The sequence below is a fragment of the Nocardia sp. NPDC058705 genome, from assembly GCF_042749305.1.
Classification (GTDB): Bacteria; Actinomycetota; Actinomycetes; order Mycobacteriales; family Mycobacteriaceae; genus Nocardia.
The window spans coordinates 1-57,027 of the sequence record NZ_JBHYRN010000013.1; the positions used below are offsets into that span (position 1 = coordinate 1).

At 67.7% G+C, this 57,027-nt stretch carries 51 protein-coding genes and 5 tRNA genes (1 of these 56 only partly in view); 32 read left to right on the forward strand and 24 right to left on the reverse strand.

Annotation, left to right across the window (positions count from 1 at the left end):
* Positions 1-161 precede the first annotated feature (161 nt).
* Positions 162-587 (reverse strand): cold-shock protein, encoded by a 426-nt coding sequence (locus tag ACFW6D_RS16725; protein WP_266297836.1) that lies wholly within the window; start codon positions 585-587, stop codon positions 162-164.
* A gap of 162 nt (positions 588-749) precedes the next feature.
* On the opposite strand from ACFW6D_RS16725, the gene ACFW6D_RS16730 reads away from it, so the two are divergent.
* Together ACFW6D_RS16730 and ACFW6D_RS16735 are read left to right on the forward strand one after the other, a co-directional pair.
* The gene (locus ACFW6D_RS16730; protein ID WP_379329033.1) at positions 750-986 is read left to right on the forward strand and encodes a hypothetical protein; all 237 of its coding nucleotides are present in this window, start codon (positions 750-752) and stop codon (positions 984-986) included.
* Between the two features lie 374 nt (positions 987-1,360).
* Positions 1,361-1,969 (forward strand): transglycosylase family protein, encoded by a 609-nt coding sequence (locus tag ACFW6D_RS16735; RefSeq protein WP_379329035.1) that lies wholly within the window; start codon positions 1,361-1,363, stop codon positions 1,967-1,969.
* 65 nt (positions 1,970-2,034) lie between these two features.
* On the opposite strand, the gene ACFW6D_RS16740 is transcribed toward ACFW6D_RS16735, so the two are convergent.
* A complete protein-coding gene (locus tag ACFW6D_RS16740) occupies positions 2,035-2,226 on the reverse strand; it encodes a hypothetical protein (protein WP_379233975.1) in 192 nt (63 codons plus the stop codon).
* A 154-nt stretch (positions 2,227-2,380) separates the two neighbouring features.
* Here ACFW6D_RS16740 and ACFW6D_RS16745 point away from each other — a divergent pair, with 154 nt between their 5' ends.
* Positions 2,381-4,672 carry a helicase-associated domain-containing protein gene (locus ACFW6D_RS16745; RefSeq protein ID WP_379329037.1) on the forward strand — a complete coding sequence of 764 codons (2,292 nt, stop codon included), beginning with the start codon at positions 2,381-2,383 and terminating at the stop codon, positions 4,670-4,672.
* Between the two features lie 8 nt (positions 4,673-4,680).
* Here ACFW6D_RS16745 and ACFW6D_RS16750 read toward each other — a convergent pair whose 3' ends face one another.
* A complete protein-coding gene (locus ACFW6D_RS16750; RefSeq protein WP_379329039.1) occupies positions 4,681-5,181 on the reverse strand; it encodes a hypothetical protein in 501 nt (166 codons plus the stop codon).
* A gap of 108 nt (positions 5,182-5,289) precedes the next feature.
* Here ACFW6D_RS16750 and ACFW6D_RS16755 point away from each other — a divergent pair, with 108 nt between their 5' ends.
* On the forward strand, positions 5,290-6,141 hold the full coding sequence (locus ACFW6D_RS16755) for a hypothetical protein (protein ID WP_379329041.1): 852 nt from the start codon (positions 5,290-5,292) through the stop codon (positions 6,139-6,141).
* Positions 6,142-6,171: 30 nt separating this feature from the next.
* Here ACFW6D_RS16755 and ACFW6D_RS16760 read toward each other — a convergent pair whose 3' ends face one another.
* The 3 genes from ACFW6D_RS16760 to ACFW6D_RS16770 form a co-directional block, all read right to left on the reverse strand.
* Positions 6,172-7,563, reverse strand: a complete 1,392-nt coding sequence (locus tag ACFW6D_RS16760) for a M1 family metallopeptidase (protein WP_379329043.1) — start codon at positions 7,561-7,563, stop codon at positions 6,172-6,174.
* A gap of 164 nt (positions 7,564-7,727) precedes the next feature.
* Complete coding sequence (locus ACFW6D_RS16765; protein WP_379329045.1) at positions 7,728-8,348, reverse strand: DUF3239 domain-containing protein; 621 nt, start codon at positions 8,346-8,348, stop codon at positions 7,728-7,730.
* A gap of 144 nt (positions 8,349-8,492) precedes the next feature.
* A complete protein-coding gene (locus ACFW6D_RS16770; RefSeq protein ID WP_379329047.1) occupies positions 8,493-10,160 on the reverse strand; it encodes a DNA repair helicase XPB in 1,668 nt (555 codons plus the stop codon).
* A 527-nt stretch (positions 10,161-10,687) separates the two neighbouring features.
* Here ACFW6D_RS16770 and ACFW6D_RS16775 point away from each other — a divergent pair.
* Both ACFW6D_RS16775 and ACFW6D_RS16780 read left to right on the forward strand, forming a co-directional pair.
* Positions 10,688-11,332 (forward strand): LysE family translocator, encoded by a 645-nt coding sequence (locus tag ACFW6D_RS16775; protein ID WP_379329049.1) that lies wholly within the window; start codon positions 10,688-10,690, stop codon positions 11,330-11,332.
* 275 nt (positions 11,333-11,607) lie between these two features.
* Positions 11,608-12,297 (forward strand): trimeric intracellular cation channel family protein, encoded by a 690-nt coding sequence (locus ACFW6D_RS16780; RefSeq protein WP_379329051.1) that lies wholly within the window; start codon positions 11,608-11,610, stop codon positions 12,295-12,297.
* A 28-nt stretch (positions 12,298-12,325) separates the two neighbouring features.
* Here the strand turns inward: ACFW6D_RS16780 and ACFW6D_RS16785 are convergent, their stop codons facing one another.
* Entirely contained in the window at positions 12,326-13,504 is a 1,179-nt protein-coding gene (locus ACFW6D_RS16785; RefSeq protein ID WP_379329053.1) for a pyridoxal phosphate-dependent aminotransferase, read from the reverse strand.
* A gap of 172 nt (positions 13,505-13,676) precedes the next feature.
* Here ACFW6D_RS16785 and ACFW6D_RS16790 point away from each other — a divergent pair, with 172 nt between their 5' ends.
* Positions 13,677-13,892 (forward strand): hypothetical protein, encoded by a 216-nt coding sequence (locus tag ACFW6D_RS16790; RefSeq protein ID WP_379329055.1) that lies wholly within the window; start codon positions 13,677-13,679, stop codon positions 13,890-13,892.
* A 91-nt stretch (positions 13,893-13,983) separates the two neighbouring features.
* Here ACFW6D_RS16790 and sigJ read toward each other — a convergent pair whose 3' ends face one another.
* A complete protein-coding gene (sigJ, locus tag ACFW6D_RS16795; protein WP_379329057.1) occupies positions 13,984-14,883 on the reverse strand; it encodes an RNA polymerase sigma factor SigJ in 900 nt (299 codons plus the stop codon).
* Between the two features lie 105 nt (positions 14,884-14,988).
* Between sigJ and ACFW6D_RS16800 the strand changes: the two genes are divergently transcribed.
* Both ACFW6D_RS16800 and ACFW6D_RS16805 read left to right on the forward strand, forming a co-directional pair.
* A complete protein-coding gene (locus ACFW6D_RS16800; RefSeq protein WP_379329059.1) occupies positions 14,989-15,558 on the forward strand; it encodes a GNAT family N-acetyltransferase in 570 nt (189 codons plus the stop codon).
* 30 nt (positions 15,559-15,588) lie between these two features.
* Entirely contained in the window at positions 15,589-16,119 is a 531-nt protein-coding gene (locus tag ACFW6D_RS16805) for a class I SAM-dependent methyltransferase (protein WP_379329061.1), read from the forward strand.
* A 305-nt stretch (positions 16,120-16,424) separates the two neighbouring features.
* Here the strand turns inward: ACFW6D_RS16805 and ACFW6D_RS16810 are convergent, their stop codons facing one another.
* Complete coding sequence (locus ACFW6D_RS16810) at positions 16,425-19,508, reverse strand: ATP-dependent RNA helicase (protein ID WP_379329063.1); 3,084 nt, start codon at positions 19,506-19,508, stop codon at positions 16,425-16,427.
* Between the two features lie 160 nt (positions 19,509-19,668).
* Here ACFW6D_RS16810 and ACFW6D_RS16815 point away from each other — a divergent pair, with 160 nt between their 5' ends.
* Positions 19,669-20,283 carry a LysE family translocator gene (locus tag ACFW6D_RS16815; RefSeq protein ID WP_379329064.1) on the forward strand — a complete coding sequence of 205 codons (615 nt, stop codon included), beginning with the start codon at positions 19,669-19,671 and terminating at the stop codon, positions 20,281-20,283.
* Between the two features lie 57 nt (positions 20,284-20,340).
* Here the strand turns inward: ACFW6D_RS16815 and ACFW6D_RS16820 are convergent, their stop codons facing one another.
* A complete protein-coding gene (locus ACFW6D_RS16820) occupies positions 20,341-21,429 on the reverse strand; it encodes a 3-deoxy-7-phosphoheptulonate synthase (RefSeq protein WP_379329066.1) in 1,089 nt (362 codons plus the stop codon).
* Positions 21,430-21,722: 293 nt separating this feature from the next.
* On the opposite strand from ACFW6D_RS16820, the gene ACFW6D_RS16825 reads away from it, so the two are divergent.
* Positions 21,723-22,532, forward strand: coding sequence for an NmrA family NAD(P)-binding protein (locus ACFW6D_RS16825; RefSeq protein WP_379329068.1), 810 nt, complete (start codon positions 21,723-21,725; stop codon positions 22,530-22,532).
* Between the two features lie 234 nt (positions 22,533-22,766).
* Here the strand turns inward: ACFW6D_RS16825 and ACFW6D_RS16830 are convergent, their stop codons facing one another.
* The 3 genes from ACFW6D_RS16830 to ACFW6D_RS16840 form a co-directional block, all read right to left on the reverse strand.
* Entirely contained in the window at positions 22,767-23,237 is a 471-nt protein-coding gene (locus ACFW6D_RS16830) for a carboxymuconolactone decarboxylase family protein (protein ID WP_379329070.1), read from the reverse strand.
* A gap of 77 nt (positions 23,238-23,314) precedes the next feature.
* Positions 23,315-24,178, reverse strand: coding sequence for an oxidoreductase (locus tag ACFW6D_RS16835; RefSeq protein WP_379329072.1), 864 nt, complete (start codon positions 24,176-24,178; stop codon positions 23,315-23,317).
* 36 nt (positions 24,179-24,214) lie between these two features.
* Positions 24,215-28,240: an AMP-binding protein gene (locus tag ACFW6D_RS16840; protein ID WP_379329074.1), complete on the reverse strand. Its 4,026-nt coding sequence runs from the start codon at positions 28,238-28,240 to the stop codon at positions 24,215-24,217.
* A 411-nt stretch (positions 28,241-28,651) separates the two neighbouring features.
* Between ACFW6D_RS16840 and ACFW6D_RS16845 the strand changes: the two genes are divergently transcribed.
* Positions 28,652-30,403, forward strand: coding sequence for a (2,3-dihydroxybenzoyl)adenylate synthase (locus ACFW6D_RS16845; protein WP_379329277.1), 1,752 nt, complete (start codon positions 28,652-28,654; stop codon positions 30,401-30,403).
* Between the two features lie 139 nt (positions 30,404-30,542).
* Here ACFW6D_RS16845 and ACFW6D_RS16850 read toward each other — a convergent pair whose 3' ends face one another.
* Positions 30,543-31,799 carry a salicylate synthase gene (locus ACFW6D_RS16850; protein ID WP_379329279.1) on the reverse strand — a complete coding sequence of 419 codons (1,257 nt, stop codon included), beginning with the start codon at positions 31,797-31,799 and terminating at the stop codon, positions 30,543-30,545.
* A gap of 114 nt (positions 31,800-31,913) precedes the next feature.
* Positions 31,914-32,690: a DUF2127 domain-containing protein gene (locus ACFW6D_RS16855; RefSeq protein WP_379329076.1), complete on the reverse strand. Its 777-nt coding sequence runs from the start codon at positions 32,688-32,690 to the stop codon at positions 31,914-31,916.
* 164 nt (positions 32,691-32,854) lie between these two features.
* Between ACFW6D_RS16855 and ACFW6D_RS16860 the strand changes: the two genes are divergently transcribed.
* The 3 genes from ACFW6D_RS16860 to ACFW6D_RS16870 all read left to right on the forward strand — a co-directional run bounded on the left by ACFW6D_RS16860 (position 32,855) and on the right by ACFW6D_RS16870 (position 37,202).
* Entirely contained in the window at positions 32,855-35,272 is a 2,418-nt protein-coding gene (locus tag ACFW6D_RS16860; protein WP_379329078.1) for a glycerol-3-phosphate 1-O-acyltransferase, read from the forward strand.
* The gene (locus ACFW6D_RS16865) at positions 35,272-36,684 is read left to right on the forward strand and encodes a 1-acylglycerol-3-phosphate O-acyltransferase (protein ID WP_379329080.1); all 1,413 of its coding nucleotides are present in this window, start codon (positions 35,272-35,274) and stop codon (positions 36,682-36,684) included. The genes ACFW6D_RS16860 and ACFW6D_RS16865 overlap by 1 nt, the downstream gene beginning before the upstream one ends.
* 83 nt (positions 36,685-36,767) lie before the next feature.
* Positions 36,768-37,202, forward strand: coding sequence for a DUF6069 family protein (locus tag ACFW6D_RS16870; protein WP_379329082.1), 435 nt, complete (start codon positions 36,768-36,770; stop codon positions 37,200-37,202).
* A 163-nt stretch (positions 37,203-37,365) separates the two neighbouring features.
* Here the strand turns inward: ACFW6D_RS16870 and ACFW6D_RS16875 are convergent, their stop codons facing one another.
* Together ACFW6D_RS16875 and ACFW6D_RS16880 are read right to left on the reverse strand one after the other, a co-directional pair.
* Positions 37,366-38,082 carry a polyprenol monophosphomannose synthase gene (locus tag ACFW6D_RS16875; protein WP_379329084.1) on the reverse strand — a complete coding sequence of 239 codons (717 nt, stop codon included), beginning with the start codon at positions 38,080-38,082 and terminating at the stop codon, positions 37,366-37,368.
* A 123-nt stretch (positions 38,083-38,205) separates the two neighbouring features.
* A complete protein-coding gene (locus ACFW6D_RS16880) occupies positions 38,206-38,889 on the reverse strand; it encodes a GAP family protein (protein ID WP_379329086.1) in 684 nt (227 codons plus the stop codon).
* 213 nt (positions 38,890-39,102) lie between these two features.
* Here ACFW6D_RS16880 and ACFW6D_RS16885 point away from each other — a divergent pair, with 213 nt between their 5' ends.
* The 7 genes from ACFW6D_RS16885 (at position 39,103) to ACFW6D_RS16915 (ending at position 44,502) form a co-directional block, all read left to right on the forward strand.
* Entirely contained in the window at positions 39,103-39,420 is a 318-nt protein-coding gene (locus tag ACFW6D_RS16885; protein WP_379329088.1) for a hypothetical protein, read from the forward strand.
* Complete coding sequence (locus ACFW6D_RS16890) at positions 39,420-40,703, forward strand: hypothetical protein (protein ID WP_379329090.1); 1,284 nt, start codon at positions 39,420-39,422, stop codon at positions 40,701-40,703. Before ACFW6D_RS16885 ends, ACFW6D_RS16890 begins: the two co-directional genes overlap by 1 nt.
* Positions 40,704-40,712: 9 nt before the next feature.
* Positions 40,713-41,738, forward strand: a complete 1,026-nt coding sequence (locus ACFW6D_RS16895; protein ID WP_379329092.1) for a hypothetical protein — start codon at positions 40,713-40,715, stop codon at positions 41,736-41,738.
* Between the two features lie 25 nt (positions 41,739-41,763).
* Positions 41,764-42,930, forward strand: coding sequence for a sensor histidine kinase (locus tag ACFW6D_RS16900; RefSeq protein ID WP_379329094.1), 1,167 nt, complete (start codon positions 41,764-41,766; stop codon positions 42,928-42,930).
* Complete coding sequence (locus ACFW6D_RS16905) at positions 42,927-43,592, forward strand: response regulator (protein WP_379329096.1); 666 nt, start codon at positions 42,927-42,929, stop codon at positions 43,590-43,592. Before ACFW6D_RS16900 ends, ACFW6D_RS16905 begins: the two co-directional genes overlap by 4 nt.
* Positions 43,593-43,669: 77 nt before the next feature.
* The gene (locus tag ACFW6D_RS16910; RefSeq protein ID WP_379329098.1) at positions 43,670-44,107 is read left to right on the forward strand and encodes a DUF3995 domain-containing protein; all 438 of its coding nucleotides are present in this window, start codon (positions 43,670-43,672) and stop codon (positions 44,105-44,107) included.
* The gene (locus ACFW6D_RS16915; protein ID WP_379329100.1) at positions 44,104-44,502 is read left to right on the forward strand and encodes a DUF6463 family protein; all 399 of its coding nucleotides are present in this window, start codon (positions 44,104-44,106) and stop codon (positions 44,500-44,502) included. The genes ACFW6D_RS16910 and ACFW6D_RS16915 overlap by 4 nt, the downstream gene beginning before the upstream one ends.
* A gap of 141 nt (positions 44,503-44,643) precedes the next feature.
* Here the strand turns inward: ACFW6D_RS16915 and ACFW6D_RS16920 are convergent.
* Both ACFW6D_RS16920 and ACFW6D_RS16925 read right to left on the reverse strand, forming a co-directional pair.
* A tRNA-Asp gene (locus ACFW6D_RS16920) sits at positions 44,644-44,717 on the reverse strand.
* A gap of 73 nt (positions 44,718-44,790) precedes the next feature.
* On the reverse strand, positions 44,791-45,414 hold the full coding sequence (locus ACFW6D_RS16925; protein ID WP_379329102.1) for a TetR/AcrR family transcriptional regulator: 624 nt from the start codon (positions 45,412-45,414) through the stop codon (positions 44,791-44,793).
* Between the two features lie 132 nt (positions 45,415-45,546).
* On the opposite strand from ACFW6D_RS16925, the gene ACFW6D_RS16930 reads away from it, so the two are divergent.
* From ACFW6D_RS16930 to ACFW6D_RS16950, 5 genes are read left to right on the forward strand one after another with little or no spacing between them, the layout of a single operon-like run.
* Positions 45,547-46,947, forward strand: coding sequence for an MFS transporter (locus ACFW6D_RS16930; RefSeq protein ID WP_379329104.1), 1,401 nt, complete (start codon positions 45,547-45,549; stop codon positions 46,945-46,947).
* 56 nt (positions 46,948-47,003) lie between these two features.
* Positions 47,004-47,825: an SDR family oxidoreductase gene (locus ACFW6D_RS16935; protein ID WP_379329106.1), complete on the forward strand. Its 822-nt coding sequence runs from the start codon at positions 47,004-47,006 to the stop codon at positions 47,823-47,825.
* A gap of 15 nt (positions 47,826-47,840) precedes the next feature.
* A complete protein-coding gene (locus ACFW6D_RS16940; RefSeq protein ID WP_379329108.1) occupies positions 47,841-49,061 on the forward strand; it encodes an acyl-CoA dehydrogenase family protein in 1,221 nt (406 codons plus the stop codon).
* A gap of 5 nt (positions 49,062-49,066) precedes the next feature.
* Positions 49,067-50,050: an NADPH:quinone oxidoreductase family protein gene (locus ACFW6D_RS16945; protein WP_379329110.1), complete on the forward strand. Its 984-nt coding sequence runs from the start codon at positions 49,067-49,069 to the stop codon at positions 50,048-50,050.
* A 20-nt stretch (positions 50,051-50,070) separates the two neighbouring features.
* Positions 50,071-50,736 (forward strand): TetR/AcrR family transcriptional regulator, encoded by a 666-nt coding sequence (locus tag ACFW6D_RS16950; RefSeq protein ID WP_379329112.1) that lies wholly within the window; start codon positions 50,071-50,073, stop codon positions 50,734-50,736.
* A gap of 48 nt (positions 50,737-50,784) precedes the next feature.
* On the opposite strand, the gene ACFW6D_RS16955 is transcribed toward ACFW6D_RS16950, so the two are convergent.
* The 4 genes from ACFW6D_RS16955 to ACFW6D_RS16970 form a co-directional block, all read right to left on the reverse strand.
* Positions 50,785-50,858 (reverse strand) — tRNA-Phe (locus ACFW6D_RS16955).
* A 31-nt stretch (positions 50,859-50,889) separates the two neighbouring features.
* A tRNA-Asp gene (locus ACFW6D_RS16960) sits at positions 50,890-50,963 on the reverse strand.
* A 32-nt stretch (positions 50,964-50,995) separates the two neighbouring features.
* A tRNA-Glu gene (locus ACFW6D_RS16965) sits at positions 50,996-51,068 on the reverse strand.
* Between the two features lie 91 nt (positions 51,069-51,159).
* A complete protein-coding gene (locus ACFW6D_RS16970) occupies positions 51,160-51,831 on the reverse strand; it encodes a TetR family transcriptional regulator (protein WP_379329114.1) in 672 nt (223 codons plus the stop codon).
* A gap of 727 nt (positions 51,832-52,558) precedes the next feature.
* Here ACFW6D_RS16970 and ACFW6D_RS16975 point away from each other — a divergent pair.
* The 3 genes from ACFW6D_RS16975 to ACFW6D_RS16985 all read left to right on the forward strand — a co-directional run bounded on the left by ACFW6D_RS16975 (position 52,559) and on the right by ACFW6D_RS16985 (position 54,502).
* Positions 52,559-52,634, forward strand: a tRNA-Lys gene (locus tag ACFW6D_RS16975).
* A gap of 89 nt (positions 52,635-52,723) precedes the next feature.
* Positions 52,724-53,314, forward strand: a complete 591-nt coding sequence (locus ACFW6D_RS16980; protein ID WP_379329116.1) for a DUF937 domain-containing protein — start codon at positions 52,724-52,726, stop codon at positions 53,312-53,314.
* Positions 53,315-53,545: 231 nt separating this feature from the next.
* Positions 53,546-54,502, forward strand: coding sequence for an acyl-ACP desaturase (locus ACFW6D_RS16985; RefSeq protein WP_379329118.1), 957 nt, complete (start codon positions 53,546-53,548; stop codon positions 54,500-54,502).
* A gap of 74 nt (positions 54,503-54,576) precedes the next feature.
* Here the strand turns inward: ACFW6D_RS16985 and ACFW6D_RS16990 are convergent, their stop codons facing one another.
* Positions 54,577-55,161: a hypothetical protein gene (locus ACFW6D_RS16990; RefSeq protein ID WP_379329120.1), complete on the reverse strand. Its 585-nt coding sequence runs from the start codon at positions 55,159-55,161 to the stop codon at positions 54,577-54,579.
* Between the two features lie 238 nt (positions 55,162-55,399).
* Here ACFW6D_RS16990 and dusB point away from each other — a divergent pair, with 238 nt between their 5' ends.
* Together dusB and ACFW6D_RS17000 are read left to right on the forward strand one after the other, a co-directional pair.
* Positions 55,400-56,521: a tRNA dihydrouridine synthase DusB gene (gene dusB, locus ACFW6D_RS16995; RefSeq protein WP_379329281.1), complete on the forward strand. Its 1,122-nt coding sequence runs from the start codon at positions 55,400-55,402 to the stop codon at positions 56,519-56,521.
* A gap of 265 nt (positions 56,522-56,786) precedes the next feature.
* Positions 56,787-57,027: the start of an LCP family protein gene (locus ACFW6D_RS17000; RefSeq protein ID WP_379329122.1), read on the forward strand. 1,865 nt of this gene lie beyond the right edge of the window; 241 of the gene's 2,106 nt are visible here — the first part of the coding sequence; its start codon is at positions 56,787-56,789; the stop codon falls past the right edge of the window.

Below are 57,027 nucleotides of genomic sequence, written 5' to 3' on the forward strand. Positions count from 1 at the left end.
GCCTCCAGCAACGGCGGCTAACTCGCGGCCCCCAGGGGCCGCGCTCGAGCGCGCCAGCGCTCCAATAAACACAGCCCCCAACCACCCTGGACTACTCAAACCCCGAAGCTCTGCCACACAACCCGCCCCAGGACCACCCAAACCCCGGCAATCCCGAAACCTCAGTGATCGAGCTCGCGAGCAACGGCCCTGACAACCTCGGAAATACGCTGAGACATCTTGCGATCCGGATACTTCCCCCGACGCAGATCCGGCTGCACCGTCGACTCCAGCAGCGTGATCATGTCCTCGACCAAGCCGTGCAGCTCATCGGGCGTCTTGCGAGGCCCGGCGTCCTTGCGCTCGGGCGCCCGCCCACGGTCGCGATCGCGCACCACGGTCGGCGGCGCTTCCAGGACCGTCACGCTGAGCGCCTGCGGCCCACGACGACCGGCCGCCATGCCGAACTCGACACGTTGGCCCGGCTTGAGCCCCTCGACGCCGTCGGGCAGCGCGGACGAGCGCACATAGACGTCCTCGCCCTCGTCTTGAGACAGGAAGCCGAAGCCCTTCTCGACGTCGTACCACTTCACCCGGCCGGTCGGCACTGCGCTCACCCGTTCATCATTCGGCACCCGAGCCCTTGTGGCCCGGGTTACACAATCTTGCTTGTCGCGAAAAGAACGCGCCCCCCAACAAGGCGGGACGCGATGTGGTGCGAGTCTACCCCGGTGGCTATACCGCGAGCACATCAGTTTTACGGTTCCCCTGTGACGAACTCTCCCGAGCCGACCCCGACCGGTCCGCGACGCTCCGGCGATCGCCTGCTGCACGTGGCCCTTGTCCTGTTCGGGATCGGGATACTGGGGGTGATCGGGATCTTCGTGACGCCGATCGTGTCCGACAGTGAGCCGGGGCTGCTGTTGTACGGGCTGGCGATGCTCGCGCCGGTCGGTTTCCTGCTCGCGCTGTTTTTCGCGCTGTGGTCGGGCCGACGCGCACGTTGATGCGTCAACCGATTACCCCCGGAAACATCATCCAGCTAAACATGTGATCCTGGTCACATAACGGCGCGGTCACGAAGTGTGCGCACAGGGGTCGGACACATTCGCCACGGCAACTACCTGCGCGGACGCGTCAGGGATCACCCTGAGATGACCCCGAGACCCATCAGGACCCGCCGGTTACCAAATAGTGACATTCGCCGCTGACCGTCGTACCGTTTCTCTCAGCCGGGGCAAGCCCCCGGAACCACCGGCCCGCCGCGCCGAACCTCACCCCGCGGGTACCGGACCCCGATTGGAAACACGGGGTGAGGGCGGACCGGGAGACCTCTCAGTCCGGACCAGATGCAGGTGCGAACGAGAGGAAGAAACCCGATATGAGTGGACGCCACCGCAAGCCGACTTCCACCGGGCGCACTGCTGCCAAGGTCGCCGTCACCGGCGCGATCTTCGGCACCGCAGCCGCAGCCCTCGCAGGAAACGCCAGCGCGGCCCCTGACTCCGACTGGGATCGCCTCGCACAGTGTGAAGCCGGCGGCAACTGGGGCATCAACACCGGCAACGGTTACCAGGGTGGGCTGCAGTTCTCGCCCTCCACCTGGGCCGCACACGGCGGTGGCGAGTACGCCGCCTCCGCAAACAACGCCACCCGCGAACAGCAGATCGTGGTCGCCGAAAAGGTTCTCGCCTCCCAGGGTTGGGGTGCTTGGCCCTCGTGCTCGTCCAAGTTGGGACTGAGCAGCGGACCCACCGATCGCGTCGCCCCCTCGACCCCGAGCTGGGTCCCCGAGGTCACCGTGCCGCAGGTGCAGGATCCGAGCGCCGAAGTGTTCTCGGCCGTCGACCGCGCACTCGCCGTCGTGCAGCAGCAGGGCGTCGCCGTGCCGCAGCAGGCTCTCGATTTCGTCAACTCCGCCAAGGGTTCCCAGCTTGACCCGGCTGTGGTCAACTTCTACCAGGCGAACAAGGGCCTCCTGCCCTCCTGATCGTCCACATACACAACAAGAGCCCGCATCCTCGAGGATGCGGGCTCTTGTTTTTCTCGTCCGAATTACACCCGGTTGATGGTGGTCTGGGGGTGCACGTACGGCAGCGTTGCGGCCGGGACGGGAAACTCGGTGTCCTCACCGAAAGGCGAGAGATTACCGGCGCGGGTCGACGACAGTTCGGTCACGGCGTGCTCGCCTTCGGCCACCTCGGGCCAGCCGTTGTCGACGTAGGGTTTCTTCGATTTGTTCACCACCGGCTCATTCTGGCATACCCAACCCGGTGCCCATCGGCGGCTGGCGCCGCAGTTCTCGGCCCGGAGGCCTCGATCTTCCCTCCCTCCGGGTACTCCTTCGTCGCACCCTCCGCTCAGTCCAGATCAAGGCGGCCGAGAACTGTAGGCTCGATCGGTGATCGCGACAGACTCTCTCGCCGATTGGCTCGGTGCGCGCACCGATGCCCAGCTGGTGAAATTGCTGCAGTTGCGGCCCGACCTGGCGGTGCCGCTGCCCGCGTCGATGTCGGTGCTCGCGGTGCGCGCCCAGCAGCGCGCCTCGGTGTTGCGTGCCGCCGACGATCTGGACACCCTCGAATTCGCGATCATCGAGGCGCTCACGGCCAATGAGGACGCCCGCACGATCGGCGCCGAGCTCACCCCGTTGACCCGCACCACCCTGCACGCGCAGCTCAAGGATCGCGTCACCAAGACCGCGTTCACCGCCGCGCTGACCCGCCTGCTCGACCGCGCGCTGGTCTGGCAGGTCGGCGACTCCCTCGAACTCACACCCACTGCCGCGGAAGCCCTTCCCTGGCCGCTGGGCGCCACGACAGCGCTCCCGGACGCGCTCACCGAGCCCGAGGTCGCGGCCGCGCTGGCCACGGCGAGCCCGCCCGAACGCGCGCTGCTGGACAAACTCGCCACCACCGGCCCCCGAGGTCGCACCAGGGACGCCGCGCCCGGCACCGACCCCGAGCGCCCGGTGCCGCGCCTGCTGGCCGCCCGGCTGCTGCACTGGATCGACGACGAGACGGTGGAATTGCCCGTCACCGTCGGCCAGATCCTGCGCGGCGAACCCGTCACCGACCCGCACGCCCTCGCCCCGCCCAAGCCCGCACTCGCGAAGAACGCCGCCACCGAGGTGAACGCGGTCGGCGCGGGTGAAGTCGGCGAGCTGCTGCGCGATGCGGGCGATCTGATCGACGCACTCGGCACGCTGCCCGCCCCCGCTCTGCGCGCAGGCGGCCTCGGCGTGCGCGAGCTGCGCAGACTGGCCAAGCAGACCGGTATCGACGAGCAGCGCACCGGCCTGCTGCTCGAATTGCTGGCCGCGGCGAAACTCGTCGAAAAGGGTCTGCCGGAGCCGACTCCCGATCTCGACTCCACCGACGACTTCTGGGCACCGACCCCCGCCGCCGACGCCTGGCTCGACGCCCCGCCCGCCACCCGCTGGGTCACCCTGGCCCAGGCGTGGCTCGAGCTGGATCGGATGCCGTGGATGATCGGTCTGCGCGACGCCGCCGACAAGCCGATCGCGGCCCTGTCGGCGGAGCTGCGTGTGCCGCACGCCGTGCGTGATCGCGCGTCGATTTTGGGCCTGCTCGCCGAGTATCCGACGGGCACCGCACTGACTCCCGGCGACATCGGCAAACTTATGGCATGGCGAATGCCGCGCCGCCGCAGACACTTTCGCCTCGAAGCCGTCACCGCCACGCTCGCCGAGGCAGCGGTCGTCGGCCTGCTCGGTCGCGGCGCCCTCGACTCCGCCGCCAGGGCCCTGTTGCACGGATCCGTCGCCGACGCCGAATCGGAAATGGCTGCGGCACTGCCGAAGCCGGTCGACCACGTCCTCGTCCAAGCCGACCTGACCGTGATCGCCCCCGGTCCACTCGTCCCCGAACTGCGCAGCAAGATCGCCCTGGTCGCGAATGTCGAATCAGCGGGCGCCGCAACGGTTTACCGGGTCAGCGACGCCACGGTCCGCCGCGCCCTCGACGCGGGCCTCACCGCCGCCGAACTCCACGCCCTGTTCGCCACCCACTCGCGCACCCCCGTGCCGCAGTCGCTGACCTACCTCATCGACGACGTCGCCCGCCGCCACGGCCAGCTCCGCGTCGGCATGGCCCAGTCCTTCCTCCGCAGCGACGACCCCGCCCTGCTGGCACAGGTCCTGGCGGCCCCCGTCGCCGAGACCCTGGCCCTGCGCGCCATCGCCCCCACCGTGGCGATCGCCCTCGCCCCCCTGGCCGAAATGCTCGACCAACTCCGCAAAGCAGGCTTCGCCCCCGCGGGCGAGGATTCCGGCGGCACCATCGTCGACCTGCGTCCGCGCGGCGCGCGCATCTCGGTCCGCCCGCTGGCCCGCAGGCCCTACCGCCCCACTCCCCCGAACGACGACCAGCTCTCCCAACTGGTCACCGAACTCCGCGCAGGCGAACGAGCCGCAGGCGCCCGCACCGGCCAGTCCGTGCGCACCGACGGCTCCCGTACGGGCACCGCGGCCACCCTCGCCCTACTCCAGTTGGCAGCCAGGGTCGGCCGCCCGGTGAACATCGGCTACGTGGACGCCCAGGGCGTCGCCACCCAGCGAGTAGTGGAACCGCTGCGGGTCGGCAACGGCCAGCTGGACGCCGTAGACCCGGTCTCCGGCGCCACCCGCCACTTCACCCTGCACCGGATCGCGTCGGTGGCCCTGCTCGATTAGGGCCTCGATCAGGGCTTTGCCATGCAGAAGGTCGTCTTGGGGTCGGGGACGGTGCGGAACTGGGTCGCGTCCGCTCCGCACAGCAGCTCGTCGGTCTCGCCGTCGATCCGTTTGACCACTTTGAACGACGCTTCCGGCGCGGTACACGCGACAGCCTTGGCCGGTCGCTTGCCCGCGTCCGCGTAGCAGTTGCCCTCGGCGAAGTTGGGCGCCAGGCACAGGGCGTTCTTCGCGTCTGCGACGGTGCCGTTGAACACGGCGTTGTCCGCCGCGCAGTCCGCTCCCAGCTTCACGATGCGGTAGTTGGACGTCGCCGCGGAGCAGTCGCCCACCGTCGCCTTCATCGCGTCGGCGGCGTTGTCGCTGACCTCCACGCACGACCCCGCCGCGACCGCGTCGGCCGATGTCGCATCCGCCGACGAGCACGAAACCACCGCGCCGACCAGCGCCATCGCGGCCACCGGGCCGAGCACGATCCGCGCCAGCAGTCGCTTCTCTGGGAAAATCACTGAAAACCTCACTCACCGAACGGTTCAGGCGAACACAACCGCCGGTGACGATACCCAAGTGTCCCGCGACCGCGCTCGGGCGTCGAGCAACCTGTCTACCATCACAAGATGACCCTCGACGACGTCGCAGGCGAGCTGTACACCCTCGACCCCGGCGACTTCGTGTCCACCCGCGCCGAGCGCGCCGCCCAGGCCCGCGCCGACGGCGATCGCGATCTGGCCAAGGCCATCACGGCCCTGCGCAAACCCACGGTCGCGGCCTGGACGGTCAACCTCCTGTCCCGCCACGCACCGCAGGAGATCGCCGCACTCCTCGAACTCGGTGACGCTCTCCGTTCGGCGCAGCGTCAGCTCTCCGGTGACAAGTTGCGCGCCCTCGGTGCCCAGCGTCAACAGGTGGTGAATGCGATGACCAAACGGGCCGCGGAGCTGGCCGCCGAGCACGATCGGCCCACGAACGAGCAGGTGCGGCGCGAGGTGGGCCAGACTCTCACCGCGGCGCTGGCCGATCCCGATGTGGCCGACCTGGTACGTGCGGGAGTGCTGCCGACCACCGTCACCTACGACGGGTTCGGCCCGGCGGGTCTCGTCGCCATCACCGGGGGCAAGGCCACGCCGCCGAAGACGAAACCCCGCAAGACCACGTCGGAGAAGGACACCGAGGCCCAACGTGAAGCCGCGGCCCGGCAGGAACTCGAGGACGCGGAATCCGGACTAGCGGCGGCACGTGCCGATCGCGATGAATCCGAAGCCGCTGCCGCACAAGCCAAGTCAGAGCTCGACGCGATCGAATCCAGAATCGCCGAGTTGCGTGAGGAACTCGAACACGCGGAGCACCAACGCCACTTCGCGCATACCGCCGAACATCGTGCCCGCAGCGAATACTCCGCAGCGCGAAGCCAATTCGACCGGATGCAACGCTGGGTGGAGCGAGCGCGCGGCCGTCTCGACGAAGACTGATCGATGGCTCGTTCCCCGCCCGCTCCGAGTTTATCGCCTCAACGTGCCGGGATACAGGAACGCATCACGCGGAGGCCTTGTCCCATCGAGCCATTCGGCCAGAAATTCACCCAGCGGCATCGAGGTTCGACTCTGCAGGAACGCCCGGAACTCCGGCATCGAGGCGTGACCGTCGCGGTGGGCGTTCACGAAATCTCGTATCGCAGAGAAGAACACGTCCTCACCGATCAACTTGCGCAGTGCGTGCAGGAACAGTGGGCCGCGGTAGTAGACAGAGGTGAACTCGTCGCCGACACCGGGAGCGGCCAGCGCGATCCGCCAGAACTTCGGCTCCCAAAGGTATTTCGCGATCGTTTCGCGGTATTCGGTGTCCACATCGGCCTGGTCGATGCGCTCCGGCCAGAGGTAGTCGGCGGTGTAGCTGGCGAAGCATTCGTTGAGGCAGATGTCGGACCATTGACGCACCGACATGGTGTCGCCCCACCACTGGTGGGCCAGTTCGTGGACCACGGTGTTCAGGTCGGCCCATGGCGCGTAGATCGGCCGGGTCTGGGTTTCCAGTGAGAACGGCAGCTTCGTGTCCACGTAGATGCCGCCGGCTACATCGAAGGGGTATGGGCCATAGAGGTTTTCGAGGAAGTCGAGGATCTCGGGCAGGCGTTGCTCGTCTGCGCGATTGTCCTCGGATTCCGGGGCGAACGCGCTCAGCACCGACGTGCCGTTCGCGCGGCGCTGTTCGAGGAAGGTGAAGTGGTCCACCGCGACTGTGGTCAGGTAGCCGATCGTGGGCTGGCGGGTTTCCCAGGTGGTGTGCAGGCGCCCGTCGCGCACCACGTGTTCGGTGCGATCGCCGGTCGACATGACTTCCCAGTCGGCGGGCACGTTCGCGTGCAGCGTGAAAGTTGCCTTGTCCAAAGGGGTGTCGTTGAGGGGGTACCAGGTGCTGGCGCTGTGTGGCTCGCCGACGGCGAACGCGCCACCGCTCGGTGCGTGGGTCCAGCCTTCGCCCTCGGTGTCGGGGGCGGTGCCCGCGTAGTCGACGATGATCCGCATCGGCAGGCCGGGAGGTAGGGGCAGCAGTGGGGTGATCACCAGTTCGTGCGCGTCATCGCGTGCGAACCCGGCGGGCTGACCGTTGACGGTCACCATCAGCACCTCGGGCCCGCTGTAGTCGAGGTTGAACTGTGCCAGCGGCTGGGTCACGCGCCCGTCGATGCGGGCCGTGCCACGCAGGTGGTGCTCCACCGGTTCGTAGTCGATCGACACGTCGTAGTGGGTGACGTCGTAGCCACCGTTCCCGTCGAGCGGATAGTACGGATCACCCAGCCCCGGCGCCCCGATCAGCGTCGAATCCGCCGCTACCGGACGGACTCCCAGCGCCAACAGCGCCACCACCACACCCAGGCCGGCCGACCATCGCATGTCCAAGACACCTTTCGTCGACCGGATCGTACGAATCCGACCATAGTCGCAGGCGCGCACCGCGGACCGCGAATGGCCCGGCGTAACAAGGCCGGTCGGAGCGAAGGTGCAGGGACACGGATCGGGCGCAGACGTGGCAGCGCCTATCGAGAGGAAAGCGCAGGTCAGCCCAGGTCGGAGGGCAGGTGCTGCGGGTCGAGGAGCAGGCGCTTGGTCGCCGTGCGTTTCACCCGGGAAGCCAGCGCCAGGTTCTCCGTGAGCAGCCGCCATTCGACCTCGGTGATGGCATCGCAGGCGCGCGCGATCACCGCGTCGTCGCGGGTACCCCAGGCGATCGGCATGGCGGTGACCAACTGCCAGCGCTCGCCGACCTGCCGGGGCGCACGATCGGTGCGCACCGCGATGGCGGGCACCCGCTCGCCCAGCTGCGGTGCGTGCCCCGGCAGCTTGCGGACCTTGCGGGTGATCAACGCCCAGCTACGAACCGGCGCACCGGGTTCGGCGATATCGACCAGGGCGAGCAGCACGATCCCGCCCGGCTCGGCAGCGCTGACGACGGCGGGGACGAGCACACCGTCGTGGTAGAGCTTTTCGATGCTGGAGCGGTGCGGCGTCCACAGCGCTACCCACAGCGCGATGGCCGCGACCAGCACGCACACCACCGCGAGCAGAAACCCCCAGGCCTGCCCGCTCCACACCAGCGCCGCCGTGGCCGCGACGGCGAGACCGGCGACCAACAGGGCGACCAGTCGCAACCGACGCAACCCGGTGAACGTCTCGTTCACCGCGTGAGCGTGTTCTCGGTCGACCACGAATTCGAAGCGGCGCACGCCTTCCTTCCTAGCACAAGTTGCGGAGGAATTGCCTCCACTTATCTGCCGAGGGTTCGCACACCCGCACGCTACCCCCCTTTGACCTGGCGAACAGTCCTACACGCCGTCCCCGATGGGCGGTCCGAGCAGGTCGTCGGCATCGACGATGCGGTAGGCATACCCCTGTTCGGCGAGAAAACGCTGCCGGTGCGCGGCGTATTCGGCGTCGAGGGTGTCGCGCGCGACCACCGAATAGAAATGCGCCTGTCCCCCATCCTGTTTCGGCCGCAGCAGGCGACCGAGGCGCTGGGCCTCTTCCTGCCGGGAGCCGAAGGTGCCCGAAACCTGCACTGCCACAGACGCTTCCGGGAGGTCGATGGAGAAGTTGGCGACCTTGCTCACCACCAGCACCGGGATCTCACCGGAGCGGAACGCGTCGAACAGTGCCTCGCGTTCCTTGTTCTTGGTGGCGCCGGTGATGACGGGGGCGTTCAGGTCGACGCCGAGTTCGTCGAGTTGGTCGAGGTAGGCGCCGATGACCAGCGTCGGCGCGCCCTTGTGCCGAGCCAGGATGGACTCGACCACCGGGATCTTGGTGCGCGCGGTGGAGCACAGCTTGTAGCGCTCCTCCGGCTCGGCGACGGCGTAGGCCATCCGCTCGGCGTCGGTGAGCGTCACCCGCACCTCGACACAGTCGGCGGGGGCGATCCAGCCCTGCGCCTCGATGTCCTTCCACGGCGCGTCATAGCGCTTCGGGCCGATCAGCGAGAAGACGTCGCCCTCACGGCCGTCCTCGCGCACCAGCGTGGCGGTGAGACCGAGCCTGCGGCGCGACTGCAGATCGGCGGTCATCCGGAAGACCGGTGCGGGCAGCAGGTGCACCTCGTCGTAGATCACCAGTCCCCAGTCGCGACTGTCGAACAGTTCGAGATGCTTGTACTCGCCCTTCGATTTGCGCGTGATGACCTGATAGGTGGCGATGGTGACCGGGCGGATCTCCTTGCGCTCACCGGAGTATTCGCCGATCTCCTCCTCGGTGAGGGTGGTGCGCGCCAGCAGTTCGCGCCGCCACTGCCTGCCCGCCACGGTATTGGTGACCAGGATCAACGTGGTGGCCTTCGCCTTGGCCATCGCGGCCGCGCCGACCATCGTCTTGCCCGCGCCACACGGCAGCACGACCACGCCCGAACCGCCCGCCCAGAACGAATCGGCGGCCATCTCCTGGTAGTCGCGCAGGTGCCATTTGCCCTCGGTGTAATCGAGGCCGATGTCGTGCGCCTCGCCGTCGACATAACCGGCCAGATCCTCGGCGGGCCAGCCGATCTTCAACAGCATCTGCTTGATGTGACCGCGCTCGGACGGGTGCACGATCACGGTGTCGTCGTCGACGCGGGCGCCCAGCATCGGCGCGATCTTCTTGTGCCGCAACACTTCCTCTAGCACCGCGCGATCCAGACTCACCAGGCTCAGGCCGTGCGCGGGATGCTTGACCAGCTGCAACCGGCCGTAGCGGCCCATGGTGTCGACGATGTCGACCAGCAACGGCTGCGGCACGGCGTAGCGGGAGAAGTTCACCAGTGCGTCGACGACCTGCTCGGCATCGTGGCCTGCCGCGCGGGCGTTCCACAGCGCGAGCGGGGTGATCCGGTAGGTGTGGATGTGCTCTGGTGCGCGCTCCAACTCCGCGAACGGCGCGATGGCCTGTCGCGCGTTGCCTGCCAGCTCGTGATCGACTTCGAGCAGCAGAGTCTTGTCGCTTTGCACGATCAGGGGACCGTCGGTCACACGTTGCTCCTGTGTTTATCGGCGGCTGGCGCCGCGGGGTTTTCGGCCTCGTAACCCCGAATCCGAGGGGCGATACTGCGGCTTCGCCGTTACGTCTCGCCCCTCGGATTCGGGGCGGCCGAAAACGTGGTGGGCGAGTTGGGAGTCCGTAGGTGGGCTCGTTGGGGGCGGCGTTTCACTCGTGAGGGTGGTTCTGGGTTGTCGGTGACCGGCAGAGCGGGGGGCGTGACCTCGGGTCTCTGGGTGAGGAAGCGAGGCTTTGTCGATTGTACGGATCAGGTGTGACACGACCTGGGGGAAGAAGTCTCCGAGCTCGGTCGTTGTGCGGGAAACTGTGCGATCGGTGCTCGGGAGAGTGCGTCGCCTGCGTTGCGGTCGCCGGGTCGCCAGGATCCACCGGGCCGACAGTCCAGGGGGCGACGCCGGATCCGATCGACGTCCGACGGCGTCGCGCGATGGCAGCGGTGGGTCCAGCAGGTGCTGACTGGACCGCGACAAGACCTCCCTGACCGGGGCAAACTCGATGCATGCTTCAGACGACGGCGGTTCTCGGGGTTGCGGCGGCGGCGCTCGGCATGGTGCTCACGCCGGGGCCGAACATGATGTATCTGGTCTCGCGCACCGTCGCGCAGGGGCGGCGGGCGGGGCTGATCTCGCTGATGGGGGTCGCGGCCGGGTTCGGGGTGTATCTGCTGGCGGCCGCGGTGGGGATCACAGCGGTGTTCGCTGTTGTTCCCGGTTTGTTTCTGGCGGTGAAGCTGGCGGGGGCGGCGTATCTGCTGTGGCTGGCCTGGCAGGCGATCCGGCCGGGTGGGGTTTCGGTGTTCGCGCCCGCCGAGCTGCCACACGACCCCGCGCGCAGGCTGTTCACGATGGGATTCGCCACCAACCTGCTCAATCCGAAAATCGCGATCATGTACATGGCGCTGATCCCCCAGTTCGTCGACCCCGAGCGCGCTGCGCTGTGGTTGCAGAGCCTGTCGCTGGGCGCCATCCAGATCACGATCGCCCTCACGGTCAACGCCATGATCGTCCTCGGCGCGGCAGGTCTGGCGGGGTTCCTCACCGCCCGCCCACTCTGGCTGCGCACCCAGCGCTACGTCATGGGCACCGCCCTCGGCACCATTGCTGTCCTCCTCGCCACCGATCGAGCCAGGCCCACTCCGGCTTGAGCGCTCGGCGGCATCGCCATCGTGTCGGCACCGATCCAGCCCGGCCCACCCCAGCCTGAGCGGTCGGCGCAATCACCGTCATGACGGCCGCTGACGAGCCCGGCCTGAGCGCTCGGTCACGGCCGCGTTGCTCGTCGATGCGACCTCGCCAGGATCTCCGAGTGCGCTTCGCACGTCACTCCTGTCACACCCTCCACCCCACGCGGTCGCGTGGTTTGCTTCGCCGCCCTCACCCGGGCACGCTGCTGGGAACGTCGGGGTCTGGAGGAGAAGCCGTGAGTGTCGAAGTGCTGGTGGCTGCGGTCGTGGCGGCGCCATCGGTGACCGAGTTGGACTCGGCCGTCAACGCGGTGCATCGGGGCGGTGAGCTGCTGGGCGTGATCTCGTTCGCGGCGTCGGGGGCGCTGGTGGCGGTGCGCAAGCGGCTGGATCTGTTCGGGATGGTGGTGCTCGCGTGCGCGACCGCGCTGGGCGGGGGCATCGTGCGCGATCTGCTGATCGGGCGCACTCCGCCTGCCGCGTTCACGAACCTGACGTATCTGTCCGCGTCGATGGTGACCGCGCTGGTGCTGTACTTCATCACGCCTTCGCGGCGGCTCACCAAGGGAGCGCTCGAAATCGCCGATGCGATCGGGCTCGGGCTGTTCTGTGTGACCGGGACTGTGATCGCGGATTCGGCGGGGCTCGGTGCACCCACCGCCGCCCTGCTCGGCATGACGACCGCCATCGGGGGCGGGGTGATTCGGGATGTGCTCAGCGGTGAGGTGCCCAGCGTTTTGCGCCCGGACCAGGATCTTTATGCGATTCCGGCGCTGTTCGGGGCGGCTGCTACCGCCGCATTGCTGTCGTTCGACCTCTACGAAGCGTGGACCGGGCTGCTTGCTGCGGCTGGTGCAGTCGGTTTCCGGCTGCTGGCGCGGCACTATCAGTGGCATGCGCCGTTGGCCCGGCATGCGCGTGACTGACGCTTGTCGGCGACTCAGGTGAATCGGGTCAGGGTGCGGTGACGCCGGCTCGGAGTCTGCGGACACCCTCGTCGATCGTCTCGTCGCGTTTGCTGAAGGTGAAGCGCACCAGGTGTTTCCAGTCGTCGGGGTGGTCGGCGAAGACGCTGACCGGTACTGCGGCGACACCGAGTCGCGCGGGGAGTTCGCGGCAAAATGCCAGGCCGTCCTCGGCGCCGAGGGGTCGGATATCGGCGCAGACGAAGTAGCCGCCGTCGCTGGCTGAAACCTTGAAACCGGTGTCGCGCAGTGCGTCCGATAGGCGAATCCTCTTGTCCGCCAGCTCGTCACGTTGCGCGTGCACCCAGTCGAGTTCTTCATTGATCGCGTACGCGACAGCGGGCTGGAACGGGCCGCCGCCGACGAAGGTGAGGAACTGCTTGGCCGTGAGCACGCCGTTGAGCAGTGGCGCAGGCGCGCAGGCCCAACCGATCTTCCAGCCGGTGACATTGAAAGTCTTTGCCGCACTGGACACCACGATGGTTCGCTCACGCATTCCCGGCAACGTGGAGATGCTGATGTGCTCGGCGCCGTCGTAGACCAGGTGCTCGTAGACCTCGTCGGTCAACACCAACAGATCGTGTTCGATGGCCAGCTCCGCGATGGCGGTGAGGTCGGCGCGGTCGAGTACGGCCCCGGTGGGGTTGTGTGGCGAATTGACCATCAGCATACGGGTTTTCGGGGTGATGGCGGCGCGGAGACTGTCCAGGTCGAGCACGAATCGGTCGCCGTCGGGTACCAGGCGAGCCGTTCGCCGCTGCGCACCGGCGAGCGCGATCGCGGCGGCATAGGAGTCGTAGTACGGCTCGATCAGCACCACTTCCTGACCAGCTTCCACCAGCCCGAGCACGGCGGCGCTGATCGCTTCGGTCGCGCCGACGGTCACCAGGATTTCGGTGGCCGGGTCATAGTCGGTGCCGTAGCGGCGAGCGCGGTCGTCGGCGATCGCCTGGCGCAGCACCGGCATGCCGCGGCCGGGCGGGTACTGGTTGAGGCCGTCGGCGATGGCCGCGCGTGCGACCTCGAGCATGCCGGCGGGCCCGTCGGAATCGGGAAAACCCTGCCCCAGATTCACCGCGTCGTGGCGCACGGCCAGCTCGGTCATCTCGGCGAAGATGGTCGATCCGAACGGGCGCAGGCGGGCGACAGTGGGCGGCACAGGCGGCATCCTCGCAGCGTATCCCACCCTTCCGCTGCGTTGCCGAACGATAGCGAACACGCATGTTTCACAAACGTTTTCCCATGTTGACCTGCGCTATTGTGCGTTTCCCCAACCTCAGCTAGCCTCGCGGTGTTCTACCTCACACCACGACGAAGTGGTATATCGAAAGGGGCGCTCCATGGCCTCACCTCTGCTCGACTTCATCCTGCAACCGGCTGCGTCGGAGGTAGCCGGTTCGGCCCTGCGATTCATCCAGGAACAGTTGTTCGCCAGCCCGATCGTCGATCTGTTCACCGGTTCGGCAACGCCGGACAACAACATGGGTTCCTCGACCGGCGATCACAATCTCGGATCGTCGACCGGCGACCACAACTGGGGTTCCACCTACCCATAAACCGGTGCGGTGCGGTTCGCATCGATACGCCGATCAGTCTCGTGCTGTGAAGCAAACCGCTGATCTCGCAGCCCTTTTCGGTGCTGCGAGATCAGCGGAGGCGCGCGCCTGACAATTTCGCGACATTGGCGAAATCGTAAGTCGCCCAGATTTTTCCATCTCGCACCGAGAAGGCGAGCACGCGCAACGGTCGCCCGAACGGCGAGTTCGGATCGGTGAACACCAACCCCGACTGCCCGTTGACCGTGGCGGCACCGATATCCAGCCCCGATCCTTCCTGGTACTTTGCCCACAGGCCGAGCGCCAGCCGAGCGACCTTCTCCTGTCCAGCAACAATATTCAGCGCGGTCTTGGTGGTGCCGCCCGCATCGGCCGTGAACGTCGTGTCCGGATGCAGCGTCGCGGCCACCGCGGCGACATCGCCGGTGGCCAGCGCCGCGAGAAACCGTTGCACCGCCTGATCGTGCACATCGTCGGCGACCGGTTCCGGCGCTCGCGCGGCCGCCCGACGTGCCCGCACCGCCAATTGCCTTGCGGCATCGACGGAAACACCGAGGATCTCCGCGATCTCGGCGAACGGCACGTCCAGCCCCTCGTGCAGCACCAGCGCCACCCGCTGCTGTGGCGTCAACGCGTCGAGCACCACCATCGCCGCCATCCGGCTGTCCTGATCGCGGACCACCACATCCAGGGGATCAGGTGTGCGCGAGGATGCCGCCGTCGAGACGATCGGCTCCGGAAGCCACTGCCCCACATAGGTTTCCCGGCGCACTGCGACACTTCGCAAGTGGTCGAGGCAGATTCGGCTGACCACGGTGGTCAGCCAGGCGCGCAGATCGTCGATCTCGGACTGGTGCACCCCCGCCATCCGCAGCCAGCTCTCCTGCACCGCGTCCTCGGCGTCGCTGACGCTTCCGGTGAGCCGGTAGGCGACCGAAAGCAGGTGTGTTCGATGCGATTCGAACAAGTCGGCGAGAAACGGGGAGACCATCGAGCCAGATCCTACGGAGTGCCCCACCGGGCTCCGCCGCACGGGTCGGGCGCAACGCCGTGAAAATGCGGCGAGGAATTCGGCGCCGGCTGTCACGATGAGCGGATGTACGAGCACACGCTCACCGACGGCACGGTCTGGCTCACCCGCCCGACCGGGGCCGATATGGACCGGATCATCGAGTGCGTTCAGGACCCCGACGTGCAGCGCTGGACCACGATCCCCGTCCCCTATCACCGGTCCGATGCCGAGGAATTCCTCGACCGTGTGGTCGCGCCCGGCTGGGCGGACAACACCCCGGTCTGGGCGATCCGCACCGCCGAGAACGGTCAGGTCGAGGGGATGGTCGGCCTGCACGCACGCGGGCCGGGCGCCTGCGAGATCGGATTCTGGCTCGCGCCCGCCCAGCGCGGCCGCGGTCTGATGTCGCGTGCGATCGGCCTGGTCTGCGACTTCGGATTCGACCCCGAGGGTCTCGCGCTGGATCGGATCATGTGGCGGGCGATCGTCGGCAATTTCCCTTCGGCTGCTGCCGTGCGCCGCAACGGCTTTCACTATGAGGGCGTGGCGCGCTCGGGTGGGGTCCAGCGCGGAACCCGCGTCGACGAATGGGTCGCGGCCCGGCTGCCGACCGACCCCGTCGGAGTTGTCGACGGGTGGCCGGGACTGGCGTAATCGTGCACCGATCGATGTCACCATCGATCCATGAGTGGGCCTGACGCGCGGTTCGACTGGTTCGCCGACACCATGGGGGTGCGGGCGGGAGAGCGCGTGCTCGAACTGGGGCCCGGTTCCGGCGCCTCGCTACAGCGCATCGCGGCCAGGCTCGGCGATGGGCGGATAGTCGGGGTCGACCGTTCGGCCACCGCGATCGCGCGGGCAGGTCTGCGCTGCGCCACCGAGATTGCCGACGGCCGGGTTCGCCTGGTCGAGGGCGAAATCGGCAATACCGAGGCCGCCCGGTTGCTTGACGAACTCGACTCTGGCACACGCTTCGACCTGATCTTCGCCGTCAACGTCAACCTGTTCTGGACCGGGCCCGCGACCGCCGCCTGGTCCACAGTGCGCGAATGCCTCGCCCCCACCGGCCGCTTCTGGCTCTGCTACGGCTACGGCACCCCCGGCCCGATGCCACCCACCGACAAACTCACCGAACGCTTCGCCGCCGCGGGCTTCCGCTGCACTGTCACCACCGCGAACAACCTCCTCGCCGCCCGAGCGACACCGATCCGCTGAGCGCGAGGAATACGCCGGTGCGGGTTTGGCGGTCGTCGCCGCGGAGTCGGGTGATGCCGACCGAGATCGTCAGGCGTCCTTCTCGGGCGATGCCTTACTGGTGATCATCCGCCCAGCGTTGACAGCGGCTAATGCCGACGATCGGCGGCTCGGCGGACGGTATCGCGATGGGGTCACCCGGCCAGGCATGTTCGGGGTAGCGGCCGACAGCCAGGATCGGCGGCCGCCGACTCGGCGGGCGGTGCCTCGATGGGCGGGGATCGTGGTGGGGTCCCGGCCAGACATGTTCGGGTGACGGAGGACAGTCAGGGTCGGCGGTCGGCGGCTCGGCGGACGGTGCCTCGGTGGGCGGGGATGGTGGTGGGGTCTTCGGGCCAGGCGTGTTTGGGGTAGCGGCCGCGTAGGTCGGCGCGGACCTGGGGCCAGCCGTTTTGCCAGAAGGAGGCCAGATCGGCGGTGACGGCGACGGGGCGTTGGGCCGGGGAGAGCAGGTGGAGCAGGATCGTGGCGCGTCCGTCGGCGAGGGTGGGCGGGAGGGTCCAGCCGAAGATCTCCTGGACTTTGACCGCGAGGACCGGTTGGTCGGCGGAGTAGTCGAGGCGGACGCGGCTGCCGGAGGGGACCTCGAGGCGTTCGGGGGCCAGTTCGTCGAGGCGGGCGGCGGCGGGCCATGGGAGGAGACGGCGAAGGGCGGTGCCCGCGTCGATGCGGGCGAGGTCGGAACGTCTTCGGGCCGTGGACAATTCGGGGCCGAGCCAGGAGTCGAGGTCGGCGAGGAGGGCGTCGTCGACGGCGGGCCATGGGGCGCCGAGCGTGCGGTGCAGGAAATCGAGGCGTTGACGCAGGTTGCGGGCATCATCGTGCCACCTCAACAGGCTCAGCCCTTCCACCTGAAGTCCTTGCCGCACAGCCTGTTCCACCAACCGCGCATCCGGCTGACGTATCGGCTTCTCCGACAGGACGATCGCGCCCAGCCGTTCCACCCGCCGAGCCACCACATCACCGCCGTCCCACCGCACCTCGTCGGCCACCACCACCAAACCCGGCGCGGCCTCCCGCGCGAGTTCTTCATCCGCGATGGCCGCCAGCCTGATTCGCCCCTCGGCCCGCCCGGGATCCCGATCAGCCACCGCCACCGCAAGCCACTCCGCCGCGGCCAATCCCGAACCCGGCGGCAGCGTCACCGCGGTGCCGCCGGCCATCAGATAGGTAGATGACCCGCTCGCCCGCCGACGTGCCAACCGCTCCGGCTGCGCCAGTGCGATCAACAGTGCGGCGACATCCGTTCCGAACCGGGCCTCGTCACCGCCGGTGACACGCTCCCGTCCGCCACGGGAACCCGCCACCGAGCCGCCGCCGACCCCAGTCCGTTCCCGCGAATCGGGCCGACCGATACCTGACCGTCTCTCCACACCACCGACATCTGGCCGGTCGGAACGCTCCGCACCTGACGAAACATCCGCCCGCGCACCACCGGCCCCTGGCCGGCCCCCACCTGGTGAAACATCCGCCCCAGCATCGCTGACAGATCGTTGGTCACGACCCGACGAAACATCCGCTCGCGCACCGCCAGCACCTGGTCGGTCCCCACCTGACGAGGCATCCTTCCGCGCCCCGCTGACATGTGGCTGATCACGGCTGTCGACTGCGGTGGTGCTCGTGACGAGGCGCGTCAGGCGTTGGACTTCGCGGGTCCAGCGGGGTGGGCGTTCGGTGCGGAGGGTGCGTAAGGCTGCCGTCGCGTCGACGGTGTTGGCGAGGGAGTCATCGTCCATCAGGACCACCATTTCGGCGGCGGCTTTCGCGCCGACTCGGGCGGTGCCGTCGAGGAGGGCGCGGGCGAGGCGGGGGTGCAGGCCGAGGGCTGCCATGTCCTTGCCGCGCGGGGTGATGCGGTCGGCGTCGTCCAGCGCACCGAGGGCGCGCAGGACGGTCCGGGCCGCGGTGAGGCCGCCTTGCGGTGGGGCGTCCCACCAGGCGAGGGCGGTGCCGTCGGGGGTGCCCCAGCAGGCCAATTCCAGTGCGAGGCGGGTGAGTTCGGCGGTGCGGATCTCGGGTTCCGGGTAGGCGGGCAGGGTTTGGTGTTCGTATTCGGGCCAGCAGCGCCAGGTGTGGCCGGGGGCTTCGCGGCCCGCGCGACCCGCGCGTTGTTCGGCGACAGCGGCCGAAACACGCACTGTCGCAAGGCCGGACAGGCCACGGCGGTGGTCGACGCGGGAGACCCGGGACAGCCCGGAGTCGACGACCGCGCGAACACCGGGGACGGTGAGGCTGGATTCGGCTACGGCAGTGGACAATACGACCCGTCGCCGCGCCCCTTCTCGCAGCGCGAGATCCTGGGCCGCACTCGCGAGCCGCCCATGCAGGGGCACCACGTCGACGCCGTCGAGATCGCGCAACAGCCCTGCGGTGCGGTTGATCTCGCCGACACCGGGCAGGAAAACGAGCACATCACCGTCGATGGCGGCCAGCGCCGTGCGGGTGGCGCGCGCGACCTGCGCTTCGATCCGCTCACGAGGAAGTCCGGGAACATAGTCGACCTGAACCGGATAGGTCCGCCCGCGAACCTCCAGAACAGGAGCCCGAGAACCGTCGACCGCGGGCGAGCCGGGAGCCCTCGCGACCGGCACCGAATCAACGACAGACCCCGAGCTCACAACCACCTCCGGCGCCGAATACACGTCGGCCTCCACTGCGGGGCCCGGAATCCCCACTCCCGAACCCGCGCCCGGATCAGCACCCAGGCCAGAACCCGCGCCCGACCGTGCCCGCGATGCGGAATCAATATCTGACCCCACAGCACCGCCCGAAATCCCCGCGCCAGCGGCCGACCCTACGTGCGATGCCGACCTCGCGTCCCCATGCATCCCCGAACCGAGCAGTTGTGCCAGCCGATCCGCCGCCACCGTTGCCGAGGTGGCCAGTATTCGCAGGTCAGGCCGCAATCCTGAGCGTGCGTCGAGCAACAAAGCCAGCAGCAGGTCCGCATCGAGATGCCGCTCGTGACATTCGTCGAGCACCACCGTCCCCACCCCGGCCAACTCCGGATCGCTCTGTAACCGCCGCACCAACAACCCCGAGGTCACCACCTCGATCCGCGTCCGCGCCCCCACCTTCCGATCCCCCCGCACCGAGTACCCCACGGTCTCCCCCACCCGCTCCCCGAGCAACGCCGCCATCCGCGCCGCCGCCGCCCGCGCCGCCAACCGCCGAGGCTCGGCCACCACGATCCGCCCCGACGATCCGGCGGCCAGAGCCAACGGAACCAACGTCGTTTTGCCTGTTCCAGGCGGCGCGACAAGCACAGCGACACCGTGCTCGGCCAAGGTGCCGACGATCTCGTCCAGCGCGGGCCGCACCGGCAGGTCGGGCAGATCAGGCAGCTTCATCCCCACCAGTCTCCCCGACAGACCCCGTCGACCCCGCACTGGACAGTTGATCACCATGCTGTGGTGGCGTTCCGAGCGCCGAAATACTTACCTGAGAGCATGGTGATCACCCGTCCAGAAAGGTGCGCGGGGGACGCGAGGGGCGGTTACCCTGCGGGAGATGAGCATCGAGTTCGCGTTGACCACGCTTGTCATCGTCGCCACTCCGGGGACCGGGGTTCTGTTCACGTTGGCGGCTGGGCTTTCTCGGGGGACGAGGGCGAGTGTGATCGCCGCGTTCGGGTGCACGTTGGGGATCGTTCCGCACATGGTCGCGGCGATCACCGGGCTGGCCGCATTGTTGAACACCAGTGCGGTCGCGTTCCAGACAGTGAAGTATCTCGGCGTCGCGTATCTGCTCTATATGGCGTGGAATACGTTGCGGGACAAAGGCGCACTCGCGATTCCGGAGGAAGGCTCGGCGCAACCGTCGGCGCGGCAGGTGATCACCTCGGCGGTGCTGCTGAATATCTTGAACCCGAAGCTGACGATCTTCTTTTTCGCGTTCCTGCCCCAGTTCGTCCCGACCGGAGCGCCGAATGCGCTGGGCCGCATGCTCGAACTCAGTGGGTTGTTCATGCTGGCGACGTTCGTGGTGTTCGCCGGTTATGGGGCGGTCGCCGCCGCGATACGCACCTATGTGCTGTCACGCCCGATGGTGGTTCGGTGGATGCGGCGGGTGTTCGGTGTTTCGTTCGTCGCCCTCGCGGGACGCCTCGCGGTGCAGAACCAGTAAAGCCCCCGGACAGCAGTGCGGGCCCCGGAATCCGAGGCCCGCAGGTGCAGTCGACAACTATCCGCGACGTGTCGCCACGGCGTCGGCCAGGCGGTCGAGCTGGGTGGCGGTGGTGTTCCAGTCGATGCACGCGTCGGTGATGGACTGGCCGTAGGTGAGCTCGTCGGACTTGCCGAGAGTCAGGTCCTGGCGGCCTGCGACGAGGAAGGACTCCAGCATCACGCCGACCACGCCCTGCTCGCCCGCGGCGATGCGGTCGGCGATGTCGGTGACCACGTCGACCTGCTTGTTGTGGTCCTTGTTGCTGTTGCCGTGGCTGGCGTCGACGACCAGGCGCTGGGCCAGCGACGACTTCTCCAGGCGCAGCTTGGCCTCGGCGCAGGAGGCGGCGTCGAAGTTGGTGCCGTTGCTGCCGCCGCGCAGGATGACGTGGCAGTCGGGGTTGCCCGAGGTGCGGATCAGCGCGGAGCGGCCGTCGAGGTCGGTGCCGGGGAAGACATGGCTGGCGGCGGCGGCGCGCACACCGTCGACCGCGACCTGCACGTCACCGTCGGTACCGTTCTTGATGCCGACCGGCATCGACAGCGCACTCGAGAGCTGGCGGTGCACCTGGCTGGCGGCGGTGCGGGCGCCGATCGCGCCGTAGGAGACCAGGTCGGCGATGTACTGCGGGGTGATCGGGTCGAGGAATTCACACGCGACGGGCAGGCCGAGGGCGGTGATGTCGACGAGCACCTTGCGGCCGATGCCGAGGCCGGTGTTCACGTCGAACGAGCCGTCCAGGTGGGGATCGTTGATCAGACCCTTCCAGCCAAGGGTGGTGCGCGGCTTCTCGAAGTACACGCGCATCACGATGTGCAGCCGGTCGCTCAGCTCGGCGGCCTTCTCGGCCAGCTTGCGGGCGTATTCCAGCGCGGCGGCGGGGTCGTGCACCGAACACGGACCGACGATCACCATGAGGCGGTCGTCGTCGCCGTTGAGCACGTCGACGGTGGCCTTACGGCCCGAACGCACGGTGTCGGCGAGCTCGTCGGTGATCTGGTGGACCAGGCGGACCTCGGCGGGCGAGCGCAGAGGGCTCACGCTGAGGGTGCGCTGGTCGTCGAGGTCAGAATGCCGCGAGTCGACATCGGCTGCGGTGGTCATGAGATGTGGGTCCTTTGCGTTAGAAGGCCGACCCACGGAATTTCGCTACCGTCGAGCCGGGCGTTATCCGGCTCGAGGTGGGGGAAGTCAGCGCGCAGGGTCGCAGACCGGCCCACCCAGGGCCGGATAGCTAAACCAGAAATATGCGCGCTGCATGCCGTGGACTGTACCACCGGTAAAACGTCGCAGGGGCGGCCATGGTTGCCCGGAGTGCGGACCGTCACATCACCACCGGCCTTGACCTCAACCTTGCTCGAGCTCCTAGCGTCGCGGTCGAGGAAAGGAAATCGACTGTGACAACACTGGTTACGGGCGCGACCGGCAATACCGGCCGCCAGGTAGTACGCGAACTCGTCAGCCGCGGCGAGAAGGTCAGGGCGGTGACTCGCGATGCCGATTCGGCCCGCGCGCTCCTCGGCTCCGAGGTGGAACTGTTCACCGGCACGCACAACATTCCGTCGACGCTCGACGATGCCTGGCACGGCGTCGACCGACTGCACGTAACGGTGACCAACGGGCTCGCCGAGGTCGGTGCTGAACTGATCGGCAAGGCGGTCGACGCGGGCGTGCGGCGGATCACCGTCGTGTGGGGTGGCGGGGTCGGGCCGGTCGAAACGGCCATCGCCGATTCGGGGGTGGAGTGGACGCGGCTCGAACCGCAGGAGTTCATGGCGAACACGCTGACCTGGATCGATCCGATCCGGACCCAGGGCGTCGTGCGTGAGCCGTACGCGCATCCGAGCGCGTTGGTGCACGAGGCCGATATCGGGGCGGTCGCCGCCGTCGCCCTGCTGGAAGACGGGCATTCGGGTCGTGCGTACAACCTCACCGGGCCACAGGCGCTCACCCCGCAGGAACGGTTGGCGATCCTGTCGGACGCCGCCGGTCGCGAGATCGCCTTCGCCACGATCACCCACGCACAGGCGGTCGAACGACTCGTGGCGACGGGCGTATCCCAGGCCGACGCGGACTACGTCATCGGCTGGTACGCCGAGTCGAGCCCCGAGTCCTACACGGTCGACCCGACGATCGAACAGATACTCGGCCGCCCCGCACGCACCTTCGAGCAGTGGGCAGCCGAGCACGCGCACCGGTTCCGCTGAGCTCGCACCCGACCCCGTCGGGCTGCGATCGAGCCGGTCTCCAGCCGCCAACCTCACAGGGGGTGACGGGCTGCGATCGAGCCGGTATCAGGCGGCCCACCGTCGCGCAGCGGGCCGCCAGCACCGTTCACCTCGCAGTCTCGACGCTGGTCAATTGATCACAGGCAACCATGGCGGCATCGCCCGAGAAGGAAAAACCACCAAAGCCTGGTGATCAACCGTCCAGTGGCCGTCTCAGCCCCACTGGCCGGGGACGTAGTCGCCTGCGGGGGTGTGGGCGATCGCGTTGAGGCGGTTCCAGGCGTTGATCAGGGCGATGGCGGCGATCAGGGCGGCGATCTGGTCGTCGTCGTAGTGCTTGCGGACCTGGTCGAAGGTGTCGTCGCTGACGTGGCCGCCGTCGGCGGTGCGGGTCGCCTCCTCGGTGAGCGCGAGGGCGGCCCGTTCCGCTTCGGTGAAGACGTTGGTCTCGCGCCAGGCGGCGACCAGGTTGATCCGCACCGAGGTTTCGCCCGCGTGCGCGGCGTCCTTGGTGTGCATGTCGACGCAGTAGCTGCAGCCGTTGATCTGCGAGGCCCGGATCTTCACCAGTTCGTAGGTGGACTTGGGCAGCGGCGAATCGTCGATCACCTTGCCCGCCATGACCATTCGCTTGCTGAAGCTCGTGGTGACGGCGTTGCCGTAGAGGTTGAAGCGCGCTTCCATGATGACTCCTTCGTCGTGGGTTCTACCGAGATGACGAAGTAGCCGTCCGCAGTGTGACGTCGGGTGACGCCGATCACTCAGATGAGTCCGCAGAGCTTCTCGGAGAGCTCCCACAATTCGGCCGCGACCTCGCGATCTCTGGCCGTCGGCGCGCTTCCGGCGAGGCCGGGGTTGCCGCGCAGGCCGAGGAAGCCGTCGGGGCCGTAGAACGCGCCGGGCACCACGTCGGCGGTGGCGGCGAATAGCGTGGGCAGCGCGCCCTGGGCGGCGTTCTGGGCGAATGCGCGGTTGCCCAGCCACATGATCGCGTCCTGGACGGACTCGGTGTGCGACATGAGTTCGGTCGCGGCGTAACCGGGATGCGCGGCCACCGAGATCACCGCCGAACCCTCACCGGCCAGTCGGCGCTGGAGTTCGTAGGCGAACATCAGGTTGGCCAGTTTGGACTGGCCGTAGGCGAGCCAGCGGTCGTAGCCGCGCTGCTCCCAGTTGGGGTCGGCCAGATTGATCTTGCCGATGCGGTGCGCGACGCTCGACACCGTCACCACACGATCGGTGACACGGTCGAGCAGCAGGTTGGTGAGCGCGAAGTGGCCGAGATGGTTTGTGCCGAACTGCATTTCGAAGCCGTCGGCGGTGCGGCGCAGCGGCAGCGCCATCACGCCCGCGTTGTTGATCAGCACGTCGACGCGCTCGATCTCATCGGTGAAGGAGCGCACCGAATTCAGGTTCGCCAGATCGAGTTGCCGAACCTCGGTCCGACCGGGCATTCCCGCCGCTACCCGCTCGGCCTTGGCGGTATCTCGACAAGCCAGGATCACCCGCGCACCCGCCTCGGACAGCGCCCGCGCGGTCGCGGCGCCGAGACCACTGTTGGCGCCGGTGACGATGATGGTGCGGCCGGTCTGGTCGGGCAGGTCTGCGGTACTCCACTTGCTCACTGGCAAAAGTCTAGCGACGCAGGGGGAATGCGCGAATCAGGACTGCGCGAGGACCTCCTCGTCGGTCATCGCGGCGACTTCGAGATACATGGTGGCGACGAGTTCCAACCTGCCCACCTCGCCGGAGTCCGCTTCCCGCTTCGACATTCGGGCTGCGAGGCCTTCGACGGTGCGGGCGGTGAACAGGTCGGCGACGACGGTGTCGGGCGCGTCGAGCCACTCGCGGATGCGGGCGACGGCGGTGGTGGCGAGCACCGAATCGCCACCGAGAGCGAAGAAGTCGTCGGTGACACCGATCCGCTCGGCTTCCAGCACCTCGGCGACGACCGCGGCGAGCGCGCGTTCGAGATCCGTGCGCGGCTCGACGAATTCTGCTGCGCTCTCGTCCTTTTCGAGCACCACGCGGATTGCCTTGCGGTCCGGCTTGGCATTCGGGGTGAGTGGGAGTTCGGGCAGCAGTTCCAGGCGCGTCGGCACCATGTACGACGGGACCAGCTCGGCGGTCGCGGCGAGGACGGCGTCGACGTGCAGGGTGACGCCGGGGGTCGGCACGACCAGGGCGACCAGCTTGGGCGCGGCCTTGCCGACCACCGCGGCCACCGCGTGCCGGACGCCGGGGATCGCGCGCAGAGCACTTTCCACCTCGCCGAGTTCGACCCGGTAACCCCGGATCTTGACCTGGTGGTCGGCGCGGCCGAGGAACTCCAGGCCGCCGTCAGGCAGGTAGCGGGCCAGGTCACCGGTGCGGTACCAGCGCAGACCCTCGTGGGTGACGAAACGGTCCCGCGTGCGTTCCGGGTCGCCGCGGTAGCCGGCGGCCACACCGTCCCCACCGATCCACAGCTCACCGCTGACCCAGTCGGGGCAGTCGTTGCCCGCCGGGCCGACGACGCGGCACTGCACATTGCGCAGGGGGGTGCCGTAGGGGACGGCGGTCCATTCGGCGGGGACCTGGGCGTTCACGACCTCGCAGATGGTGGAGTGGATGGCGGTTTCGGTGGCGCCGCCGAGTCCGGCGAAACGGCTGTTCGGGGCGACTGCGGCCAGGCGCGTGGGCAGGGCGGTGTCGACCCAGTCGCCGCCGAGGATCACCGCACGCAGGGACTCGAGGGGCATGGCCGCGTGTTGCGGCTGCTGCGTGGCGAGCGACGCCGGACGGGGGTCGCTCGAAGCGGATTGCGGCTGCTGCGTGGCAAGCGACCCCGGGCGGAAGTCGCTCGACGCGGCCGCGTGCTGCGGTGAGTGGGGGGCGTCCGGGGTTGCGGTGAGCAGCATGTCCAGCAGGCTCGGGACGCAGTTGACCAGCGAAACCTGGTGGCGGCGAATCAGTTCCACCCAGACGGCGGGGTCGGTGCGCTGGGTGTCGTCGACGGTGACCACGGCGCCGCCTGCGGCGAGGAGGCCGAAGATGTCGTAGACGGAGAGGTCGAATTCGAGGGCCGAGAGGGCAAGTGCCCGGTCGGTGGGGCCGAGGTCGAAGCGTTCGTTGAGGTCGTCGATGGTGTTCATGGCGGCGCGGTGCGGCACCTCGACGCCCTTGGGCTTGCCGGTGGAGCCGGAGGTGAACAGCACGTAGGCGATGTTCTCCGGATCGCCGAAGACGGGGCGCGCCAACGGTTGCGCGTGCGTACGAGCTTGCGCAAGGTCGACCACCCTGGCATCGGCGATCTGCGCGCCGCCGACAGTGAGCACGGCGACCGCGTCTGCGGTACCGAGGATTTCGGCGCGGCGGGCGGCGGGCTGATCGAACCCGATCGGCACGTACACCGCACCAGCGGCGAGCACGCCGAGCACCGCGACGATCTGGTCGGGGCCCTTCGGGAGCTGCACGGCAACCGAATCACCCGGTGTCACACCGGCTTCCCGCAACGCACCGGCCACAGCCAACGCATCTGCGGCAAGCTCGCCGTAGGTCAGCTGACCCGCGGGCTCCCAAAGCACTGCGGGCGCAGACGGATTCGTCGCCGCGTTCGCGAAGAACCCGGTGTGCAGCAGACCTCCGCCGACCGGCCCCGCGGTGGCGTTCACGCGCGCCCGAGTCGCGGCTTGCTCCACCGGAATTCGCACCCCGGCCTCGGCCTGCCACCCCGCCTCACCGGCGACGGTACGAGCGTGAACATCGATATCCTCCGGAGCCTCGCCGACTGCTGCGCCGGCGGATATTGCAGCCGATCCGGTGACCGTGGTGTCGGTGTGGGTTGGCCCGCCCAGGCGTTCGATGGCTTCGAGGTAGCGGGTGAACATGGCGTCGACCATGCCTGCGGGGAAGGCGGATTCGCGGATGTCCCAGTTCAGCAGGAGGCCGCCGCGGACCTCGGTGATCTGGGCGTCGAGGAGGACCTGGGGGCCCTGGGAGATGATCCAGACGGGCTCACCGAAGGTGTCGGTGACGATGTCGGGGAAGAGTTCGCCGAGGTTGAGGGCGCTGGTGTAGACGATGGGGGCCAGCACCGGTTCGCCGCGGTGGCGGCCCAGGTCTCGCAGGACTTCCAGGCCGGAGTAGGCGGAGTGGGCGCCTGCTTCGTGGAGGCGGTGCTGGAGGGCGCGGGCGCGGTCGGCGACGGTGGCGGGCTCGGTGACGTCGACTTCGAGCAGGACCGAGGAGGTGAAGTCGCCGACGACGCCGTCGACCTGCGGGTGCACCGGTTCACGGTGGAACAGCGGCAGATTCAGCAAGAAGCGACGCTGGGCCGACCAGCCGCCGATCGTCTCGGCGAACACCGAGGCCAGTGCCATCGCCGGGGTGATGCCGCGCGCGTGGGCGGCATCGAACACCTGGGCCTTGGCTTGTGGGGAAAGCCAGTGGTGCAAGCGGACGGTACGGGTGGGATCCGAGATGTGCTGGGCCTGAGGAAGTTCCGGCGCACCGGGCATATCCGCCAGCCGCTCCTGCCACCAGGCTCGGTCGCGCGCGCGTTCGTCGGCAATGGAGCCCACGGTTTGCTGACGAACGGCAGCCTGATCCATCGGGCGGCCCGCCCCGTCGCGCAGGTGGGGCGGAGCGCTGCTCAACTGGCGATCCACCCCGTCACCCGACGGAGCGGCGGCACTGTCGAGCTGGCGGCCTTCCTCGTCCCCCGACAGATGAGCCGCAACGTCGTCCAGCTGGCGGCCCGCCGCACCACCCGGCAGATGAGCCGCCGCATTGTCCAACTGGCGGCCCGTCGCGCTGTCGGACAGGTACTGGCGGAAGGTGTAGTCCTGGGGTGGGAGTTGTTCGCCGTGGTAGAGGCGGGCCAGGTCGGTGATGAGGATGCGGTAGCTCATCGCGTCGGCGGCGAGCATGTCGACGTCGAGGTGCAGGCGGGTGCGGCCGTTGGGGAGGCGGGTGAGGGCGATATCGATCACCTGGCCGTCTTCGACCGCCATGCGCTGGTGGGTGCGGGCGTTGCGCGATTCCTCGAGGCGCTGCTCGGCTTCCTCGGCGGAAGCTTCGCGCAGGTCGGTGACGCCGAAGACCGCGCGGCCGGGGCGGTCGAGGGTCTGCTGGGTGCCGTCGGGCAGGAAGCGGGTGCGCAGCATGGGATGGCGCGACAGCAGTTGTTCGACGGCCCGCTCGAGCCGCTCGGGATACACATCGGAACCGTCGAATTCGACATACAGGTGCGCCGCGACCCCACCGAGCTCCTGCGCGTCGGACCGCCCGATCCAGTACGCGTGCTGCATGGGCGCGAGCGCGAAGGGAGTGCCGTCGTCGGGGACGATCGCGGATTCGATGGCGGCAGAAACTAACTCGACGGCATCTTTCGCTGCCGCTAGATCCTCGGCGTCGGCTGCATCCCGCGTCTCGGCGAGTGCTGCCAGGTCCTCAGGGTCGGCGCCGTTGAGGAGGGCGTGCCAGGCGTCGACGGTGGGGTGGGCGGCGAGGAGGGCGAAGTTCACGGGGATGCCGCGTTTGCGCCAGGCGCCTGCGAGCTTCATGGTGCGGATGGAGTCGAGGCCGAGTTGGATCAGGTCGTCGGCGTCGGCGACGGCTTCGGGGGTGATGTCGAGGTGGCGGGCGATCGCGGCGCGGATCTCGGCGCGGTCGATCCCGGGGCCGCCTGCGGGTACTGTCTCCATCTGCCGATCACTCCTTGCTCGCCGCCCATCGCCGGACGGAGTCGGTACTGCTCAGCGGCAGCCTACTCGATGAGATAGGGTTGCCTAACCTCTAACGGTCACTCTTGGCGTGGATCACACCCGGGCCGCCTCGCTCAGCGCGTGCACCGCCGGCAGGCGAGAATCGTGACCGAGAAGCACCCGAACGCCCCGACCACAGCACACGCGGCGCGGGCCCACCGCACTACAGACGCGGCACGCGCCGCCGAACAACAGCACACGCGGCGCGGGCCGACCGAACACCGACAAGGCATCAGCTGCCGACCAACTGCACACGCGGCCTAGCCGCCAACAACAGCACGCGGCCCCCGCCGCCGAACAACAGCACACGCGGCCTAGCCGCCGAGATTCAGTGAGGCAGTCGTGACGTCGATGTCGACAACAGACCACCGCGAGGGCTACGTCCCGTTCCCGGACGACGCCGCACAGGAGTATCGCTCGGCCGGTTATTGGACCGGGCGCACGCTCGGCGATCTGTTGCGCGACACCGCGCGCACCCAGCCGGAGCGACCGGCCGTGCTCAGCGAGACCGTGCAGACCTACGCCGAACTCGACGCCGCTGCCGATCGGATGGCGCACGGTCTGCTCGCACTCGGCATCAATCCCGGCGACCGGGTGATCGTGCAGTTGCCGAACATTCCCGAGTTCGCGACGGTGCTGTTCGGTGTGCTGCGCGCGGGCATCATCCCCGTCCTCACCCTGCCCGCGCACCGCCGCGCCGAGATCGAGCACCTGGCCGCACTGTCCGACGCGGTCGCCTACCTCATCCCCGACCGCCTCGGTGACTTCGACTACCGAGAACTCGCGGCAGTGGTGCGGCAGGCGGTGCCGAACCTGCGCCACGTGCTGGTGGCAGGCGATCCGGGCACGGCGCCACCGAACCTGCACCACGTGCCGGTAGTCGACGAACCGGGCACGGAAGTGCAGCAGGCTGCGCCGCACCTGCACCGCGTGGCAGCGGCGGGCGCAGTCTCCGCAGCGCCTGCGACCCTGACCGTCGACGGCGACCCGTCACACTTCCTCGCTCTCGATTCGATTGCGCGCGACGGTGATTCGCTGCCCACGATCGACCCCGCCGACATCGCCGTCATGCTCGTCTCCGGCGGCACCACCGGCCTACCGAAGCTGATCGCCCGCACCCACGACGACTACGTCTACAACGCCACCGCCAGCGCGCAGGTCTGCGAGCTCACCGCGGACGACGTCTACCTCACGACTCTGCCTGCGGCACACAACTTTCCGCTGGCCTGCCCCGGCATTCTCGGCACGGTCGCGACCGGCGGCGCTATCGCGTTCACCCTCGACCCGAGCCCGGAGGCGGCGTTCGCCGCGATCGAGAAGCACCGGGTGACCGTCACCGGCGTCGTTCCGCCGCTGGCCCAATTGTGGAGTGCGGCAGTGGATTGGGAGGATGCCGATCTGGGTTCGCTGCGCCTGTTGCAGGTGGGTGGGGCGCGGCTGGCCGAGGTGAACGCCCGCGACGTGGAGCCCGCGCTGAGCTGCACCTTGCAGCAGGTGTTCGGAATGGCGGAGGGGCTGCTCAACTACACGCGACTCGACGACGACAAAGAACTCGTCTGCACCACCCAGGGCCGACCGCTCTCCCCCGCCGACGAACTGCGCATCGTCGACGCCGACGGCAACGACGTCGCCCAGGGCGAGGAAGGCGAACTGCTCACCCGCGGCCCCTACACGCTGCGCGGGTATTACCGTGCGCCAGAACACAATGCGCGCGCCTTCACCCCCGACGGCTTCTATCGCAGCGGCGACCTCGTCCGCCAACTGCCCAGCGGTCACCTGATCGTGAGCGGCCGGATCAAGGACGTGATCAACCGCGGCGGCGAGAACATCTCCTGCGACGAACTCGAGGAGCACCTGCTCGCCTACCCCACGGTCCGCCATGCCGCGGCGGTCGGCATCCCCGATGCCTCGCTGGGCGAAAAAGCCTGTGTCGTCCTGGTTGTCACCGGCGAGCTACCGACCCTCGGTGAGATCAAAACCTTCCTCACCGAACGCGGCCTGGCCACCTACAAGCTCCCCGACCTTGTCCGACAGGCAGATTCACTACCGATCACCGCCGTCGGCAAGATCGACAAGAAAGCCTTGCGCGCCCTACACGGCTGAGTAACAACTGATTTCGCACGAACATGGGTAACTCACCGAGTACGGGCCAACTGGTCCCGCCCCAAAAAGCATGCCGCGTCGCCACCTCTCCCCGCACCTGAGCCTGGCTCGAGTACCCGGAGAGGCGGAACAGCACAGCTCAAGCCTTGACGACGTAAGGCGCTACGCTGCCGAGCTTTTCGCAGGTCTCCTCGAACTCACGCTCGGGCCGTGACTGCCCCACGATCCCCGCACCCGCACGCAACCACGCACCCTCACCGGTCTGATAGACAGCCCGCAGCACCAGCGTCGCCTCCAAAGCACCGGTCGGCGAAACACACACCACCGCACCGGAATACAGACCACGCGGATCGTGATCGTTGCGGAACACCGAGTCGACCCCGGCCTGCTTGGGAATGCCGGAGGCGGTCACCGACGGGAACAGCACCTCGAGCGCGTCCCAGGCGGTGCGGTCGGCGGCCAGGGTGCCGCGCACGGTGGAGGCCAGGTGCTGCACGCTGCCGCGCTCGCGCACCGCCATGAAATCGGATACGGCGGAGGTGCCGGGCACGGCCACCGCCGCGATCTCGGCGAACGAGGTCTGCACCGAAATCGCGTGTTCCACGATCTCTTTCGGGTCTGCCAGGAGCTCGGCGCGGGCGGCGTCGTCGGCCTCGGTGCCGAGCCCGAAGGCGCGCGTACCCGCAAGCGGTTCGGTGGTGACGATGCGGTCGTCGTCGACCGAGGCCACCAGCTCCGGGCTGAACCCGGCCGCTTCGAGCCCACCGAGGCGCAGCAGAAACGAGCGGGCAGGCGTGTTGTTGGCCCGGCCGAGGCGGTAGGTCGCGGGCACGTCCACCGCGAACGGCAGCTCGACCTTGCGCGACAGAATCACCTTTTGATAGTCGCCCGCCTGAATTTCGGCGACAGCGGAGGCGACCCGCTGCTCGTAACCGGTCGGGTCGGGCCGCACGTCGACCGCCGTCGCGACCGGCAGCTCGACACCCTGCGAACCGGCGATCAGGTCGTGAATGTCACACGCCTCGTTCGGGGTGGCGCCGCTGATCCGGACGCCGGTGTCGTCGATGCGCACCTCGACCCGCGGAATCATCAGGTGCGCCAGCGAGTCGAGCGGGTTGAGATAGTGGGTCGCCGACAGCGAGTAGGCACAGAATTCGAAGCCGATCCAGCCGTAGGCATTGCGGCCATCGAGCGGCAGGCTCGCCAGCGCGGTGTCGATGGCGGTGGCGGGACTCCCGGTCCACGCGCGCGCGGTGGTCTCGCATGCCCAGACGGTGCGCAGCTCACCGGCGTCGAGTTCCACGCTGCCGAGCGGATCGGCGGCGAACACCCACGCATCGGGCTGCTCGTACATCACGTACTCACCGAACCGATCGGAAGCGGCCAGACGGGACATCGCTGCCGCCGGATCAGTCACATACTCGACCCGTACGGGCTGTTCCGTCGACGACAACGATCCTCCAAGATAAAGCGAACCTAATGCTCGGTTAGGTTAGCATTACCTGCGCGTTTAGCCAGATCGGTGCGGGGTATTCTTCGCCACTGCCGCGCGCTCCACACTGAGCAGACTCGCCTCGCTGTGCTCGCGGTGATACGCCGCCCACCCGCCGCGCACCCCGAAAAGCCGCTTGCGCCACACCAGCCAGACCACCGCCGCGAGATTGACCGACAGCGCCACCACCTTGAACACCGTCACCCGCTCGATCAGCTCGTAGATCTCGAGCGGCAGGAACACGCTCGTCGCGATCACCGACAGATACTCACCCCACCGCTTCGACAGCCACAGCCCCACCGCCTCGACGAAGTGCAGTGCCGAGTACCAGAACAGGAAGATCGCGATGAGCAGCAGCGTCGTGCCCGACAGCGCGAACAGCTCGTCGGCCCAGTGCACGAGGTGTGAGTTGTCGAGATTCCAGCCGATCTGGTCGGCGAACGGTTTCAGCAGGGGAACATCGCGGCCGAAGCTCTCGCGCAGGCTCTGCCTGTCGGACCGGAAACGCAGCACCAGCAGGCCGCCTGCGAGCATCAGGACACCGTGGAAGCCGCGGTCGATCGCGAGCAGTTTCAGAATCCATCGGTCGCGCAGCAACTGTCCACGCGGTACCTCCGGCGCCTCGTCGGCGGGGCCAGAACCCACCGGGTCACCTGGTACGAACGTCCCACACCGCAGGCACCGCCACGCCGTCCCGGCCACCGTTTTCACATGCAGCCGGTCGCGCAGATCCGGCTCGTCGGGCGCGTAGGTGTAGTGCCCGTGCCAGCTACAGGTGCGCAGAGCCCAGTCCATCCGGCGAGCATAATCGGCACCGACGCGAAGCGGCCCTCAGTCTTTTGCGCATGGCCGGAGCGAAGGCGGAGGTACGCGTAAGCCGGTGCCGCTCGCGCCCCCGGGCAACGCGCGGTATCGGAGAGTTCGATGCGCCGAACCCGTTCTGCGGCTTCAATGGAGGAATGATCGACAAAGGTGGGCGGCGCGGCCCGCAGGCAGACTCGGTGGTCGCCCTGGTCGACGCGGCCTCCGCCGTGGAACGCGAAGTGATCGGCGACTGGATCGCCAGGGGTGGTCTCGGCGACGAGATCGACTCGACGGCCCCGGTGACCCAACTCGACCTCGACGCGAAAGCCATCACCAAACGCCTGGTGAACCGGCACGACGACCCACTGGTGGTGCCGGTCCGAGTGCTGTGGCTGCCGCCCGAACGCGACGGTGTACGCCGGGTGACCTTCGCCGACCTCGCGATGGGCACCAATCCACGCAAACCCAACCGGCTCGTCCAGCGCAGGCTGCTGCGCACCGACCCCGACCGGCACCGTGTTCTCGTCGGCACCCCCGCCCGGCTCAGCGCGCTGCGCACGAACAATGCCGAGGCGGCGGCGCTGATGCGGGCGGGCTCGGCCGACCCGTTCGCGCGTGCGGTGGTGCGTGCCGCGGTGGTGGCGCTCGAACGCGCCGAACGCACCGTGATCGGCGACCGCTACAAGGTGCCGCAACTGGTGGCCGAGGAGATCCTCGACTCCCCCGAATTCCAGCGCAAACTCGACTACATCGCTGACGAGATCGGCTCCGAGCCCGACCAGGTGTATCGCAACGCCGAGAAGGCGCTGCGTGAGCTGGTCGCCGCGCAGAGCCGACTGGTCTCGGACCTTTTCACCCAGGCGATGCGACCGGTGCACGCCTCGACCTGGAAGGTCGACACCGACCTGCGCGGCCTCGACGCGCTGCGCACCCTCAATCGCAAGCACCCGCTGGTGTTCCTGCCCTCGCACCGCTCCTACGTGGACGCGTTCGTGCTCGGTGACGTGCTGGCGCGCAACGACTTTCCGCCCAACCACGTGATCGGCGGCGCGAACCTCAACTTCTGGCCGATGGGCCCGATCGCGCGACGCACCGGCACGGTCTTCATCCGGCGCAGCTTCGGCGACGACGAGGTGTACAAGGCGGTCGTCGAGGAGTACTTCGCCTACCTGCTGGCCAAGCGCTTCAATATGGAGTGGTACTTCGAGGGCGGCCGCACCAGAACCGGCAAGCTGCGCCCACCGCGCTACGGTCTACTGAATTACCTTGCCGCCGCGGTCCGTTCGCGTCGGGTCGACGATGTGATGCTGGTGCCGGTCTCGATCACCTATGAGCGACTCAACGAGCTGGGGGCGATCGCGAGCGAGCAATCCGGTGGCAAGAAAAAGGCGGAGGGCCTTGGCTGGCTCGCCAGATATGTTCGCAGCCAGCAGCATTCGGCCGGACGCGTGTATGTGCGCTTCGGCGAGGCTATTTCGGCGCGCGAGCGGCTGGGCGTGCACGGCGACCCGCTCGATCCGCGGCCGGTGACCATTCCGCTGCGTGACACCGAGACCGGCTCCGCCAGCGTGCCCGACGAGAAAGCCGTAGCCGATGCCGAGCACAAAGCGGTGCAGCGCTTGGCTTTCGACGTCGCGGTCGGTATCAATGCCGTCACCCCGATCACCGTCAACGCGCTGGTCACCCTGGCCCTGCTCGGTGTGCACGAACGCGCTCTCACCCTGGGTCAGGTGCGCACCGTGCTCGACCCGGTGCTCGGCTACATCGCCCAGCGTGAGCTCCCCGCCGGTGAACTCTCCAAGCTGCGTGACGAACAGGGCCTGCGGGTGGTGCTCGAACAGCTCGCGCTGGCGGGGGTCGTCACCGTGTATCGCGGTGGGCTGGAACCGGTGTACGCCATCGAGCCCGGCGCGCACCTGGAGGCGGCGTTCTACCGCAACAGCGCGGTGCACTGGTTCGTCAACCGCGCCATCCTCGAACTGGCCGCGCTCACCGCGGTGGAACAGCCCGGCGACGACCCACTGCGTTCGGCCTGGAAGGCAGCGTTCGCGCTGCGCGATCTGCTCAAGTTCGAGTTCTTCTTCCCGGAACGGCAGGAGTTCGCCGCGCAGATCATCGAGGAGGTGCGCATCATCGTGCCCGAGTGGGACGAGCACACCCCCGACGACCGGCTCGATCGCCAATTCCTCGGCGCGGTCACCGAATCCGGGTTCGTGATGGCGCATCGCGTGCTTCGCTCGTTCTTCGACGCGCAGTTGGTGGTGGCCGAGCGCCTCGTCGCCCGGCCCACCGACGCCACGATCGACCGCAAGGAATTCATCGACGAGTGCGTGGCGGTGGGCAAGCAGATGCTGTTGCAGCAGCGGCTGCGCAGCTCCGAATCCGTGTCCTCGGAACTGTTCACCAGCGCATGGAAACTCGCTGACAATCACGGTCTCATCGCCCCGGCCGCCGAGGGTGAGGACGCCGAGTTGGTCCGCAAGCGTCAGGAATTCGCCGATGAGCTGCGCGACCTCAGCGATCGTATCGGGCGGGCGGCCTCGCTCGATCCGTCGAACAGGAACTCGATCTGATGAGCACAGTCACCGAAGCGGTGGCCGCGATCCGGTCCGGCCCGCAGGGTCCACAGGTCGTCGCCGTGTTCGATTTCGGGGGGACGGTCGTAGACGGGTTGCCGCGACGTGGGCTGGTACGCAAGGCATTCCGTCGCGACGACGACCGGACGGCGACCCTGGTCGGTGGTATCCAACGCGGCGGCAGCGACGGCGACTACGGGCGCTTCCTCCAGGAGGTCGAGCGGACCTGGGCGGGCACACCGGAGACCGAACTGGAGAAGCTGGGACGCAAGGCTTTCAGCAAGGAAATCTACGGACGCCTGTTCCCCGAGGCCTGGCAGCTCATCCGCACACACCAATTGGCCGGTCACACAGTGGTATTGGTCAGCGAGCTCACACGATTCCAGGTCGAACCCGTTGCCGAGCGGTTCGGCATAGAGCACGTGCGGACCACACGGCTCGCCGTGCAGGACGGGGAACTCACGGGCCATACCGACGGCGCACCACTGTGGCGCGCCGGGAAGTCCGCGGCGGTCACCGAGTTCGCGGCCGGGCGTGACATCGGCTACGTCTACGCCGACAGCGTCACCGACCTGACACTGTTGGCACTGGCCGAGCGGCCGACCGTGATCGACCCCGATCCCGCCCTGGCCGAGATCGCCGCCGAGAACGGCTGGCCCGCACTGACTTTCCGCCTCCGCCAAGCCCCACGCCTGGCCGACTACCTGCGCACCATCGCCGGATTCGCCGGACTCGTCGGCGGTGCGCTCGTCGGGATCGCACGCAAGTCCTACACGCGCAAGCGCCAGTCGATGGCCGACGCGCTCATGCACGACGCCACCACCGCCACCCTGCGCGCCATCGACGTGCAGCTACGTGTGGTCGGCATCGAAAACGCCAGGGCGCCGAGGCCCGCGGTGTTCCTGTTCAATCATCAGAGCCAGTTCGACGTGATCATCGTGCCCAAGGTCCTCGACGGCGCGGTGACCGGGATCGGCAAGAAGGAACTCGCCAATCACCCCCTGTTCGGGCCGTTGATGCGGTTCGTCGGCGTCACCTTCATCGACCGCACCAATACCGAGGCCGCCAAAGCCGCGCTGGCCCCGGTCATTTCGACCCTGCGCGACGGGTTGTCCATCGCGGTCGCCCCCGAGGGCACCCGTTCGTTCACCCCAGGGGTCGGGCCGTTCAAGAAGGGCGCCTTCCACATCGCCATCCAGGCGGGCGTGCCGGTGATCCCGGTGGTGCTGCGCAATGCGGGCGAAATCGCTTGGCGGGATTCACCTATCGCTCGCTCGGGCATCGTCGACGTGGCGGTATTGGAGCCGATCGACGTGTCCGACTGGGACCCGGCCGGCATGGACGACGAGGTCGAAGGCGTGCGGCGGCTGTTCGAGACCACCCTGCTGAACTGGCCGACCGAACCCTGAGAATATTCCTCGAGCTCAGGGCTTGACCTAAACAATTGTTCAGGTTTCATGATTGTTCTCATCACCGAATGAGGGAGAACATCATGACCACCACCACCGCCCCCACCACCTACACCGTCCCCGCACTGAACCGGCCCGTCGCCGTACTGGGTGCCGCTGTCGTCGCCGTCGTCGTGAACCTGATCATCTGGGCCATCGGCGCCGCCGCGGGTGGTTCGTTCGAGGTCACCATGGAGGGCAAGACCGAGTCCGTCGCACCCGGCGGCGTGATCCTGATGTCGACCGTGCCCGTACTGATCGGCCTCACGGTCGCGGTGCTGGTGTCCTACCTGTGGACCGGAGTACTGCGCACCGCCGCCGTGGTCGGCTCGGTGCTGGCGCTCGGGACCATCGTGATGACCGTCGACGCCGACTTCGACACCGCCTCCACCATCGCCCTGTCACTGATGCACGTGGCGCTGGTTCCGGTGTTGGTCATCGCCTTGGAAGGCGTTCGACGCCACCTCGCCGAACAGTAACCAAATGCGAACTGGCCCAGCCTCGACCTCGAGGCTGGGCCACAGGTTTCGCAAGCACATGGGTAACTCACCGGGTACCGGCTAACTCACCCACGCACCGAGTCTGGCCGCCGACGCAACTCGACCGGCGCCTAAGTCCGGCCTGAATACGCGGAGAGGCGGATCAGTGGCGGCCGAACAGCAGCTTCCACGGCATCATCGCCGACTCGAGCTGGATCTTCAGGCTCATCTTCGACGCGCCGATGGTGCGCTCCTCGAAACGGATCGGCACCTCCGCGATCGTGTGACCCTTCTTGATCGCGCGGTAGTTCATCTCGACCTGGAACGAGTAACCGTTGCTGCGGATCGACGCCACGTCGATATCGCGCAGGGTGCCGGCCTTCCACGCCTTGAAACCCGCGGTCGCGTCCTTCACACCGAGGCGCAGGATCAGGTTCACGTAGAAGTTCGCCCACGCCGACAGCGCCTTGCGGTACCACTTCCACTCCGCGGCGACCTCGCCACCGGGAACGTAGCGCGAGCCGAGCACGACGCCGACCTCCGGGGACGCCAGCTTCTCCAGCATCGACGGGATGACCTCGGCCGGATGCGACAGGTCGGCGTCCATCTGGATCACCACATCGGCGCCCTCGTCGAGCGCGGCGGTGATGCCCGCGATGTAGGCGCGGCCGAGGCCGTCCTTCTCCGTGCGGTGCAGCACGCTCACGACATTCGGCAGCTCAGCGGCCAGTTTGTCGGCGACGTCACCCGTGCCGTCGGGTGAATTATCATCTACGACCAACACGTGCAGATCGGACACCGGCAGAGCCGTCAGCCGCTCCACCGCCACCGGCAGATTTTCCCGCTCGTTGTAGGTCGGCACAACAACGGTAACCCTCAAGGGTCGCCCTCCCTGCTCACCTGGATAGCCCCGCGGCCCACACTCGGGCACGGGGCATGTCATCGATTCGTTATGACGGTACTCGATGGTCCTGACACATTCCTGAGTGGCCGGGCCGGTCAGTCACCAGAGACGGCCCGCGTGGACCAGCGCATCGACGACCAGTCCGATACCGAACACGACGAAAAGCACCCGGATCGCCGGCGGCCCGTAGCGGGTGATGCCCCGCACGAGCAGGCGATAGACCCGCCGCGCGCGCGGTGTCCGCCGCATCGCCAAAGCCAGCACGACCAGCGGCAGCACCAGCGCGATCGCGCAGTAGCCCGCCACGATCAGCGGCCACGTCACCGGCAGCGGGCGCTGCGCCGCCAGCATGGCCAGCGCCGCGAGGTACGGCACCGAGGTGGGCACCTTCGCCAGGCCGAGAGTGAATCCGATCACGCCCATCAGCCAGGGACGTTTGCGCACCGGCTCGATCCAGCGGCCACCGGTGGAGGCGGTGGTGTCGACTGGAAGGGCGGCGACCGCGATCAGCACGAGGCCGATCAGCAGTTCGCCCCAGTAGCGCAGGGTCGGCGTGAGTTCGAAGTCGAGGAGCCGGACCAGGAAGTCGATGCCGAGCACGGTGCACACACCGAACGCCACGGACACCGCGAAAACACCGCCGAGGAAGCTGAGCACCCCGGTCATCGGCGAGCGTCGGGTCAGCCTGGCATCGGCGACCACGGCCGTGGTGATCGCCACCAGCAGCACGTCGAGCGCGTCGAGCAGGGCGAAACCGAGCAGAGCCAGCAGCAGGACAGACATGACGCGGCTGACACTACTCGCCGGTCATCTTTCGGTCGCCGACCCGACAGTCCCACCAGCATCATCCGCGCTTGACGGCGAAAGTCCTTGACCTGCGCAGTCTCGAGATCGATCCGTCCATCTGGACTGGACTCCCCCGCAAACGGCGCGCGGTGGTTACGCTTTTCAACACCGGCCGGGGCCGGAATCCGCGATCGTGAAGGGGCAGACATCGTGGCAGAAATGTCATTCGACCCGTCAGCGCTCGACGCTTATCAGCGTGCGGCAGCTCGGGTTTCCGAACTTCTTGGCACAGCGGCCAACGACACGACGACCGCGGCCGGGGTCGACCTGTCCGGACTCGGCGTGCTCGGGCGTGAATTCGCCGCCGCCTGGACACAGGCCGCGGGCGACCACGCCTCGACACTGAGTACGGCGGGCAACCTGGTCACCGCCTATCAGGACATCCTGAATCGCTTCGGCGCCAGCGTGACCGGGATCGACACCGGCCTGGCGAGCGACCTGCGTGCGACCGAGAGTGAGGTGGCGTGATGCGTGCCAAATCGCTGGTCACCGACACCACGGTGAGCACGATCACGCCCGCCGAGGCCGAGGCGAAGATCGCGCCGGTGATCGCGCTGCTAGAGGTGCCGCTGCTCGAATTGCGTAAGTCGCTGGGCAGTAATACTTCTCCCGACCCCGACGCATCGGTGGTGGCCGCGCTGACATCGGCCTCCGCCGCGACCACGGCAACGGAGGATCCGCATCGGCTCGGGCTGCACGCGCTCGAGTCGACCGAGACCGCCGCACCCGCCACACCGGCGCTGCGCCAGACCGCGACCGAGGTCTCGGCCGCGGCTGATCGCGGCACCCGATTGAGTTCGCTGCTCGGACAGGCACATTCGACACAGGCGACGGCAGCGGCCAAGGTCGATGCGATCATCGCGGACTTCCGGGCCAAGGCGAAGAAGGCCGCGCCCGCGGTGAACGAGAACAACCTGGACGCGATCGTCGCGCTCGCCGAAGAGGCCATTTCGGAAGCGGTCGGGGTGGTGGGTAATGCCAGCACCGAGATGGATGAGTACACGCGAAATACCAGGGGTCTCACCAGCGATCTCGGTGGGACCAACGGGGTGACCGTGCCCACCGGGGCTACAGAGGTGGCGCCTGGGGTTTATGTGCTCGGTACCGGCGGGTCCGATACGTCCTCGTGGAGTGACAAATCCTCGTGGGATGACGAGGACGTCGATCCGGCGACGGCGGCGCAGATCGCGTTGCAGGAGGCCCTGATCGACGGTGGGGTGTCGTTGGGGACTGCGGCGATCGATGCCGGTGTCACCTTCGGTACGCATCTGATCGACAAGATCGCCGAAGTCGCGATGCACGGGATCGACAAGGGTTCGGAGTTGGCGACCACCGGGATCGACACGCTCGCCGCCAATGCCACCGGTACCGAGGGCGGTACGTCCACCGCACCGGCGGGGACCGCGCCCACCGCGCCGTCGACCAATGGCGGTGGGACCGGCACGAACACGTTGTTCGGCGGACTGGGTGGCGGCACGAGCCCCGGTGGCGGTACGAACAACGGTGGTGGCAACGACAGCGGCGCCTCCGCGAAGCCGGAGGCACCCGCCCCGGCCGCACCGCTCCAGTCGAACCAGGCGCCGAAAACCGAACAGCCCCAACAGGCTCCGAGCACACCCGCGCCCGCCCAGCAGCCGATGCAGGGCGGGGTGGTGCCGCCCGGCGCCCGTCCGCAGCAGGAGCAGGAGACCGAAAAACCCTCTGCCGCACCTAAACACGGCCAACCGGGAGTCGTCCCGGCGCCGGCCTAGGACACCCCCATGGATAACCCGTTCGGTGCCTACTTCACGTCGCCGGACGCCACACCGCCCGGCCGCCGTCGCCCGCAGGGTAAACGGCGGCGCAGGCGGCGGCGCGAGGCCGAGCCGCAGACGATCGGCACCAACCCCGAGACCTGGCCACCACCGGACCCGGAACCCTTCGACAACAACCCGTTTCAGCCCCCGGCCATCGAACCGGTGTATCGCAATCCCGCCGACGACGACGGGTTCACCGGCGACTGGAACGACTGGAACGACAGCGACGCACCGGTCGAGCCACGGCGCGGCGACGATGTCGACTGGAACGACTGGGCCACCACCACTGCGACCGAACAGAGCGGAGACCACGTCGAGATGCCGGTGTTGCCGCGCCTCAAGGACTTCGGTGGCGGCGGCCAGATCGCGCGGCGACCACGCAAGAACTACAACGACGAACGCTACGACGAGAGCGGCAGCCGGTCGAAGGCCGCGGCCGCGATCAAGGGCGTGGTCGGTGCGCTCGCCTTCGTCGTCATCCTCGGCCTTGCCGCCACGATCTTCCTCGGCCCCACCGACAAACCGACCACCACCACCCAGGCCGCTGTATCCGGCACGCGCGCAACGACTTCCACCGTCGTTCCCCCGCTCCCGGCGCACGCGCTGTCCGGCTGCGAATCCTTCCGCACTCCGTCGATCACCATCAGCGCCGAACGCGGCGACACCGCCAGCCCCGAGGGCGCCATCCTCGGCTTCGAGTACAGCTATTACGTCGACCGCGACGCCGCCAAGGCCCGCTCCTTCGTCACCGACAATGCCCACGTTGGCGACGCGTCCGCACTCGCCGCGGGCATCGGTTCACTGCCCCTCGACGTCAAGTACTGCGTCCACATCACCAAAGCCGACGCCGCCGATCCCACCCTCTGGAACGTCACCATCCACCAGAAATGGCCCGGCGACGCCACCACCGAGAAGATCAACCAGGTCATGCGCACCACCGAGGTGGCCCCCGGCCGCCACCGCATCACCAGCATCGACCACCGGCTCTGAGGGCCCGCCCGCGTAGATTGAGCTCGTGTCGATCCAGATGGACGGTCCTCGGCTGTTCGGGCACGGCGCGCAACTGGCGTTGGCCGTGGTCATGGCGGCGGTGTTGCTGCCCGCGAGCCTGCAATCGGTGCGGGTGAGCGACGTCTCGGCCCCGTGGGTGTTCGTGTTGACCGTCGCGGTGCTCGCACTGCACGTCTGTGTGGCGACGGCGCGGCGGTGGGCGATTCCGTCGTTCGCGATCGGCACGGTCGGGTGTGCGGTGCTGCTCGTGGCGCCCGATATCGACGGTGTCACCGACTTCTCGGAGACGAGCCGCTACAGCCCGGTCCTGTTACCGAGCGTTCTGTGCTTTTTCGCCCTGTTGTACGCGGTGAGTGCGCACACGACGTCCCCGTGGCCCACCGCCGCGCTCGGGGTGGGTCTGGTGGGCAGCCTGCTGACCTTGGTCCGGCTGTGGGAGTTCACCGCGGCGCCTATCGAGGCGTGGGCGTGGTGGTTGTTGTTGTCCACCACTGCTATCGGCGGGACCATCGCCGCATGGGCACTGGGTCGTTATCGCGCGACCCGTGCCGCCTGGACATCGCAACTCGCCGAACGAGCCGCAGCCGACGAACGGCGCCGGATCGCGCGTGAGATGCACGATGTGGTCGCGCATTCCTTGGCGGTGATGGTGAGTCACGCCGAGGCCGGTCGGCTCGTGGTGCCCAACTCGCCCGAACGCGCTGCCGAAATCCTGACCACCATCGCTGATTCCGGGCGCGAGGCGCTCACCGAGATGCGCGGGCTGCTCGGCGTGCTCCGCGACGAGTCGGCCTCGACCGAGCCGCAACCCGGACTCGATGATCTGCCCGCGCTCGTCGAGCGGGTGCGGGCGTCGGGGGTCGACATCGAATTGTCGACCGACGAGCAGCTGCGCACGACCCCCGCCGTCGGCCTCACGATCTACCGTGTCGTTCAGGAGGCACTCACCAATGTGGCCCGCCACGCCGGTCACCGCCCGCGAGCCCGGGTCAGCGTGACCGCGGTCGGCGCCGGAATCGTGGTGCGGGTGACCAACACCGGTTCCTCGACGGAGGCGACCGGAATCGGAAAGGGACTGGTGGGCATGCGCGAACGAGTCGACGCCGTCGGTGGCACGCTGTCCGCCGGGCCGACCGAGGACGGCTGGGCCGTGGAGGTGCGAGTCCCGTGACCGTGCGAGTGCTCGTCGTCGACGACCAGGAGCTGATGCGGTCGGCGCTGCGGATGATGGTGCAGAGCCAACCCGACCTGGAACTGGTCGGCGAAGCGGCGGACGGCAACGAGGCGGTGGCCGCCGTGCGCGCGCATTCGGTCGATGTCGTGCTCATGGACCTGCGTATGCCGAAACTCGACGGCATCGAAGCCACCGCGATCATCACCGCCGAACAACCACGCTGTCGAGTGATCGCCCTGACCACCTTCGACCTCGACGACTACGTCTTCCCGGCCATCCGCGCCGGTGCCAGCGGCTTCCTGCTCAAGGATGCGCGCGGCGAGGAGATCGTCGACGCCATCCGCATGGTCCATGCCGGGCACGGGGTCGTCGCACCGTCAACGACGCGCCGCCTGATCGCCCACGTCGCCGACACCCCGACCGCGAATACCGAAGCAGCGCTGCGCATTCGAGCCACTCTCACCCCGCGTGAATTCGACACCCTGCTCGAGATCGCCACCGGTGACACCAATCGCGATATCGCCGCACGCCTGCACCTGTCCGAAGCCACGGTGAAAACCCACGTCGGCCACGTTCTCGCGAAACTTGCTCTGCGCGACCGTGTTCAGGCCGTGGTGCTCGCCTACGAGTCCGGTCTGGTCGGACCGCCCCGGCGCTGACCTTCTCATCCTGCAGGACGAGAACATCGAGACCAACGGGCGACGAGCTTCATCGCCCGAACCACGATCGTTGAACCATGAACGCGATAGCCGGCACCACCGCCGCCCTACTCACCGCAGCCGGCCTGCTCCACGCAGTCTGGACCGTCTCCCCCTGGCCGTGGAAAACCCAGCTCGACCTCGCCCACGCCGCCATGGGCTGGACGAAAGACGAACCGCCACCGAGCCGCTGGTTCATCCCCGCCTGCCTCGCCGTCACCGCCGCCCTCACCACCGCGGGCTATGTGGTGCTGCTGCGCGCCGGAGTCTGGGACTCCCCGTTCCCCGACTGGATGGTCACCACCGCCAGCTGGATCGTCGCAGGCATCCTCCTCGCCCGCGCCGCCTCCGGCTTCATCGACCCCACCAGCGGGTCCCCCGAATCCCCCGCTATCTACCAACGCCTCAACCGCCGCGTCTACTCCCCGCTGTGCGTGCTCCTCGGCGGCCTCACCGCAGTGGTGGCCGTGTCATGACCGGCCGTCGGATGACCCTGTGGGCGGGCGTGATCATCACCCTCGGCGGCATCGGGCACACAGTGGGGAGCCTGGTGGAAACCGTGCCGACGCACCTCGGTTCCTGGTTCGACGGGCACCTGTGGGACCAGTACGACTACGCCGAGTGGAGCGACTCGGCAGCCGGATTCTGGTACTCGGCACAGAGCTTCGGGCCGCCGTTGCTGCTGGTGGGCGTTCTGGTGTTGTGGATGGCACGAAGCGGGATCACCCCACCGGCGTTTCTCGCGGTCGCGCTGGCGAGCTGGGTTGTCATCACGTTCGTCGCCAGCGGACCCTCACCGCTGCCGATTCTGCTGATCCCGGCGGGCTTGCTGCTCGCCGCTCGCAGGGTGCCCGTCGATCAACCCAGCTGATACGAGAAAGTCCCCCGCACCGGATCGGTGTGGGGGACTTGTTGCGACCCTGACGGGACTCGAACCCGCGACAACTCCCATGTTGCCCACGAGCCCTACCCGCCCATCAGGCGAAACGCGAGTATGCCTGAAACGTACTTGCGACCCTGACGGGACTCGAACCCGCGACCTCCGCCGTGACAGGGCGGCGCGCTAACCAACTGCGCTACAGGGCCATGCTCATTACGTCGGGCGATATTACCCGGTGGGCGCCGGTTTCGGTAACCGAACTGGTCAGGGGTCTAATCGTCAATAGCCGGGCGCGCGCAGGATCCTGAGCACCAGTTCGGCGTTGATGTCGCCGAGCTCCTCCGGAGTGAACTCACCGCCCGGCCGATACCACCGGCAGATGTCGATCCCCAGCGACATCATCGCCAGCACGGCGACGCGGGGATCGGCGATGGTGAACACCCCACGCTCGATCCCCGCCCGCACTTCCGCGACCGCGGCCTGCCGAATCCGGCGGCGGATCGCACCGACGATGTCGTGGTGTTCGGGGGCGAGGTGCCTGCTCTCGTACTGGGCGATCCGCGCCCGCCGATAACTGCGCGCGTGCAGGACGCTGAACGCGGTGACCAGGGCGCGGATCCGGTCCACCGGCTCGTCGTGGGGCGCGACGGCAGCTTCGATGATGGTGAGAGTGTTGGCGACCGCGTGCTCGACCAACCGGAACAGCACCTTCTCCTTGGAGGCGAAATACACGTACATCGCTGCCGGGCTCAACCCCGCCTTCGCGGTGATATCGCGGGTGCGGGTGGCCTCGAATCCCTTGTCGGAGAACAGGACCACCGCGGCGTCGAGTAGGCGTTGCGCGGTGTCGCCGGTCGCGGCCACCGGGTCGGACAGTGGGTCGTCTTCGAGTAGCTCGCTCACCTGATACCCCTTCGCTATTCCTGTGATTGACATTACATCCCAGGTCGCTCACACTAACCAAGCGCTCATTCACTTGAAGTTGACGTCAAGTTCTATTAATTTCAACCCTGCGGATCCACCGAGGAGTCACCGATGATCGAACCCGGCCAGCGGACAGGCGTCGAAACGCCGCCGACCTTGCCCGACACAACGCCGTCGTCGGCCGCCAGCAAACGCGCGCACCGCAAGCTGCTCGCCGCGGGCCTGGTCGGCAGCTCGATCGAGTGGTACGACTTCTTCCTCTACGGCACCGCCGCCGCACTGGTTTTCCCGCACGTGTTCTTCCCCGATGCCTCGGCGCTGATGGGCACCCTGCTCTCGTTCAGCACCTTCTGGGCCGGCTTCGTCGCCCGCCCGCTCGGCGGCCTGCTCGCCGGACACTTCGGTGACCGGTACGGCCGTAAGCCCGTGGTCGTGGTCTGCCTGCTGGCCATGGGCATCGCCACCTTCGCGATCGGCTGTCTGCCGAGCACCGGTTCGATCGGGGTGCTCGCGCCCATCCTGCTGGTGACGCTGCGCTTCGTGCAGGGCATCGCCTGCGGCGGCCAGTGGGGCGGGATCGTGCTGTTGCTCACCGAATCGGCGGGTCCGAAGAAGCGCGGTTTCGCGGGTACCTTCGGGCAGATGGGCGTGCCGCTCGGCTTGATCATGGGCAACCTGGTGTTCCTCGCCGCCACCGCGGCACTGTCGACCGACGCCTTCCTCAGCTGGGGCTGGCGCGTGCCGTTCCTTGCCAGCGCGCTGCTGTTCCCGGTGGTGCTCTACATCCACACCAGGGTCGAGGACTCCCCCGAATTCCGCGAACTGCAAGCCGAAACCACGGCAAAGCGCAAGGCCCCCGCCGTCGCGCAGGCCCCGCTGGCAGAGGCCGTCAAGCAGCACTGGCGCACCATCCTGCTCGGCTGCGGACTGCTCGCGGGTACCAACTCGCTGTTCTATGTGAGCATCGCGGGCCTGCTCAGCTACGGCACCGCCGAACTCGGCATGAATCGCAATGCACTGCTTGCCATCTCGCTGATCTCGTCGGGCCTGCTCACCGCGGTGATCCTGTGGGCGGGCGCGCTGTCGGACCGGATCGGGCGGCGACCGCTGATCCTGATCGGCGGCGCGGGCATAGCGCTGTGGGCGTTCCCGTTCTTCGGGCTGATCAATACCGCCAGCGTGCTCGCCGTCTTCGTGGCGGTGGCCGTCGGCGCGGCCATGCAGGCACTCACCTACGGTCCGCTCGCCGCCTTCATGGGTGAGCTGTTCGCCCCGCGCGTGCGGTACTCCGGCGCCTCGCTGGCCTACCAGCTGGCCGCCATCACCATCAGCGGCGGCACCCCGTTCATCATGACCTGGATCATCGCCGAAACCGGTTCCACCACAGGCGTTTCGCTGTTTCTGATGGCTATGGGCCTGATCACCGTGTTCAGCGGGTGGAAGCTGCGCGAGACCAACACCCCGGCGGTGCGCAACGACCCCGAAGCCGTGCCGGGAGCCCAGCTGTACTGACCCATCCGATTCGACCGTTGCCCGGACTGGAAACAGTCCGGGCGAAAGGATTTCTCGTGAAAGTCGCTGAGAAGGTAACCATCGTAACCGGTGGCGGCGCGGGCATCGGCGCCGCGCTGGCAGCCGCGCTCGCCGTGGCCGGGGCGAAGGTGGTGGTGGCCGATCTCGACGAGGCTGCCGCGCTGGCCGTGTCGGAACAGATCAACGCCGCGCACCCCGGCAGCACTGTCGGTGTCGGTGCCGATGCCGCCGACACCGTGGCGATCACCGGTCTGATCGCGTTGGCGCAGCAGCACTTCGGGCCGGTCGACCTGTACTTCGCCAACGCCGGGATCGTCGGCGCCCCCGGACTCGACGTCACCGACGACGACTGGGACCGCTCGCTCGACGTGAACCTGCGCGCCCACATCCGCGCCGCGAAACTGCTGGTGCCGCAGTGGATCGAACGCGGTACGGGCTACTTCATCAGCACCGCCTCCGCCGCGGGCCTGCTCACCCAGATCGGCTCGGCCACCTACTCGGTGAGCAAGCACGCGGCGGTCGGGTTCGCCGAGTGGCTCAGTGTCACCTACGGCGACAACGGGATTCGCGTGAGCTGCCTGTGTCCGATGGGCGTCAACACGAAACTGCTGTACGCGGGCCGGGATTCGGGCGCTGAACTCGGTGCTGCCGCGACCCGCGCCGTCGTGTCGGCGGGCGATGTTCTCGAACCCGGCGAAGTGGCCGAGATCGTCCTCGCCGCCGTCGACGCCGAGCAATTCCTCATCCTGCCCCATCCCCAGGTGCTGGACATGTACCGCAACAAGGGCGCCGACTACGACCGTTGGCTACGCGGCATGCGGCGCTACCAGTCGTCGCTGCTGACCGAAACCCACTGAGTGAGAGAGACATCCATGTCACTGTTCGAACTGAGCGACCGCGCCAAGAAGTACTCCGAAGACCTCCTGGACTTCATGGACGCCCACGTCTACCCCGCCGAGGCCGTCTACGACGAGCAGATGCGCGAGTCCGGCGACCCGCACTTCCAGCCGCCGATCATGGAGGAACTCAAAGCCGAAGCCAAACGGCGCGGCCTGTGGAACCTCTTCCACCCGCACCCCGGCCGCGGACCCGGCCTGACCAACCTCGAATACGCGCCGCTGGCCGAGATCATGGGCCGCAGCCACCTCGCGTCGGAGGCCTGCAACTGCAACGCCCCCGACACCGGGAACATGGAGGTGCTGGAACTGTTCGGCACCGACGAGCACAAAGAGAAGTACCTGAAGCCACTGCTCGACGGCACCATGGCCTCGGCCTTCGCGATGACCGAACCGCGCGTGGCCAGCTCCGACGCCACCAATATCGAACTGTCGATGGTGCGCGACGGTGAGGAGTACGTGCTCAACGGCCGAAAGTGGTTCGCCACCAACGCCTTGCACAAGAACTGTCGCGTGATGATCGTGATGGGCAAGACCGATCCCACCGCAGCACCGCACCGCCAGCAGACCATGATGGTCGTCCCCATCGACGCGCCGGGCGTGACGATCATGCGCGGGCTGCCGGTATTCGGCTACCAGGAACGCGAAGGCCACGCCGAGATCGACTTCGCCGACGTGCGGGTGCCCGTCACCGACGTGCTCAAAGGCGAGGGCGAGGGCTTCGCGATCAGCCAGGCCCGGCTGGGACCGGGGCGCATCCACCACTGCATGCGCAGCATCGGCATGGCCGAGCGGGCGCTGGAGCTGATGTGTAAGCGCGCGCAGCAGCGGGTCACTTTCGGTAAGCCGGTGTCCGAGAACGCCAATATTCAGGACTGGATCGCTGAGTCGCGCATCGACATCGAGATGATCCGGCTGCTCACGCTCAAGGCCGCGCACCTGATGGACACTGTGGGCAACAAGGCCGCGCGCACCGAGATCGCCGCCATCAAGGTAGCCGCGCCGAACATCGCGCTGAAGGTCGTGGACCGGGCCATTCAGGTGCACGGAGCGGGCGGTGTCACCGACGACTTCCCGCTCGCCGCCGCCTGGGCGGGCCTGCGCACGCTGCGCCTGGCCGACGGACCCGACGAGGTGCACAAGCGCACCATCGCCCGGCAGGAACTGAACAAGTACCGCGAGCGAGCTGGGAACTGATCACGATGAAAGCCTGGCAGGTAGCCGAACTCGGCGAACCACGAGAAGTACTGCAGTTCAACGATATCGACGATCCGGTGGCCGGACCGGGGCAGGTACTGGTGCGAGTGCTCGCGGCGCCCGCCAATTTCCCTGATGTCCTGCTGTGCCGTGGGCAGTACCAGATCAAACCACCGCTGCCCTTCACCCCGGGCGTCGAACTGTGCGGCGAAGTGCTGGCGGTCGGTGCGGGTGTGGAGCGGTTCGCGATCGGTGACCGGATCGTCGGCACCGCGAATCTGCCCGGCGGAGCCTTCGCCGAGCTGGCGGTGCTCGATGCCGAGAACGCTTTTCCCGCACCGGAATCCCTCGACGATGCCGAGGCTTCCGCGCTGGTCATCGGATATCAGACGAGCTGGTTCGCACTGCACCGACGGACGCAGTTGCAACCCGGCGAGACGCTGCTGGTGCACGCCGCGGCAGGCGGTGTCGGTAGTTCCGCCGTGCAGCTGGGCAAGGCCGCGGGCGCGCGGGTGATCGGTGTCGTCGGCGGGCCCGACAAGGCCGACTACTGCCGCGAACTCGGCGCCGACCTCGTGATCGACCGGCACACCGAGGACTTCGTGCCGATCGTCAAGGAGTTCACCGGTGGACGCGGCGCCGACGTGATCTACGACCCGGTCGGCGGCGACGCCTACGCCAGGTCCACCAAATGCATCGCCTTCGAAGGTCGCATCCTGGTGATCGGCTTCGCCGGCGGCACCATCCCCCAGCCCGCGCTCAACCACGCGCTGATCAAGAACTATTCGATCATCGGCCTGCACTGGGGTCTCTACAAGCAGTACAACCAGCAGGCGATCGCCGACTGCCACGCCGAGCTCACCCGCCTCGCCGCGGCCCGACCGGTGAAACCGCTGATCAGCGAACGCCTTTCGCTCGGCGATGTACCCGACGGCCTCGGCCGTCTCGGCGACGGGAACACCGTCGGCCGCGTCGTGTTCCACCCGTGACCGCCGGTATAACTACAGGCATGGAACCCACCGACAGCGAGGGCGCGCTGCCCTCGATGGCACGCACCTCGCTGTTGCGCGACCTGCCCGCCACCCAGCGCGGTCTGCGCACGCGCGACGGGCTGATCGCGGCGGGTCGCACGGTGTTCGAGCGGATGGGCTACCTCGACACCCGGCTCATCGACATCACCCAGGAAGCCAACTGCTCCTCTGGCACCTTCTACACCTATTTCGCGAGCAAGGAGGAGATCTTCGCCGCGATCCTCGAGCGTGCCCAAGAGGACATGATGCACCCCGGCATGGCGCATGTGACGGGCGAAGACGACCCGGCCTCGATCGTCGAGGCCGCCAATCTCGCCTACTTCGAGGCATACAAGCGCAATGCGAAGCTGATGGGGCTGCTCGAACAGGTCGCCAATATCGACCCCGAATTCGGCAAGTTGCGTCAGCAGCGTGCCGACGCCTTCATCGGCCGCAATGCTCGTGGCATCGCCGAACTGCAGCGTCGTGGGCTGGCCGACCCGAGCCTGGATCCGATGCTCACCTCGCGCGCGCTGTCGAGCATGGTGAGCCGGATGGCGTTCAACTACTTCGTCACCGGCGGCGGGGAGCTCGAGCAGGTGCCGATGGAAGAAGTTGTGCACACGGTGTCGCGCCTGTGGGCCAACGCGCTGCGGATGCCATGAACAACGAAAAATCCCCTCACCGTGAAACTTCGGTGAGGGGATCAAAGGTGGCCAGAGCCGGGATCGAACCGGCGACCTACCGCTTTTCAGGCGGTCGCTCGTACCAACTGAGCTACCTGGCCGGGAAGTACCGGATTGCTCTGGTACCACTTGCGACCCTGACGGGACTCGAACCCGCGACCTCCGCCGTGACAGGGCGGCGCGCTAACCAACTGCGCTACAGGGCCATGCTTTGTACCTCTGTGCAGTCCGAAGACTGTACCCCCTACGGGATTCGAACCCGCGCTACCGCCTTGAAAGGGCGGCGTCCTAGGCCGCTAGACGAAGGGGGCTCGTTCCGAATCTCTCCGGGGCGGCTTCAACGTTTCCGTTGGGAGCTCGCATAGCTTATGACAGGTCAGTGCGGAGTTCCAAATCGCCTGGTCAAGCGCTCAAACCGAGGTCTTCCAGGCGTGCTTGCTCGCGCCAGCCCTCGGTGCGGAAGTTCTGGATCCACACCGGGGTGGCCATGGCTTCCACGATAACCTCCAGCACCTCGGCGAAGCGGGCGCGCAGGTCGGCAGCGGAGCCGTTGGCGATCGGGTCGACCAGGTAGCGCTGGCCCGCCAGTGCCGCGGACAGGGTTCGGGTGAAGCGGTCGGGGTCGGCGTCGGCGCGCAACTGGCCGTCGTCGATGGCGCGGACCGCGAGTACGCGGGTGGCGCGACCGACGATGCGGCCACCGCCGTTGCCGGTGTCGCGATGGAAGTCGGGTTCGATCACGAGGCGGTACTCGGCCTGCACGATGGTGTCGTGTTCCAGGCGAAGGGCGATCTCGTCGACCATGCCGTGCAGCACGTCGAGCGGACCGAGGTCGACGCGGGCGAGCCAGCGCTCCGCGCAGATCCGGTAGCGCTCGACCGCGGTCTCGAGCACCGCGCGCGCCAGGTCTTCCTTGGAATCGAAATGGAAGTACATCGCGCCCTTGGTGGCGCGCGACCCTTCCAGAATGCGGTTGAGCGATGCCGCGGCATATCCGCTCTTGCCGAACTCGACGGCCGCGGACTTGATTATCGCCGCGCGTGTCCGGCGCGCCCGCTCTTGCTGCCGTGCCATGCTCGAAACGCCTCCGAACCTTCTCGACGCCATCGATCAAAACCGACCGTTGGCACGAATTGTGGTTTTAATTCAAACTTTCGGTATGAAAAACTCGCAGCGCCTCGCGCGCATGCCCCGCCACCTGTGAGAACCCCTTCCTGCGGTGACGCCTACCCCTTTGCCCAGAGTTCGCGAACCCCTCACGAACTTCCGGCACTGCATACCTTCGATGAATTCGCCGAACACCGCACCCTGCGCCGGAACCACGGAAAATGCGGCACCGGTGATTGTTTCGATATTCACCAGGCGATCACCGTACCCGCATTCCCGAGTCGACACGCGGCGATTGGAGTACCTAACCGAACATCCGGTCCGGTTATCCATGCCAGCAAACGAAGCGCAACCGAAATGGTTACTTCGGGTACGAATTGCACAGGCGCACAGCCCGGTTGAGCGGCTCATCGGCACGCCGAAGTTCGCCGAACGGTCGCGAGACCGACGCCCACCTTGGACCACTCCATCGCTGCTGCACCCCTGCTTGTCGAAAGATGTTGCGATACAACAGCATTCGACGACCATACGCAACCCACAGCGCGAACACCGTTGGGCACCAGCGGTTTACCACCGAATCGGTACCGACCTCGTCGCCGTTACCCTCGACCACCAGCCACGATCAGGACCACGCGACTCGACCGGGGACCACTATTCGGACCTTCGGCACACCGTCCGCTAGACTCCGCTGCGCGCCCCTTTAGCTCAGTTGGTAGAGCTGGTGACTTTTAATCACTAGGTCGTAGGTTCGAGTCCTACAGGGGGCACCACAAACTCATCATCGTGACCATCGTCACGTGGCGACGTACGCTGAGCGCGACCCGGGCTACCGGGCAACTACGACCTCAGGCGGCGTGCGATGACTTCTTTCGATGATCTGCTCTCCCAGGTACCGATCGCCCAGATCGCTGATCAACTCGGCGTCGACCAGGCGACCGCGACCACGGCCGTCCAGGCCGCGCTGCCGACCCTGCTCGGCGGACTCCAGGCCAATGCCGCCCAGCCACAGGGCGCTGCGTCACTGCTCGGCGCGCTCGACAACCACGGCGGACTCGTCGAGGGCGAGGGCGCGGTGGATCTGGGACAGGTCGACGTTGGCGACGGCGAGAAGATCGTCGACAACGTCTTCGGCACCGAGAAGAACACCGTCATCAGCGCGCTCGGCGCGGGCGGCGGCACCGGCGGCAACGACCTCATCGGCAAGCTGCTGCCGATTCTGGCTCCGATCGTGCTCGCCTACCTGGCCAAACAGCTCACCGGCGGCGGGGCCGCGGCACCACAGCAGCAGGCCCCTGCTTCCAACGGCGGTCTCGGCGACCTGCTCGGCGGGCTGCTCGGCGGCAGCAGTAACACCGGCGTGATCGGCGGCGTGATCGGCGAGGCGCTGTCGAAGAACGCGGGCGGTGCGCTGGGCAGCGTGCTCGGCGGGCTGCTCGGCGGCAAGCGATGAACTGTTCATCTACCTGTAGTTAACGTCGTGCGGCCCGTAGCGATAGTCCCAATGCTGCGGGCCGAACGCCTAGACTCGTCAGCACAACCATCGGTCCTACTGACTGGTAGTGACGTAGCTCAATATCGATGGAAAACCGCTCTGTTGCGTTTCGCATCACACCTACGGTGCCGTAAGGTATGGCCGCATCGCGACGTTCGACCGCAAGCACGACAGCGAAGGGTTTTTTACATGGCAAGGGATCTGACTCAACTCGAACTGCTCACGGAGTTGGAGCCGGTTGCCGAGGAAAACGTCAACCGACACATGTCGCTCGCCAAGGAATGGCACCCGCACGACTACGTCCCGTGGGACGAGGGCCGCAACTTCGCGGCCATGGGCGGCATCGATTGGGATCCTGAGCAGTCCAAGCTCAGCGAGGTCGCCAAGGCGGCCATGATCACCAATCTGCTCACCGAGGACAACCTCCCCTCCTACCACCGCGAGATCGCCGAGAACTTCTCCCAGGACGGCGCCTGGGGCACCTGGGTCGGTCGCTGGACCGCCGAGGAGAACCGCCACGGCATCGTGATGCGCGATTACCTCGTGGTCACCCGCGGCGTGGATCCGGTCGCCCTCGAAGAGGCGCGGATGATCCACATGACCAACGGCTTCGCCTCCCCCGCCGAGGTCGACGCCGGCTTCCTGCACTCGGTCGCCTACGTGACCTTCCAGGAACTTGCCACCCGGGTGAGCCACCGCAACACCGGCAAGGTGTGCGACGACCCGATCGCCGACCGCATGCTCCAGCGCGTCGCGGCCGACGAGAACCTGCACATGATCTTCTACCGCAACCTCTGTGGCGCGGCGCTGGATCTGTCGCCCGACCAGGCGATCGAGGCGATCTCGCTGATCGTCGAGAACTTCCAGATGCCGGGCGCCGGCATGCCGAACTTCCGTCGCAACGGTGTGCTGATGGCCAAGCACGGCATCTACGACCTGCGTCAGCACCTCGAAGAGGTCGTGCAGCCGGTGCTCAAGAAGTGGAACATCTTCGAGCGCACCGACTTCACCGCCCGCGGCGAGGCCACCCGTGAGCGGCTGGCCGGCTTCCTCGACAAGCTCGGCGAGGACGTGCTGAAGTTCGAGGAGCAGCGCGACAAGATGCTCGCTCGCGAAGCCAAGAAGCGCGAAATGGCCGGAGTCTGAGTTCTCAAAAAAGCGCTGCGCACCTTGTTTGCCAAGGTGCGCAGCGCTTTTTTGTGTGGATTTCCGGCGATCGGCTACTTGAGGGGGAGGGCGCCGTCGGCGCTGCCGACGTCGGTGATCTTCCAGTCCTTGCCGCTGTCGACGGTGATGTTGTAGGTGACCGTGTTGCGCAGACCGTCCGGGTTCTGGGCGTTGGTGGTGCTCACGTCGACGAACGCGGCGACCTTGTAGACGCCGTCCTCCCGGGAGAGGACCTTCGCGGTGATCGGGGTCGCGGTGGAGGTCCACTTCAGCGGGACGATGATCTGCTCGAGCTTGGCGCCGGTGGCGTCGAACTTGGCCGACAGTTCCGGTGAGGTGCCCGCCTTGAGCTTGGCGACCCAGGCGTCGACGTCCTGGTAGTTCAGGCTCGCCGAACCGACCGCGTAGTCGACGGCGATCTGTTCGGCCTTCGCATTGTCGGCGGCTTGGTCGTTCATGTCGGAGATCTCCGAGCGCGCCGAACCGAGCAGCACGCCGAGCACCACCGCGACGATCGCGAGCACGGCGATCACGGCACCGCCGACCAGCGAGGAGACGCGGACGGCGACCGTGCCCTTCGTCGCGGGCTCGGCGGGGGTTTTGGTGAGGTCGGTGGCGCCTTCGTTGCTTTCGGCCATGAGGGGTCATCTTTCGATTACGTGGGGACAGCGCACCGCCGGAGGCGACGGTGCCAGCGGATCCAGGCTACTGAGTCGGCGGGCGATACCCGTACTCGCAGTAACAGGTAAAAGGTGACCCAACGTCGTGATGGCGGTCATGACCCGGCAAAAGTCGTCGATGCGCGAGATCGATCACATCGGACCGGATGAGAGAATGGCAGGCGTGACTACGACGATGCCCCAAGCGCCCGCAGCGCTGCGGATCGGGCCCTTCCCGGTCGATCCGCCGGTGGTGCTCGCGCCGATGGCGGGCATCACCAACCGTGCCTTCCGCAGGCTGTGCCGCGAGTTCGGCAGCGCGACCTCGATCTACGTGTGCGAGATGATCACCGCCCGCGCCGTGGTGGAGCGCAACGAGAAGACGCTGCACATGATGTCGTTCGACGCCGACGAGAATCCGCGCTCGATGCAGCTCTACGGTGTCGATCCCAAGACCCTCGGCGAGGCCGTGCGGATCATCGTCGGCGAGGGCTGGGCCGATCACATCGACCTCAATCTCGGCTGCCCGGTGCGCAAGGTGACCAAGCTCGGCGGCGGGTCGGCGCTGCCGTACAAGCGCAGGCTGTTCGCCAACATCGTCCGCGAGATGGTGTCGGCGGCCGAACCGGCGGGCGTGCCGGTGACCTTCAAATTCCGCATCGGCATCGACGACGACCACCACACCTACCTCGACACCGGCCGCATCGCCGAGGCCGAGGGCGCGGCGGCCGTGGCGCTGCACGCGCGCACCGCCGCCCAGCTGTACTCGGGCGCGGCGGACTGGTCGGCCATCGCACGGCTCAAGGAAGCCGTCACCACCATCCCGGTGCTCGGCAACGGCGATATCTTCACCGCCGACGACGCGCTGCGGATGATGAACGAAACCGGCTGCGACGGTGTGGTCGTCGGGCGCGGTTGCCTCGGGCGGCCCTGGCTGTTCGCCGAACTCAGCGCGGCGCTGCGCGGTGAGCCGATCCCCGAGGGGCCGACGCTGGGCCGCGTCGGCGAGATCCTGGTGCGCCACGCCACCCTGCTCACCGAGCACGACGGTGAGGACAAGGCCATGCGCGATATCCGCAAGCACATGGCCTGGTACCTGATGGGGTTCCCGGTCGGCTCGCAGCTGCGGCGCAGCTTCGCCACCGTGTCGAAGCTGTCGCAGATCGAGGATCTGGTCGGACAGCTCGACCCGGACGTGCCCTTCCCCACCGACGCGCTCGGGCCGCGCGGGCGGCAGGGTTCGCCGCAGACCAAGGTCGTGCTCCCCGAGGGCTGGCTCGACGACCCCGAGGACGACACCGTCCCGGCCGCGGCCGATGTGATGCACAGCGGCGGCTGAGCTGCCCCGCGGCCGTTGATCCAGGCCCGGTAACAAGCCGACATCAATTCGTAAGCCACCCCCGTTTCGGTCAACAGCAGGTGCTCGAGCAGGGCTTTCCTTCGGTGATTCGAACCAGGCAACCAATTCGTCCGCGATTCCGATGTGCACTGGAGTGGCTACTCGTGGCGGAATCGTTATCATTGCGGGATCGCTCGGCTCCGGCTCGAATCGGTGCCGGGTGATGACGCGCAGGCTGCGCCAGAGAAAGAAGTGAGGTTCGTTGGTGGGTGACGATCGGCGCGGGCGTACGCCCCGGCCCGGAAATCGCGCCCCCTGGGAGCGCTACCCGACGGCCGAACCGACCGAGCAACCGGAAACCGGCTCGCGCCGGTCCCGGCACGCGGACGCGACGCCGGACGCCGCGCCGTTGACCGTCGCCGACCTGGTCAACCGGGTCGACAGCGAACGCACCCGCCGCAGTAGGCGCCCCGCCGACAACGCCGAGCCCGCCTCCCGCGCCGGCC

Excerpts from the sequence above, each read along its gene's own strand:
- ACFW6D_RS16735 (WP_379329035.1), top strand. The coding sequence starts at position 1,361 with ATGAGTGGACGCCACCGCAAGCCGACTTCCACCGGGCGCACTGCTGCC.
- ACFW6D_RS16755 (WP_379329041.1), top strand. The coding sequence starts at position 5,290 with ATGACCCTCGACGACGTCGCAGGCGAGCTGTACACCCTCGACCCCGGC.
- ACFW6D_RS16760 (WP_379329043.1), bottom strand. The coding sequence starts at position 7,563 with ATGCGATGGTCGGCCGGCCTGGGTGTGGTGGTGGCGCTGTTGGCGCTG.
- ACFW6D_RS16775 (WP_379329049.1), top strand. The coding sequence starts at position 10,688 with ATGCTTCAGACGACGGCGGTTCTCGGGGTTGCGGCGGCGGCGCTCGGC.
- ACFW6D_RS16785 (WP_379329053.1), bottom strand. The coding sequence starts at position 13,504 with ATGCCGCCTGTGCCGCCCACTGTCGCCCGCCTGCGCCCGTTCGGATCG.
- ACFW6D_RS16790 (WP_379329055.1), top strand. The coding sequence starts at position 13,677 with ATGGCCTCACCTCTGCTCGACTTCATCCTGCAACCGGCTGCGTCGGAG.
- sigJ (WP_379329057.1), bottom strand. The coding sequence starts at position 14,883 with ATGGTCTCCCCGTTTCTCGCCGACTTGTTCGAATCGCATCGAACACAC.
- ACFW6D_RS16800 (WP_379329059.1), top strand. The coding sequence starts at position 14,989 with ATGTACGAGCACACGCTCACCGACGGCACGGTCTGGCTCACCCGCCCG.
- ACFW6D_RS16805 (WP_379329061.1), top strand. The coding sequence starts at position 15,589 with ATGAGTGGGCCTGACGCGCGGTTCGACTGGTTCGCCGACACCATGGGG.
- ACFW6D_RS16810 (WP_379329063.1), bottom strand. The coding sequence starts at position 19,508 with ATGAAGCTGCCTGATCTGCCCGACCTGCCGGTGCGGCCCGCGCTGGAC.
- ACFW6D_RS16815 (WP_379329064.1), top strand. The coding sequence starts at position 19,669 with ATGAGCATCGAGTTCGCGTTGACCACGCTTGTCATCGTCGCCACTCCG.
- ACFW6D_RS16820 (WP_379329066.1), bottom strand. The coding sequence starts at position 21,429 with ATGACCACCGCAGCCGATGTCGACTCGCGGCATTCTGACCTCGACGAC.
- ACFW6D_RS16830 (WP_379329070.1), bottom strand. The coding sequence starts at position 23,237 with ATGGAAGCGCGCTTCAACCTCTACGGCAACGCCGTCACCACGAGCTTC.
- ACFW6D_RS16840 (WP_379329074.1), bottom strand. The coding sequence starts at position 28,240 with ATGGAGACAGTACCCGCAGGCGGCCCCGGGATCGACCGCGCCGAGATC.
- ACFW6D_RS16845 (WP_379329277.1), top strand. The coding sequence starts at position 28,652 with ATGTCGACAACAGACCACCGCGAGGGCTACGTCCCGTTCCCGGACGAC.
- ACFW6D_RS16850 (WP_379329279.1), bottom strand. The coding sequence starts at position 31,799 with ATGTCCCGTCTGGCCGCTTCCGATCGGTTCGGTGAGTACGTGATGTAC.
- ACFW6D_RS16855 (WP_379329076.1), bottom strand. The coding sequence starts at position 32,690 with ATGGACTGGGCTCTGCGCACCTGTAGCTGGCACGGGCACTACACCTAC.
- ACFW6D_RS16860 (WP_379329078.1), top strand. The coding sequence starts at position 32,855 with ATGATCGACAAAGGTGGGCGGCGCGGCCCGCAGGCAGACTCGGTGGTC.
- ACFW6D_RS16865 (WP_379329080.1), top strand. The coding sequence starts at position 35,272 with ATGAGCACAGTCACCGAAGCGGTGGCCGCGATCCGGTCCGGCCCGCAG.
- ACFW6D_RS16870 (WP_379329082.1), top strand. The coding sequence starts at position 36,768 with ATGACCACCACCACCGCCCCCACCACCTACACCGTCCCCGCACTGAAC.
- ACFW6D_RS16880 (WP_379329086.1), bottom strand. The coding sequence starts at position 38,889 with ATGTCTGTCCTGCTGCTGGCTCTGCTCGGTTTCGCCCTGCTCGACGCG.
- ACFW6D_RS16890 (WP_379329090.1), top strand. The coding sequence starts at position 39,420 with ATGCGTGCCAAATCGCTGGTCACCGACACCACGGTGAGCACGATCACG.
- ACFW6D_RS16895 (WP_379329092.1), top strand. The coding sequence starts at position 40,713 with ATGGATAACCCGTTCGGTGCCTACTTCACGTCGCCGGACGCCACACCG.
- ACFW6D_RS16910 (WP_379329098.1), top strand. The coding sequence starts at position 43,670 with ATGAACGCGATAGCCGGCACCACCGCCGCCCTACTCACCGCAGCCGGC.
- ACFW6D_RS16915 (WP_379329100.1), top strand. The coding sequence starts at position 44,104 with ATGACCGGCCGTCGGATGACCCTGTGGGCGGGCGTGATCATCACCCTC.
- ACFW6D_RS16930 (WP_379329104.1), top strand. The coding sequence starts at position 45,547 with ATGATCGAACCCGGCCAGCGGACAGGCGTCGAAACGCCGCCGACCTTG.
- ACFW6D_RS16940 (WP_379329108.1), top strand. The coding sequence starts at position 47,841 with ATGTCACTGTTCGAACTGAGCGACCGCGCCAAGAAGTACTCCGAAGAC.
- ACFW6D_RS16945 (WP_379329110.1), top strand. The coding sequence starts at position 49,067 with ATGAAAGCCTGGCAGGTAGCCGAACTCGGCGAACCACGAGAAGTACTG.
- ACFW6D_RS16950 (WP_379329112.1), top strand. The coding sequence starts at position 50,071 with ATGGAACCCACCGACAGCGAGGGCGCGCTGCCCTCGATGGCACGCACC.
- ACFW6D_RS16970 (WP_379329114.1), bottom strand. The coding sequence starts at position 51,831 with ATGGCACGGCAGCAAGAGCGGGCGCGCCGGACACGCGCGGCGATAATC.
- ACFW6D_RS16980 (WP_379329116.1), top strand. The coding sequence starts at position 52,724 with ATGACTTCTTTCGATGATCTGCTCTCCCAGGTACCGATCGCCCAGATC.
- ACFW6D_RS16985 (WP_379329118.1), top strand. The coding sequence starts at position 53,546 with ATGGCAAGGGATCTGACTCAACTCGAACTGCTCACGGAGTTGGAGCCG.
- ACFW6D_RS16990 (WP_379329120.1), bottom strand. The coding sequence starts at position 55,161 with ATGGCCGAAAGCAACGAAGGCGCCACCGACCTCACCAAAACCCCCGCC.